Below are 57671 nucleotides of genomic sequence, written 5' to 3'. Positions count from 1 at the left end.
ATCTAAAAGTTGATTCCATATAAAAAACATTAAATGGCTTAACAACTTCTGGCGCATACATCTTGTCTTCTACATAAGCCCGCACTACGCCAGCTGTTCCTTCTGGGCGAAGGGCAATATGGCGACCACCCTTATCATCGAAGTCGTACATCTGTTTTTCAACGATTTCTGAACTATCGCCACTTGAACGAGCAAAGATTTCATAGTTTTCAAAACTTGGTGTGCGAATTTCACGATAATTTGCGCGATTGAAGAAATTTCTGGCAGTTTCTTCAACTTTTTGCCATGAACCAGATTGATCAGGCAAAATATCAACTGTTCCCTTAGGTTTTTGAACTCTCATTTAATCATCCTTTTTATATTTTGATAACTTGATTAAAAATAAAAAGCGCCCTTGAACTTAATCAAGGGCGCTTAGATTAGCACGGTACCACCTTTTTGGTTGCTGCGATTAACGCTCGCCAAACGATCCATTATCTGTTAAAGGTGTCACAGACCGCGATCTATCTACTCTCTCACCACAACGAGCAGTCTCTTTGAATAGATCATTGCTAATCTACATTCTTTGTCATCGATAATTCTTACTTAGCTTATATTTTTCTCAAGACATTGTCAACCTTTGCGGTCTCATTTTTTCGCTAAAGATCTAACACAATCGTGAATGGACCATCGTTTTCTAAACTAACTTGCATGTCAGCCCCAAACTCACCAGTCTCAACGTGGAAACCGTCATTTTCTAGTTCTTGATTAAAGTCTTCCCAAAGTTCTTTCGATCTTGGTGGACGCATCGCATCAACAAAACTAGGACGGTTGCCTTTTTTAGTATTTGCCATCAACGTAAATTGTGATACCGACAAAATTTCTCCGTTAACATCCTTTAAAGACAAGTTAGTCTTCCCCTCCTCATCTTCAAAAATACGCATTTTAGCTATTTTATCAGCTGCTTTTTTGATTACTGGCAATTCATCACCATTTTTGATGCCAACTAATAATAAAAAGCCTTTACCAATCTTGCCCACAGTTTTACCGTCAATATCTACTTGAGCATGATTTACTCTCTGAATTACAACTCGCATTAATTATCTGACCTCTTAGTTTCGTATACGTCTGGAATATCACGTAATTTACTCAAAATTTCATCTAGTTGATCTGCATTCCGTACAGCAACTGTGACATACATATGTGTAACATTATCTTCGTTTACTTTACCAGAGATATTATTAATATTCTTAGTAAGTGAGTTCAACTTATTAATAACGTCACTAAGCAGATTGGAACGATTGTAACCAAAGACTTCAATATTTGCATTAAAGGATTGAACACTATTTTCCTCAACATTTTCCCATTCAACATCAATTAAGCGGCCTTGTTCTTCAGCTTCTTTGGTGATATTACGGCAATCTGTTCGGTGAATAGTTACACCGCGACCTTTAGTTACATACCCAATAATCTTGTCACCTGGAACTGGATTACAACACTTGGCTAAATGAAGCATTAAGTCACTAACGCCTTGGATCATGACGCCATTTTTATGCTTAACCTTCATTGTAGTATTTGAATTCTTCTTAGGTTGTTCTTCTTGAATTGCTTGTTGTCCAGAATTCAAAATCTTTTCTTCCAGCTCTTTTTGTTTTTGATTTTCTTCCTCACGGCGCAAATCAACCGTCAAGCGATTAACCACTGCTTGAGCAGAAAGATCACCAAAGCCTACTGCCGCATATAGTTCATCTGCAGTGTGATAATTAAAGTGCTCTAATAGCTTTTCAATTCGATCCCTGGCCATAAATTCTTTGGGTGAAAGATCCTCATCGCGCAACATGTCAGCAATCAATTGTTCACCATGCCGGATGCTATCTTCTCTATCCTGACTTCTGAAGTAGCGTCTAATCTTGTTGCGCGCTCTTGAAGTCTTCACCATGTCAACCCAGTCACGCGATGGCGCAGCATTAGTCTGTGTCATAATTTCAATAACATCGCCATTGCGTAATTTATAGTCCAAAGGAACTAATTTGTTATTAACTTTAGCTCCAACAGCATGACTACCAACTTGAGTGTGAATTGCATAGGCAAAATCTAGCGTAACCGAACCTTTAGGTAGTTCATATACTTCACCTTTAGGCGTAAAAACATAAACTCTGTCTGAAAAAATATCACTTTTAACAGACTTCATAAATTCACCGGCATCTTTAGTTTCATCCTTTAATTCAAGGATTTCTCTTACCATATCCAGCTTTTCACCAGAGGTACTTTGCTCAACACCAGTAAAATTACCACGCTTATAAGCCCAGTGTGCAGCCACACCATATTCAGCTACTTCATGCATTTGTTCAGTTCTAATCTGAATTTCTAGTGGACGACCACCAGGCCCAATAATGGTTGTATGGAGTGATTGATAGCCGTTAACCTTTGGCATAGCAATGTAATCCTTAAAACGACCTGGCATTGGCTTCCATTCAGTATGAACAGCACCCAAAACAGCATAACAATCACGCACATTTTTAACAATTACACGTACGGCCAATAAGTCATAAATCTCATCAAAATCTTTATGCTTATTAACCATCTTTTTATAGATTGAATAAATATGCTTCGGACGACCATAAATTTCATACTTAATGCCTAATTCATCTAGAGTCTTCTTCAAAGTCTTGATTGTATCGGCAATATATTTTTCACGCTGGCTTCGCTTGACATCCATCAAGTTAACAATGCGGTAATAGGCTTCGGGATTTAAGTAGTGGAAAGACATATCTTCTAGTTCCCACTTAATTGTCCCAATACCTAGACGATCAGCCAGCGGTGCATAAATATCCATTGTTTCGGAAGCAATACGCCGCTGCTTATCAGGTCGTAAGTGTTGCAGAGTATGCATATTGTGTAAACGGTCAGCTAATTTCACCATAATTACACGTAGATCTTGAGCCATGGCAATCAACATTTTACGGTGATTCTCAGCTAAAAATTCTTGATGAGACTTGTACTCATATTTGTTTAACTTGGTTACACCATCAACAATAAAAGCTACATCTTCACCAAATTTTTCCTTCAGCTCATCATTTGTAACTGGGGTATCTTCCACTGTATCGTGCAAAAAGCCCGCTGCAACTGTATCAGGATCTAAGCCTAATGTAGCTAAAGTTCCAGCCACTTGCGTTGGATGAATAATATAAGGCTGTCCAGACGCCCGTTTCTGTCCAGCATGAGCTTTATTGGCAAATTCATATGCTTTTTCAACAAAGGCCACCTGGTCATTATTCATATACTTTTTGCAGGTATCAATTACCTGATCATGCGTCATTTCAATGTATTTGGACATTATGATCATCCCCTCTAGCGGTAAATATTTTTATTCATTAAGCCAAAAGCTTCAATTATTAAGTAAATTAAACCAAACATTAAATTATACAAAGCAAAATGTGGCAACATTGCTAAGCAGAAAAGCACAGGTAACAAGAAAATCCACCACTTGGACAGGTTAAGTTTAATAATTAAATTGCCTAGATGGTATGCAATGATGCTGTTAATAATAAAAAACAGAATTGCTTCTCGCCACACTACCGGCACACGGCAAATGCTAAAGATATACGGCAAAATCATTACCAAAATACTCCACCAGACAAGTGACATCCAGCGATGAGAATTCAACTTCCTGACAATTGGAATTGCTTCGATTTTATTTCCTAGTTTTTTCATTAAAAGATTGTGCCTCTCATCAAAGTTTAATTTAATTGATAATATTTTACCATATTTATTTTTCTTTTCTAGTAATTGCTAGTCCAATCCAGCGACCTTGACGCATGTTTAAATCGACCTTAAAGCCATTCTCGTCTAGAGCCTTTTCAATCTTAGGCAATTGCAGGTAGTCAATTCCAGAAAAGATAACTTGACCATCGTCGTTTAAATGACTATCCATTTGTGGAATCAAGTCTAGTAAAATTTCTGCCAAAATATTGGCAACAATGATGTCAAACTTGCCTTTAACATCAGCTAACAAACTAGTCTTTTGAGTGTGAATATTATTAATATCGTTTAAGGCTGCATTTTGTTTAGCTGCAGTCATTGATTCATCTGAAATATCTGTGGCTAAAACGTCAGTTGCTCCTAATTTTGATGCAGCAATTGCCAAAATACCGGACCCTGTACCAACGTCCACTACATTCATTGGCTTAACCATTGCTCTCTCTAGGCCCATCATTGCTAATTGAGTAGTTTTGTGATTTCCTGTACCAAAAGCTAAGCCTGGATCAAGCTTAATTAATTGCTGGTCCTTAAAAGCGGGGTTGTAATCTTCCCATTCAGGCACAATTGCCAAGTGACGTGAAAAATCAATCACGTGATAATACTTTTGCCATGCCGTGTTCCAATCTTGGTCCTTAATGTATGAAGTTGTAATTTTGGCATCCCCTACATCTAGGCCATAGCTCTTCAATTCCTTTAACTTATCTTGGAATTTTTTTACTAATGCGTCTTTATCTGCTTCTTCATCAAAATAAGCATAGAAATATGTATCCTTAGGTAAGTCTTTAATGTCATCCATTTCAACTACAGTAGAATCATGCAACCAGCCTGCTTGCTCAAAGTCGCTACGCTTTCTTGATTCAATACCCAATGCATTCAGATTATCTAAAGCAAAAACGCTCAAAGCGTCTTCAACTTCATGACTAGTATCAATTTTAATAATTAGTAATTTCATTAATATTATCTCCTTTGGGATTTTCTTTGCATAATGCTATCATGATAACAGGTGATAAATATGTCAAAGAAGAAAAATAAAAAGAACAAACTCGAAAAAACATTGGTCGAAAAAATCTTAGACCAAAATAAAATCAAGTATCGTCAAGCTCAATTTGCTGTCTCCGAAGATAAAGGCGGAGTTGCACAAATGAACACTTCTATTTTAGAAGACAAAGAGCGTTTAGTCTATAAAACTCTCGTCTGCGAAGGAAATAAAACTGGTCCATTGGTTGGTGTCGTACCAGTTACTGAACATTTAAGCATGAAAAAATTAGCTAAAGTTTCTGGTAACAAAAAATGTGAAATGCTTCCCTTAAAGAAATTAGCCAAAACAACTGGTTATGTACATGGCGCTAATACTCCTATCGGAATTTATTTTAAGGAAAAGTTTCCTATCTATTTGGATGACTCTATGCAAGGAAATCCTGAAATTGGTGTTTCTAGTGGTGAAGTTGGCCGCAGTGTCTTTTTGAACCCAGAAGACTTAGCCAAATTCTGCCATGCTCCTTTTATTGATCTAAAAGAATAAAAAGCGCTTACAATTTATTGCGTTATTCTTCTTCTTTTGTGTTATAGTAAATATATGTACCGCATACAGAATATAACAATTACATAGAAGAAGATGACAAAAATGAATATATTGTTAGGAATTGTTGGCTTTGTAGTTGCCATGATCGCTGCCTTTGTTGTTACGGCATTAGCAATTGCCAAGTAAATAAAGCGAAAAAATAATAACAGATTTAAAATGACGTGGTTTGATATCACGCCGTTTTTTTTCTATATAATAGTTATTTATTATCAAATTATAAATATTTAATATATAAGGCCAAACTATTTATACTAAAAAGAAAGCATGATTAATTAACAATCGCAAACTAAAAGAGACAGACCAAAAATCTGTCTCTTTTTTCTACCTTAATTTATTTAATCTGCATGTCTCCACTTCTTATCAGTTAAGATACGTGCAGCTAAAAGACCTAATGGCAATGCCACGACAATCATCAACGCTTCTACGATCCAATAAGCCCCGATATTAATATTCGTGATTCCAAAGTTAAATACAGCTCGATACATGTAAAGACCAGGCACCATAATTACAATTGATGGAACAGTAATTGCAATTCTTGGAAAACCAACTTTTTTCCTTACAATACTTGCTAATAGACCAGCTGTTAAAGCACCAATAAATGCTGCCAAAGCTGGAGCAACCTGAGCATAATCGACTAAGCTAAGACGTAATGTATTTGCCATTGCTCCCATTACCGCGGCTGTAGCTGCCATTTGTGGTCGACTGTTAAACATAATTGAAAAACCAAACACCCCACAAAAGCTAGCCAGCAATCGCAAGCAGGTTAACGTCCCTGGATCAATTTTTAACTTAGGCATAGATCCTGGATGCAAACGCAAAATTGTTGCTACAGCCCAGCCTGCCATCGTTGCAATTACGATAATTAAAATCGCATAAGTCAGCCGTTCAAGCCCAGAGCGCATATCTAACTTAGACATGTCCAATCCAGATGTAATAAATGGAAAACCCGGAATTACGAACAACATGGCACCAATATAGCCATAGGCATGATCATGATTAATGTGGAATAATATTTCTCCTACATGAAAACTCATAAAGTAAACACTGCAGGCTATGGCAACCGCAACCGCAATCTTGGCTACCAAAGTTAACCTGTGCTTACCCATAATTGCTCTAATATATTGACCGCAAGCTGCACCCAAGAAAGCACAGATCACCTCAGGAAGACCGCCGCCTAATAAGAAAATAAAGCCGCCGCAGGCCAAGCCTGAACTAAGTCCCGAAATTAACGGAGAATACGCTGACTTTTGCTGAGAAATCTCCCGTAAGCGTTTATGAATTTGACCGATAGTCCATTCCCCATGTCCCTTTTCAAATTGCCGAACGAATTTTTCCATTTCATTCAACTTAGTCATATTCACACCTGTTGCTGGTAACGATAAAGTCTGGGAATATGATTCATTATCAACATCAAAACAGGTATATTCAATTGACACTAATCCAATATCCGTTGAACAGGTAATGCCCAAGGTTCTGGCAACCGTATCCATTGAATCACGTACTCGCCAAGCACCTGTACCACAGCTTAAAAGCATAATACCTACTCGACCTACAATCGAGGCCTTTTCAACTAATGTTGCATCCTGCGCCATCGTATTATCATCGCTCTTGAAAAATTCCTCCCACAGAATCTTCATATGATGTTTTTCTGATAAATGATGTTCTCGATCAATTTCACTCATGCTATTATTACTTTCCCTTACATAGTTCGCATAATTATAACTATTATATTCTACCACAGGAACTTCATCATAATTTTTTATATTTTAAAATTTGCTGCTCCTTTTTATTATTTTAAATTTATAATAGACATATAAGTTATTTTGAAATAAAGGATGATTTAAAGTGGCTCAATTAACTGATGAACAACTTGCTAACATTGCTCATGACTTTTACCTTAGTCAGCTTAATATTGCTGATATCTCACAAAAATATGATTTATCGCGATATTTAATCGCTAAAGCACTAGAAGACGCGCGTAACCGTGGAATTGTTAAAATTAAAATCTCGCGTGGAATCAAACGCAATCAGGTACTAGAGAGAGAATTTCAGAAAAGATTCAGATTAAAAGAAGCTTTTATTGTCGAAACTACCGGCAACCGCGATGAAAATAGTGAAGCCGTAGTTAACTTCGCTGCTAAACAAATTGAAACCTATCTAAAGCAAGCAAAAATCGCTGGTATTAGTTGGGGTGCAACAATGCATGGCGTGATCAACGACTTTTTTGAGCAGGACTTAGAGCAACTTTACTTTATTCAATTACTTGGTCAACCAATTAATTCTAACCGCAGGAAGAATCCATTGGCCCAAGATGCGGCAGAAAAATTGCATTCCCATAGTCTAAGTCTGCCAACCCCACTTTATATACTAAATCCAAAGATCATGCCTGCCTTGAAACATGAGCCTTATTTTAAAGTAATTGAAAATTGTTATCATCACTTAGACATGCTTTTCACTGGTCTTAGTACTTTCCAATCATTTCAAGCTAATCAATTTTTGAAAGAAAATTATGGACCTGAACTATTTAAAGACATTCCTGACTGCGATGTAGCTGGAATGATCATGGGACGACCATATAATATTAAAGGTGAATTTTTCCCTGACTTCGAACAACACATTTGTGGTATCAGCATGAATGACATTATGAAAACGCCAATTCGTTTTTGTGTCGTCCGCAATCGCTTTAAATCTGAGGCACTCCTTGGCGCCTTACGTAGCGGTATCATTACTCATCTAGTAACTAATGATGCAATTGCCCAACGCGTTTTGCAAAATATCGATTAATTCGCTAAAGTAATACAGAGATAGACTATTTATAATGAGGAGAAAAAATGAAAAAATCTAGATATGATTTATGGATTGGTGCACTGAACCTGATCAATTGTGTGTTATTCATTAGCTCTTGGTTTGCCATCCTTGGAGCTGACTTCACTGCTAGAATAGCTTTAATATTTTACTTATTTGCCTGGTTCGGCGTGATCCTTAATGCCGTTGCAGTAGTGCAATCGCATAACATGAATATCTCACTAATTGGGCCAATTTTAGGAGTAATTGGTAATGCACTATATGGCTTTACCGCTGCTCTAGCCTTACCTGCTGTGATTGTTAATATTATTTCTGCCTTCTTTATTTTTATGCAACATAGCAATAAAAAATAGAAAAAACAGCCAAAAACTGGCTGTTTTTTTCTATGCTAAAATTTGTTATGTACTGATTAACAATTACTAAAGTTGTATTTACAATGACTGGGAGGTGAGAATTATGGAGTTTAGAATTGATGAATGTATTCCAGATGTTGTATCAATGATGGCTTTGGCACAAGCAATTGCTAATTTTGACCTCAATGGTAAAAAGCCACAAGATGTGAACCTAGGAAGGATGGCAAATGTCTAAAGTTTTTCGAAATGACTTAAAAATAAAGGACATCCCTAATCAAATAAAACTTAGGGATGTCTTTTTTAGCCCAAATATGAAATTGCTACTTGTAATTGTGCCAGTTTCATTGCCGCCTGAGCCACATTCTTGCGATCAACATCAACAAAAATCTCACAGTGTTTTTCATCAAATTCATAACCTGACCCTAGCGCAATATCTTCCGCAGTTTCATATAACTCTTTATCTTCTTCATTAGGATCTAGCTTAAATAGAATTCGTCCGCCATCACTAACGCGGCAATGATCATCGGCTTCCTCAACCCAAACATATACGGTATCGCCATAAGAATCAATCATCATTGTGGCAATCTGCAATGTCCTATCGTCAACCCAAATTGTCTTGGTTACCTTAGCAACATACGAACCTATTTCATGGTTAATTTTCTTTAATTCATCCTGCTTCATTTTTTACCTCTAATTTATAAATTCTTTTCTTTAATATAAGGATACCCTCTTAGCAATTCTTCTACAAATTTATTAAATAGATTGAATCTCCCAATCAGCTTGACTGTTACCGCTTACTAATTATACCTTGTAAATATACTAAATTTTGGAGAAAAATATGCATACTAAGGGTTTATCAGTTAAAAATGTTGTAGCGATCGGAATTGGATCGGCAATCTATGTTATTTTAGCACGTTTCACATCGATTCCTACGCCTATTCCTAACACAAATATTGAATTAGTCTTTCCTTTTTTGGCTCTTTTTGCGTCAATCTATGGCGCTAAGGTCGGTTTTATTGTCGGCTTTATTGGACATGCTTTGTCTGATTTCATTATGTACGGGCAGACTTGGTGGAGCTGGGTATTAGCTACTGCTGTTTTAGGCTGGATCATCGGTTTAGCGGCCAAACGCTTAGACTTAAAAAATGGTATTTTTGGTATTAAACAAATAATCTTTTTTAATATCATTCAAATTATTGCCAATATTCTCGCCTGGATTGTAGTTGCACCAATCGGTGACATTATCATCTATAGCGAACCTGCTAACAAAGTTTTTGTCCAAGGAATTTCGGCTACGCTTTCTAATGGTATTACAATTATGGTCATTGGCACGCTCCTACTTAAAGCTTATGCTGGAACCAAGATTAAAAAAGGCAGCTTGCGCAAGGAGGATTAAACAATGCCTAAAACAATTATTGAATTCAAAGATTTTTCATTTAAGTATGACAGTCAGGCCGAGCCAACACTAAAACAGATTAATCTAACTATCAAACAAGGTGAAAAATTGTTAATTGCTGGACCATCAGGTTCAGGTAAATCGACCATTGGCCGCTGTATTAACGGCCTAATTCCTAATCTAGATACTGGTGAGATCACCGGTGAATGCACTATTAACGGCAAGAATATTAAAGACACTAACCTATTTGATCTTTCTTTCACCACCTCAACTATCCTACAAGATACTGACAGTCAATTTATCGGCTTAACTGTTGGTGAAGACATTGCTTTTGCTTTGGAAAACGACTGCCAACCACAAAATCATATGAAACAAGTTGTTCATCGCTGGGCTGATGAATTAGGGATTGAGCATTTATTAAAGCAGGCGCCACAAAATCTATCTGGTGGTCAAAAACAAATTGTTGCTCTAGCTGGTGTCATGGTTGATGAATCACCAATTTTACTTTTTGACGAGCCACTTGCTAATTTAGACCCAGCTTCAGGAATGAAAACGATGGCTTTAATTGATCGCATTCAAAAAGAATTAAATGCGACAGTAATCATTATTGAACACCGTCTAGAAGAAGTTTTGAGTCAGCCTATAGATCGCATTATCCTAATTAATGATGGTGAAATTGTAGCTGATAAGAAGCCAAATGATCTATTACATGAGAATTGTTTAGAAGACGTTGATGTTCGTAGTCCTCTTTATTTAAATGCCTTAAAAAAAGCTAACGTCGACTTTACGCGTATTCCCGACCTAACTTCAGTCGCTGCTTTGCCCCAAGATCCTGAAATTGCTAAGCAGTTGCAAGAATGGCAAAACAACATTACCCTAAGTGGTGAAAAAGAAGAGACTCATCCTCTATTAGAACTCAAAGGCGTCGGCCACCGTTATAGTAAATTGCAGATTCATCCTTTACATGACGTTACAGCGACAATCAATCAAGGCGATTTTGTTTCAATAGTCGGTCAAAATGGTGCGGGAAAAACCACCCTTTGTCGAATTATTTGTGGCTTTATCGACAATGAGGGACTTATTTTATTTGATGGTGATAACCTTAAGCAGTTTTCAATCAAAGAGCGTTCCGATAAGATTGGTTATGTCATGCAAGATCCTAACCAGATGATTTCACAAAAAATGATTTTTGACGAAGTAGCTCTAGGCTTGCGTCTACGTGGTTATGATGAGCAGACTATTCGCACTAAGGTCTATGATACTTTGAAAGTTTGTGGTCTTTATCCGTACCGCAACTGGCCAATCTCTGCTTTATCCTTCGGTCAGAAAAAGCGAGTCACAATTGCTGCAATTTTAGTGCTTAATCCTGAGTTATTAATTCTTGATGAACCAACTGCAGGGCAAGATTGGCAAACTTATACTGAGATCATGAACTTTTTAAAACAGCTTAATGATCAAGGCAAAACAATTATGATTATCACTCACGATATGTACTTGCTGATGGAATACACTAACAGATCCCTGGCTTTTGCTGATGGAACACTAATTGCTGACACAGATCCAATCAAGTTATTAACTGAAAAAGCTTTAATTAAAAAGGCTGCTTTGAAGCGAACCTCCTTATATAATCTCGCTATCAAATATCAATTAGAAAATCCAGATAGCTTTGTCCGCGCCTATATTGATGCAGAAAGGGATGAAAAACATGCATAATGAAAGCCAAGTTTTAGGTTATCAACCTGGTGATTCTTTTATTTATCAATTAAACGCAACCACTAAGTTAGTTTTTATGCTCCTAGTCTCGGTTGCTTGTATGGTAACTTATGATACCAGATTCTTAATTGCTATCTGTATTTTATCAATTTTCTTGTTTAAAGAGGCAAAAATTAAGTGGAGTCAGATTTCTTTTATCGTGAAATTTATTGTAGTTTTCATGTTGCTAAATCTGATTTTTGTTTTCATCTTTCAGCCAAGCTATGGTGAAAATATTTATCATTCTAAAAGCATCTTGATCCATGCCGGCTACTTCACATTAACATTGCAAGAGGTATTCTACTTATTCAATCTTTTCTTAAAATATGTCTGCTCAATTCCAATCGTATTGCTGTTTCTATTAACTACTAATCCTAGTCAATTTGCTGCTTCATTAAATAAAATCGGCATTAGTTACAAAATTTCCTATGCTGTTTCTCTAGCTCTACGCTACATCCCAGATATCCAAAATTCTTATTGGGATATCTCAGCTGCCCAACAAGCACGTGGCAATGAACTATCCAAAAAGGCTAGTTTAGGCAAACGAATTAAGGGGACATTGAATATCGTGATGCCTCTTATCTTCTCCAGTTTGGATCGAATCGATACAATTTCAACAGCCATGCAATTACGCCGCTTTGGCTCAAAGAAAAAACGGACCTGGTATGTCACCCAATCATTTAAAAAAGCTGATTATCTTGTAATGATCGCAGCCGTGATTTTGGTATTAATTGTGGTTGGTCTCTGGCAACTTGATCATGGTAGATTTTATAATCCATTTATTTAGACTAAATTAAAAGGACCTAATGGTCCCTTTTTTGTTTTCGATTTTTCTGTTTATGATCATCTTGAGTGACAATCTCAGGTTTCTTAGGAATCGGCGGCGTGATTATTTCATAATTACGCAAACGGTGTTCAAGATAGTCATCTAATCGCTCTTGCGTATTTTCATGTACAATAATCATTAAATCGCCTCACTTTTCATAATTATACCTCAAAAATGTAGGTTAAACAGCGTAATTACTAAGTATGTCATTCCACTAGCAATCACAGGACCTGCAGCTACACCCTTGAAAACCACTACTCCAATAATAGTACCTAAAACTAATGCAACCGTCACCTGTGGCACCGCTGCTAATTGATCAACACCATAACGTGACAAGATAGCTACAGCAATTCCCGCTAAAATGGCAATCCATCCAGCTGGCGACTTAAAAGTTTTAATCAGATCCTTAAAGCCAATCTGTCCTGTCGCAATAGGAACTAGAATTGCAACCGAAATAATAGTTACGCCCCAATTAATCCCCTTTGCTTGAATAGTAGGCAGCCATTTACTAGTAAACGGTAATAATTTAAACACCATTACCACTCCCGTTGCAATAATTAATGACATGTTTTTACCCAATAACGCTACAACTAGCACCAATGCTAGAAATAACCAACTTTCCATATTTATCTCCCCTCAAAAAATCATTAGCATTAGTTCACTTTAACAAAAATATTCATCAAAACAAAATAATGAGTCTAAATAAGTGAAAATCAATCTAATTTGTGTCATAATAAAATTACTCAGAAAAATATATGTATACGCGCACCTCGTTCTTAAAACGAGGTGTTTTTTTACGCAAAGAACCAGTGCAGATATTTCACCTACACTGCTTCTTCTTAGTTGATCGATATTGCAATATGACTTTACTACTGCATCGTAGTTAGAATTTGCAAATATTTATGCTTGAAAATAAAATATTTGCACAAATAATTAAAAAACGTTTCTTGCAAAAATACAACTTAACATTTTAATAAAAACAAAAAGATGCCACTTTCGTGACACCTTTGTGATTACTTATTCATACATTTCGTTTTGAACTAATCCCTAACTTCCTTAATGGTATCAATGATAGTACCATCACGATACTCAACTAAGGCAACCGTACGATCAGTATATTCAAGTGGCTTTGGTACACCAACTTGTTTTTCAGCAATTTTTTGCAATTCATTAATATCCAAGATCTTAAGTCCTGGCACCTTACTAAAGGCATCCACTAAATCCTGGCGAGCTGGATTAATGGCAATTCCTCTTTCAGTTACTAAAACATCAATTGATGAACCTGGAGTAACAATAGTTTCTACTCTTGGAACAACAGTCGCATTACGTCCCCGAACAAGAGGAGCTGTAATAATCGTCATCTTGGCACCAGCTGCGGAATCTTGGTGACCACCGACGGCTCCACGAATGACACCATCTGAGCCAGTCATAACATTAACATTGAAGTCAGTATCGATTTGTAAAGCTGACAAGATTGAAACATCCAAGTTGTTAACCACTGCACCCTTATTATGAGGATCGGCATACCAAGAAGCATCAATTTCTTGTTGATTTTTATTGTTAGACATTGATTGGGCAGCACCCTTATCAAAGTCCTGCACATCCATAACTTTTCTGACCAGACCTTCTTCAAGTAAGTCAGTGGTAGGTTTAGTAATACCACCCAAAGCAAATGATGCAGTAATGCCATCATCAATCATACTTTGACGTAAGTACCTGGTGACAGCTAATGCAGCACCACCAGAACCAGTTTGGAAGCTAAACCCTTGCTTGTAATATGGAGAGTTAATGATTACCTGGTTAACCATTTGAGCAATCTTGAGTTCCTTAGGATCCTTGGTAAAGCGAGTGGCACCAGAACCAATCTTGTCTGGATCTCCGACTTTATCAATTTTAACCACATAATCCACTTGATCTTGCTGAATTGACGCAGGCGTATTTGGATAATCAACAATATTATCAGTTAATAAAACAACCTTATTAGCATAGCGAGCATCCATTAGGGCATAACCCAATGAGCCGAAGACGGCATCCCCATCTTGACCGTTAGCATTACCTGCGGGATCAGATACTGGCACACCCAAGAAGGCAACATCAACCTTAATCTCGCCCTCTTCAATTGAACGAGCACGATTACCATGTGAGCGGAAAATTACAGGATTCTTCAAGCCGCCATGTGAAACAAAATCACCTAGTGAACCGCGCATACCCGAAGAAGTAATATTAGTGATTACTCCCTTTTTAATCGCTTCGATAACTTTATCATTCATAACACCAGTAAGTGAACTTGGAGCCAAGGTTAAATCCTGGTAACCCATACTAATAATCTTGTCCATTACCAAGTTAAAAACATAATCCCCATTTCTAAAATGGTGGTGGAATGAAATAGTCATACCATCTTTCAGGTTATTCTTGATTACCTCATCAAGTGAATCAATAATCTTATTTTGTCCAGTAGTAACTCTTACCTTTGGAGCAACCCGCTTAACTTCAGGATGACCAATTTCAGTAGTTTCAAATGGTTTCAAATTCATTTTTTTCATTAAATCATCTGGTAATTCGCGTTTTACTTTATTCTCCAATGTAGTTACCTTCTTTATCAATCAAGTTAGAAGCTTTCGCTGTTTCCAAAACCCTGGTAGCCTTTTCTACAACTGGCTTATCGATCATCTTACCATTAAGTGAAATAACGCCTGAGCCCTTAGCTTTGGCTTCACGAATGGCATTTTCAACATTCTTAGCTTGCTCAATCTCTTCTTTAGTTGGATTAAAGACCTTATTAACCATTTGAATTTGACGTGGGTTAACCAAACTCTTGCCATCATACCCTAGTTCATGGATATAGTTAGTTTCACGATAGAAGCCTTCAGTATCCTTCATATTTGAGAACACTGTATCAAAGGCATATACGTCTGCGGCCCGAGCTGCTTGTAAAACCATGTTACGCGCAAATTCCAATTCGCGACCATCTGGATAACGATGAGTATGTATATCTGCAGTATAGTCTTCGCCAGATACCGCCAAGCCCATCATTAAAGGCGTTGCGGTTGCAATTTCTGGGGCATTTAAGACACCCTTGGCTGATTCGATGGCAGCCATCACGCCAATAGAACCATTTTCAATGTCAAATTCATCTTCCCAATGTTCGATATCCTTTACCAATTTTTGAATCATTGCAGCTGATTCAGTTTTAGGCAAGCGAATAACGTCAACGCCGGCTTTTACCATTGCCTTAACATCTTCATCGTAAAATGGCGTGTCTTGACCATTAACACGAACTACAATTTCACTGCCACCGAAATCGACTGTCTTAATTGCCTCATAGACCAACATTCTGGCAGCATCTTTTTCCGTTAATGAAACTGAGTCTTCCAAATCAAGCATAATCGAATCTGCACCATAAATGCCAGCATCCTTAATCATAGCTGGATTATTACCAGGTACAAACATCATGGTTCTACGCAAACGATTCTTAACGTATGTCATTTAGAGCACCTCCAAATCTGGCTTGTCTGAAGTTTCGGTTGCACGTTGTGCAGCTGCTAAAGTACGAGCCTTAATTACACAATCCAGTGCTCCCTTATCGGTTGCTTTAACCTTGGCATTTTCTAAGCCATAAGCTTTTAAGGTGTCAGTAATCACCTTTTCAATCTGATCTCCATAGGCCTTTTTTACTTCTGATTCAAGGTCAATCTCAATGCCGTTAGAACCCTTTGAAATCATGATTTGGATATCTGAACTCTCAAGTGTTCCCGCAACTGCTGTGGTTTTAATTTCCATCAATATTCATTCCTTTCTCAATTTTAGACTGCAATTTCTGCATGTTTTGCTTAATAAATTCATAAGTCGTTTCCGGCACGAATTTATTGATCTCTTTTAAATTGCCATCCTTGATCAGCTGTCTAACTTTAGTGGCAGTAACAATTTGACCGTCTTTTTCCAAGCGATCAATTACGATTACTTCAATCTCAGGACCAAGCTCATGCGCTAGGCTAACATTATAAAAGTGAGTCGTTCTTGAAATTGGTTCTTTACCAATATAACGACGGGTAATGTTCAGTCCTGGTGCAATTTGATTCTTAAAGACAGCCGCGTCTATCACCGTTTGTACAGCAATTAAATCGTCAGGTGATTTTAAGAAGTATGCTGGAAAAGTAGCTGGTGAAACCATGTAGTCTCCGCCAGAGATTACTTTCACATTACTAAACTCCTTAGTACCTTCTTGCACCAATTTGAAGCGCTCATCAAAGCTAAACAAAGAAACATCATTAGCCACAACAAAGACATAAACCAAATCGTTTTCTTCACTAGCCATCTTAATCAAATGCTGATGACCCAAGGTAAACGGATTTGCATTCATGACTATTGCAGCGACCTTCTTATGCTCTTGATCTGCTATTTCGGGCACTTCAGCCACAAATTCCTTCACATCAGGCATTCCATTTTCTAAAAAGGCTGCCTGATCCGTCTTGGCTAACAAATTGAAGTGCAAGTGCTCAAAGCTAGTTGCATACTTTGCTTTAGTAAAGACAAAGGAATGGAAAATTCCATCATTAGTCAAATATTGCGTTAAGGCTGTAACCACTTTATTAAAGCGAGCCCCCTGCGTATCGGCATCATTCTTGACTCCGATATACTTTAAGACATTACCAGCCACACTACCAGTACCAACTAAATTGCCTTCCTCATCTTCTAGCCCAATAGTATGATCAATCACATTAACTTCGCGTTCACTAAAATCATTTAACCCCAATGATTCCAACAAGTTTTCCCATTTTTGCCTAGTTGTAGCGTCGTTTAAAAACAAATCAACGACTTTATCCATAAATATGCCGCCTTACTATTTCGGTAATCGTTTTCACAAATATAGTTTACTCTCTTAGTTTGATTATTTCAATTTATCTATTAATTTTTTAAATTTTTCAAAAATTCAGCAATAATCTCATGCGTTTTTTCTGGTTGCTCAGCCTGAGGCAAATGCCCACATTCCGGTACAATCGCCGTTTGAACATCTTGATTCAGCATTTTTATCGCTTGGGTAAATTCTGGATTAAAAAATGGCGATTTTTCCCCAGCAATTACCAGCATGGGAACCGGCGTATCCAAAATCATGTCACGCCAATCTTGCTCCGCATGTTCAACTAAACAGTTATAGTTTTCGGCTGGATCATATGGGAATTCTTGATATTCCTTTTTAGCAGCCAAAAACATTTTTTCATCAATGTGATGGTAAAAAGCCTTGCCAAAATCAAATTTAAGCATGTCAGGATAATTATCCCAAGTTAGGTCTTTAAAGCCATACTTCCAGCTCTTATCCGCAATCATCTTTGGTGACTGGTCTAAATCAACCATTGCCTTTAGTCTACCTTTGCCATAAATCGACAAATATGCCCAAATATTGGCAGCCCCCATGGAATTTCCAATAGCTACTACATCATGCAAATTGAGCTTAACTAATAGCTCCTCTAAGTCAACTGCATGACGACTAATCCGCTGTCCACGATAGGTTCGTTCGGACTGTCCTTGATTGCGTGGATCAAGCATAATAAAACGATAATCATTTTTAAATAAGGCAATTAAATCTTGCCACATTTGACAAGATCCCCCTATACCTGGGATCCCAATCAAAGCAGGCTTATCTTCATCCCCCGTATCGGTATAATGCAAAATTACATCGTCATTAGTTTTAAATTTCATCTTTAATCTTCTTTCATTTTGATTACTCAATTCTATTATGACGCAAAAAAAGCAACCTGGTGATTCCAGATTGCTTATTTTTTACCATAAACCAATAATCTTCATCCAAAGAACTCCGACAGTTCCAAAAATAATCATATAGATTAATCCAAGGACAAAATTCATCTTCCACCATTCACCTTGTTTAACATAGCCAGTAGTAGCCAAAATTGAGGCAGGACCATTAGCATAGTGAGTGGTTGATGCGTTGATTGCACCAGTAAAGGCTAAAAGCATTGCGGAAAGGCCTAAAGGAGCACCAGTTGCAACCGCAACAGACAAGAATGGCAAATAAAGAGCAGTCATATGTGCAGTTCCACTTGCAAAGAAGTAGTGGGTGTAGAACAAAAGCAAAACTAGAATTGCCAATACAAAGCCCCAGCTAACACCATGAAGACCATTTTGAACTAATTTGGAGAACCAATCAATAAATCCGTATGAAATCAGCTTACCAGCCATGAACATCAGGATAGAAAGCCAAATCAAGATATTCCAAGCACCAGTTTCTTTCAGAGCATCCTGCATTGTTAACACACCGGTAGTCATCAAAATAGTTACAGCCAGGAAGGCAACAAAAGTCGCATCTAATTGTGGGATCTTAAAGAAACCAGACAAAACCCATAAAACAATTGAAAGAATGAAGACTGACATCATAATTTTTTCTGGAGTTGACATTGGTCCCATTTTTGCTAATTTTTCATCAGCCCATTTCTTAGCATCTGGAGTTTCTTTAGTCTCAGGTGGGTACATCTTGTAAATAACAAATGGAATGATTACTGCCAATACAGCAACAGGTACGATTGCAGTGAAAAACCAACCTGCCCAAGACATTTGATAGCCCTTTTGTGCGGCTAATTGTTGAGCCACCATGTTAGGAGCAGCACCGGTAATAAACAAAGCCGTTGATAAAATATTGGCATGAAAGGCAGTAAAGTCAATGTAGGCACCAATCTTTTTACGAGAAGCATCATCTGGCTTAGAATCGTAGCCTTCTTTTGAAACAGATTCAACAACTGGCCAAACGACCCCACCCGTACGAGCTGAGTTCGATGGAATTAAGGCACCGAGAATTAATTCCAATCCAGTAATCGCATAACCAATACCCAATGACTTCTTACCAAATTTTTGAATCATAATATAGGCAATACGGTTACCTAGACCTGTTTTACTAATACCATGAGCCATAATGAAGGCCATAGCGATTAACCATGCAGCAGAGTTACCAAATGAACTAAGCACGCCTTGATTAACTACCATACCTTTTGCATTTGTAACGTCCTTCATTGGTGCTAAGCCAACTAAAACAGTTACTACCAAGCCAGCTAAGGTTGTACCACCAATTGGCAAAGGTTTTGTAATACACCCTACAATTGTGGCAACGAAAACGGCAAACATTTGCCATGCCTGAACCGAAAGGCCACTTGGGCGCCATGGAGTAATACACCACAATACAATTCCAACGATCAAAGGCCAAATAAAGCCTTTATAATTCACTTTTTCTAAAGTTTTCATAAGAATCCCCTATTCTCTATGGACGATACACATCATCAATGATGTCAAAGCCTTTATCTGCTAAGCTTTTATCTACCCAACTTAAATCAACTTCTCCTTTGCTAAAGGCAATTGCTTTAGCCTCATCCTGCTCATGAAAAGCTTGTGCCTTAGGCAAAATCTCAGGAGCATCTTTACGTGGAATACAAATTACTCCATCAGCATCCCCTAAAATCACATCACCTGGGTTAACACTAACATTCCCACAAGCAACAGGTACATTTATTTCACCAGGTCCTTCTTTATATGGTCCACCTGGGGTAGTACTGGTTGCATAAATCGGCAGTTTCCAATTTCTTAAATTATCAATATCACGAATTGGGCCACCAATTACAATACCTGCAATTTTCTTTTGATCGCGTAAGTAAGACATCATTACCTCACCAATCAAAGATCTAGTGTTATCACCCTCGTCGTCGATGACAATCACATCGCCTGGCTGGCAATACTTTAAAGCCGCATAAATTGCTAAGTTGTCACCCGCCCTGGTGTGAACCGTAAATGCGGGACCAACCATTTCCTCATCAGGATTCGACATTAACTTAATTCTAGGATTCATAGCACAATTTCGTTCCATGCAATCCGCGGTATTAGAAGCTGGGATCTTTTTAAAACCAGCTACAACTTTTGGATCAGGCATTTGCCTCTTTAAATAAATTCTTTTTCCTACAGGCATAGAGTAGCTCTCCCCTCTTTATGCTCCCTAATCTATCTTGTTATTGTTAAACAAGCCTTTTTATAAAAACTAAAACTCATCACAACTCACAATTAGTATTATACACTTATCAATAGATTAAGCGGTTACAAATTTTGAATTATTTTGATTTTTTGCTTATTTTTTGAATTATTTAAACTCAAATAATTATGCAAAAAAAGAGAACTGGCTAATTAAACCAGATCTCTTTACTTGATCTTTGTTATTTTGATCTTATTCACCAAAGTTTTCCCAAGGCATTACATCGATTGCAGGTTGATCAAGCAACTCTTGCAATTCTTTTGGTAAAAATTCTTTCTTCACAATCACATCGTAAACATATTGTTCAAACCAAGCTTGACTCATTTCGTAGAAGCCCTTGTGACCAAACTTGTCGCCCCATGAGTTTTCAACCTTCCACTTACGGATATGACCGTTGTCTTCATCAACACCGACTAAAGTCATATCGTGAGTAGCAAAGCCCTCACCAGTATTCAAACGATCAGCCTTGCTCATTTGCGTATCAACGTCAAATAATTGGTCAGTCTTGTACAATTCAGTATCCAAAAAGCCAGTTTTTCTTTCCATTTGCTTTAAAACGTCATTACCAAAGCTGACTGCTTCACCTGCCTTAAGTTGCGCCACTGCAGCTTGAGCTAAATATTCAATTGGTACATTCAAATACTTAACTTGATCACCACCAGCAACATTATCATAAAGTGGCAAATGGTAAACTTTGTTGTATTCATGATTAGGGATGTTGGACAAAGCAACATAATCATCGAAATTAAAGCTCTTGAAATACTTTTGGACAAAAGCTTGTGGTGTCAGATCACGTTCCAAGTGATATTTCTTATCATCATCACGATATTCTAAGTCAAATTTCTTTGGTGGTTCACCCAAGGCTACAGAAACCATGCGATAAATCTCGTTCAAGAATTCCTTCTTAGTTTTTTCTGCTTCATCCTTCTTACCTTCACTGACTAATTTACGCAAAACAAGCGCATCTTTTCGTTCCTTGCGAGCCAAGTTCTCAGCCAAAGCAGTAGTATTATTGGTATTAAAACTCTCTGGCATTGCGTATGAAGGTACTACACCATATTTTTTAACTAAGTTAATGGCCATGGTCCAAAGACCACCATCTTCACCAGCAAATTCAAGCCATGCTTGGACATGACGATCAGTCAAAGGTTTATCTGCTAAACGAATAATTGCATTGTAAAAAGCGTTAGCACGTTCAATCTTGTCCCAGAAGAAATTATAAGCTTGTGAGAACGTAAAATCCTTGACCTTGTTTTCCTTGCCAAAGTAGTGGCGCAAAACATTCAAAGTAGTGAATTCCCAGCAACGACCAGAATGCTTCTGATCAGTTACACCGCCAATATCAAGTTCAGTTGAAAAGACATGGTTAAGTCGTTCTGATACGCGGTCATTAAATGAAGCTTCAAGCAAACCACTACGACGAGCAGCACGAGAAGCTACTTTATTCTCAGGATTAGAATTAAAGCTTTCAGAAAAGCCTTCAATTTCTTGTTGTGAAATAACTGTCATGATATACCTCGTTAATTCTTATCTTTTAATTTTTTTATTAATCTTTTCTTATATAATACTATTTTCTAGCTTTTTTGTCATTAAGAAAAAGTCCTAGTTTTTGACAACTAGGGCTTTTAATAAAATTAATGATCAATTAAAGGTTTATACCTGACAAAACTTCTTGCATCTTGTCTGCTGAGTTAATCATCTTAGCATGCTCAGTATCGGAAAGCTTAGTTTCAATTACCTTTTCGATCCCTTCACCGTTAATAACGGTTGGGGTACCTAAGTAAAGATCATGCTTAATACCGTATTCACCATTAATCGGAGCTGAAAGTGGCAAACAAATTGCACGATTGTCCAAAATAGCTGAGACAATTTGAGTAAGCATCATTGCAACACCGTAGAATGTAGCACCTTTGTTGGCAATGATCTTGCCACCCTTCTTACGCACATCGGTCTCAATTTCTGCTAGAACATCATCGTTGATTTCTGAGTAATCACGGAGTGCCTTACCTGCAACTGTTGATTCATCAAAGTTTTCAAAACTAGTATCACCGTGTTCACCAAGAACCATTGAGTTAACCTTAGCAACTGGGACATTCAAACGCTTTGAAAGTTCAACACGAAGACGCATTGAATCAAGTGAAGTACCAGTACCAATTACACGGTTCTTAGGGAAACCAGACAACTTTTGGGTCAAAGTCGTCAAAATGTCAACTGGGTTTGCGGAAACAACAAAGACACCATTAAATCCTGATTCAACTACTGGCTTAACAATACTTTCCAAAATCTTAACGTTCTTGTTAACCAAGTCAAGTCTAGTTTCACCTGGCTTACGAGGAACACCAGCAGTGATCACACAAACGTCAGCATCTTTAGCATCACTATAATCGGCTGCAGGATGAATATTGGTTTGACCCATAAATGGCGTAATATCTTCAAGGTCCATTGAATCACCAACAGGACGATCCTTAGCTACATCAAAAATTGCTAATTCATCAACAATTGTATTTTGCAATAAGTCATTTGCAAAAGTTGAACCAACAGCACCATCACCAACAAGAAATACTTTTCTACTCATAAGTTAAATTAGTCCTTTCAAATGTTTATAAACTGTTTTTTATCTACATGATTAATTATACACTAAGCGCTTTCATTAGACACGATTTATTCCATAATTATAAATTATAATATCCCATCAAAATCTCGCCAGTGTTATTATTTCTATCGAAAAAGAGCAGTTAACCAACCGCTCTCTTTACATAATCTTTCTTATATTATTTACTTTCACGAACATATTTAGCCATCTGAATACCTGCTTGACGACCAAAAATAACTGTTTCGGCAATTGAGTTACCACCAATTCGATTATTTCCATGAAGTCCGCCAGATACTTCACCAGCTGCAAATAATCCATCAATTACATTACCATTAGTATCAAGTACTTGAGTTTCAGTATTAATATGAATACCACCCATAGTATAGTGAATTGCTGGATGAACATGAATTGCAAAGTATGGACCACGATCAAGTTCACGATCCATCCCAGTCGTTCTGCCAAATTCTTTATCCTTACCAGTTGTAACGGACTTATTCCAAGCGGCAATGGTCTTTTCTAAGTTGGCACCATTTACGCCAATTTTTTTAGCTAAATCAGCCAAATCAGTACCATGTTCTACTAAACCAATCTGGTCATAAAACTCAACTGCAGCAAAATGAGCCCGTACACCTGAGTCAAAAATCAAGTATGCCCCATCTTCATGCAAATTAGTAATTGCACTAGAAACAATCTTTCGTGTACTTAATTCATTAACAAAACGTTGACCATTCTTGTTAACTAAGATAGCACCTTCACCGCGCAGACCTTCACCAATTAAATAAACATGCGGATTATCAGTATCTGCAGTTGGGTGAACCTGAATGAAGTTCATTTGCATTAGTTGAGCATCAAGTGCTTCAGCAAGCTTCAGTCCATCGCCTGTAGCCCCTGGCTGATTAGTAGTCTTATAGTCAACTAAGTCTGGACGATACTTCTTAATGATATCCTTGGAAGCACCAAAGCCACCAGTAGCTAAAAGAACCACCTTAGCTTTAACTGTTTTAATGCCATCTGGTGTCTCAACTTCAACACCATTAACGCGCTTCTTAGCATCTTGCAACAACTTGGTAACTTTAGCACCAGTAAAGATGTCAATACCCGCTTTTTTCACCTGTGTTGTCATTCGTGAAGTTAGATAAAATCCAACTGGTTCCATTGAAGCAGGACGGTGAGCACGTTTCTTACTCATCCCTCCTGTAATGGTCAAATCAGTTAAACGAATACCATATTTCATCAACCATGAAATAGCTAAAGCAGAGTGGTTAACAAAGTACTTCAACATGGCACGGTCATTTAATAAACCTCCACCTTTTAAAGTTTCTTCATAGAAGTCACGGTTATTATCAATGATCCCTTCGTCAAGCTGAACCAAAGATTCAGAAGCGTTCATTCCACTTGAAGCACGACTAGTGTTACCACCAGTTTTCTCATTTTTTTCAAGCACAACAACATTTAGATCTAGTTCATGAGCTTGAAGTGCAGCAGTCAGACCTGCTCCGCCTGAGCCAACAACGATAGCATCATATTTATTCTTTAATTCTTTTGTATTTGGCATTTCTTACTTTCCCTATTCTTCTGGAGTAGACTTATCAACATTAGTCATTTGCATATAGTCCATCCATTCATCATATTGTTCTTCAGTAACTTTACCACTCTTCAAAGCAGCTTCTCTTAAAGTAGTGCCTTCTTTATCAGCAGTTTGCGCAATCTTAGCAGCAGCATGATAGCCAATATGTGGCGACAAGGCAGTAACGGTCATTAATGAATTCTCAAGTAATTCATCCATTCTTTCTTCATTAACCGTTAAGCCATGAATCATTTTATCAGCAAAACCAGTAATTGTACCAGTTAAAATATCACAACTATCTAAGAATGATGCAATGATGACTGTCTTGAAGACGTTCATTTCAAAATTACCTTGACTAGAAGCAAAGGTAATGGTGGTGTCATTACCAAATACTTTAGCAGCAGCCATTGTCACAGCCTCTGCCTGAGTTGGGTTAACTTTACCTGGCATAATACTTGAACCTGGCTCATTTGCTGGAATATTTAATTCATGGTAGCCCGCTCTCGGACCTGAAGCAAGTAAACGAATATCTTGCGCAATCTTAAACATATCAGCAGCCAATGTTTTAAGGGCACCATGAACCACATCAAGACCTGAATGGTGAGCTAAGCCCCAGAATTTATTAGTTTTAACTTCAAATTTATGACCATAGACTTCTGATAATTTACCAGCAATTTTTTCGGTCATTCCCGGTGCTGCATTCAAGCCAGTCCCTACAGCAGTCCCACCAATAGCTAATTCGTAGAGAGTTGGCTTCAATTCACGAATATATGATAAGTCATGTTTAAGAGCAGAAATATAGCCAGATAATTCTTGACCAAAAGTCAAAGGCGTTGCGTCTTGTAAGTGGGTTCGACCAACTTTAACAGTCTTCCAATATTTCTTTTCTTTAACAACTAATTCATCAATTAAGTGTTGAATTGCTGGTTCCAACTTGTCCAATGCTTCAACGGCAACAATATTCATTGCAGTTGGATAAGTATCATTAGATGATTGACCACGGTTAACATCATCATTAGGCAAAATATCTAAACCTGGGTGCAATTTATTAGCCAAGTTAGCTACAACTTCGTTAACGTTCATGTTGCTTTGAGTACCTGAACCGGTTTGCAAAACATGAAGTGGGAAGTCCTTACGCAAGTCAGTATCGCTTAAAGCTAGCAAATGATCAATTGCATCTTCAATTGCTTCGCCTTTTTCTTTTGGTTCATCGCCAACTTCAACGTTACTTTCTGCAGCTGCCTTCTTTAAGTGTAAAAATGCTCGAATAATTTGCAATGGCATCAATTCACCACTTGGGAAGTTATTGCGGCTTCTTTCAGTTTGAGGGCCCCATAAAGCATTTTTAGGGATCTTAACTGGACCAATAGTGTCACTTTCAACACGGTATTCTTCTTCGCTCATATTATATTCCTCCTTATTAAGCTCTATAAGGTTTGCGTTAATTATCAATCACCATTTATAATACCTGTAAAGGCTTTCTTTTTCAATTTCATTCCAAAAAAAGACCCAGGATTTTTCCTGGATCATAGTTTTATCTAGACTGGTGATTCATTCTTTTAGCAAAGAAGTCACCAATGATTTGAACGATAAAAATCAAAATAATTACTAATACAGTAGCTACTAAAGTAACATCATTATTGAATCGGTTATAACCGTATGAAATAGCGGTATTACCTAAACCACCGGCACCTACAGCACCAGCCATTGCAGTCAAACCAATCAAAGAAATAATCGTCACCGTCGAAACACGAATCAGTTCTGAGCGAGATTCTCTTAAATAAACATCAAAGATAATATCACGCGTAGTTGAGCCCAAACTTTCTGCGGCTTCAACCTTACCTGGGTCAACACTTTCTAAAGCAACTTGCACCTGACGAGCATAAAATGGAAATACGCCTAAAGTTAATGGTACTAAGGCTGCCTTCATTCCGATCTGTGTACCTACAATTTTTTGAGTAACTGGTGCAACAAAGGCAAGCAGGATAATGAACGGAATCGCTCTGAAGATTGAAACTAGCTTATCTGAGAAATTGTACCAGAATTTATTGGGCCGAATCCCGCCATCCTTAGTTAAAACTAAAATCACGCCAAAGATAATACCAAGAATGCCACCAAAGATAGCTGACCAAAAAGTCATAAATAAGGTCTGAAAAATACTAGTGCCCCAGCCAGCGTCTCCGCCCCAGCCAAGTTGAACAACATTGGGTAAATATTTACTTAAGAAACTAATCATGATATACATTCCCCTTTTCATCTAAACGTGTAAATGTCACATTTTGCTTAGCCAAAAATTCTTGTGTTTGCTTTTGCTTAGCTGGATCGCCTTTCACCAATACCACCAAAGTACCAATTGGCTCTTCATTCAAAAGTTCAACATTCCCATAAAGCATTGAAACTTCTACGCCAATTTGCTTATACAATTCAATAATGATTGATTTAGTCACATTAGCTACGCTGTAAACTAATTGATAAATTGCTTCATTTTTGCCAAGCTTATCAAGCGCCAATGAATTCAAAGTAGAAATCGCTTCAAGTGATCCACCAACAAACTTCTTGGTTAAATCCTGCTTAGGATGTAAGAAGACATCTCGCAAACTGCCGTCTTCAATCACATTGCCGTGTTCCATGACGGCGACCTTAGTGGCAATCTTCTTAACAGCATCCATTTCGTGCGTGATTAAGATGACCGTTAAGTGGAACTTTTTGTTCAAACGCTTAAGCAGGTCCAAGATTTGTTGCGTATTTTGTGGGTCCAAGGCACTGGTTGCTTCATCAGAGATCAAAATATCTGGATTATTAGCCAAAGCTCTAGCAATCGCTACTCTTTGTTGTTGCCCACCAGATAATTCAGCTGGATAAAAGTCAGCCTTATCTTTTAAGTCAACCAGATCAAGCAGTTCCAATGACCGTTTTTCTAATTCCTCATCACTCAACTTTTCATGTTTTAAGGCAAAGGCTACATTTTCTAATACAGTCGTTTCATTTAATAGGTTAAAACCCTGGAAGATCATTCCGATGTTTCTGCGCTTTAATTGCAATTCTTTATTAGAAATCACCTGCTTGCCATCTTTAACAAATTCAGTGCCATCAACGGTAATACTACCGGCAGTTGGTTTTTGTAAAAGATTGACCGTTCTAACTAAAGTTGACTTGCCGGCACCAGAGAAGCCTACAATTCCATAAATGTCGCCTTTTTCAATGGAAAGAGAAACATTATTCACTGCTTTAACTGGTTCGCCCTTCTTCTGAGGGAAGGCCACTTCTACATTTTTTAATTCAACAATACTCATTTTTGATCCTCCTTACTTCAACTTAACGTCCCAGGCTGCAATTTGCGTATTGCCATAGTATTTCTTAGTTAGCTTCTTAGTTTCTGCAGTTTGGTAAGCCATGACGACATCTTGGTAAAGCTTGTCCTTTTGTTTGCCTTGTTTGACACAAAGAATGTTAATCCATTGTTTTGAATCTTTGTTAATTGGTTCAATGTAAATCGTTTGCTTATCAGTCAAGCCAGCAGGACCAGCATAATCATTATTTACTACAGAAGCGTCAACTGAATTCAATACTCGACCAGTTTGTTCAGCACCGATTTCCTTAATCTTGTAGTTATTTGGATTGCTGGTGATATCAGCTACAGTAACTAAGGTCTTACCCTTCTTCAACTTAATTAAGCCGGCATTTTTCAAAACAAACAGTGCTCTTGATTCGTTAGTAGCATCGTTAGGCACTGCAATCGTGGCACCATCAGGTAAGTCACTCAATTTATGATACTTGCGTGAATAAAGTCTGATCGGTGCGATGTAGGTTCTACCAATGGCGACAACGCCACCGTGATTTGCCTTATTCCAATCCTTTAAGAAGGCATAGTGTTGAAAAGCATTCATGTCAATATCGCCCGACTTCAAGGCCTTGTTAGGTTGGTTGTAATCCGTAAAGTTCTTAGTTTTTAAGGTAATACCATATTTTTCCTTAGCCGTTTTAGCAATTGACTTCCAAATTGCGGCTTCGGCTTTACTTTCCCCAACGATTCCGACTGTAACAGTTTTTTCCTGATTTTGACTGGGAATTCCTGGACCAAAACTAAACCAACCTGCAATCACGATCAGTATCCCAATGATCGTCCAAATAATGGTATTTCTTCTTCTCCGTTTTCTCATAAAATACATTCCTACTTTGATAAAAATAAAAAAGCACCCATCCCAAAAGGACGAGTGCTCGCGTTACCACCTTTAATTCGCTGATCACTTACGTAATCAACCTCACTGGCTATCAAAAAATAGCCTGCACTGTTAACGGATGCAGCCCCGCCGATAGCTAAATATCACCACCGGTCATCGTTCCAAACCCATATTCACTAGCTCCTATTTGCCAACTTTCACCACCACGCTGGCTCTCTTTATCAATAGAAGTTCTAGTTACTCAGTCCTTCAAGATGTTGTTTTCTTGATTTGTTATAAATAAGTTATCATCTTCTTTTAATCTAGTCAACATCTTTTTTAATTTTTATTAGATAAAAGCGATTTCATTGTATAATTAGGATATAGTTAAATAATTTATTTTTGCTAAGGAGAAAAAATGAAGAAAAATCGCTTTCGAAGTTTTGCTCTCTCATTAGCTGCAGCAATTGGATTCATTTCTTTTGCTAATACTAATGTCCCATGCAACAATCAAACCGTCTATGCTGTTTCAGATAAAGCATTAGTCAATTTGAAATACCACAACAAAGAAATTGTGACCGTTGATCATGATCAGCCGCAGTTTTCTAAGAGTACATTGAGCAAGAAAAAAGGTCCATGGCAAAAATATAGCCAATTAGATTATTTGAACCGAGCTCATGCTGCTAATGCTTTACTAAATAAAAGATTAATGCCACATAGTCAGCGTGCGGCTTTAACTTGGAATCCGACCGGCTGGCATAATAAACGAATCGCTAGTGGTTGGTTGTATAATCGGTGCCATCTAATCGGCTATCAGTTGACTGGTCAAAACAACAATCCACGCAATTTGATTACCGGTACGCGTGAATTAAATGATCCGGATATGCTTAAATATGAAAATGAGGTTGCTGAATATTTACGTAGTTCGAGCAAAAACTATGTCCGCTATCGGGTTACTCCAATATTTAAAGGGAATGACCTATTAGCTAACGGCGTTGAAATGGAAGCCGAAGCAACTAGCAAAAACGGGCCTCGCTTTAATGTCTACATTTTTAATGAGCAACCTGGTATGTTGCTTAATTACAAGACCGGTACTTCTAAGGTTAAACATGGGTCTAGTACTATTGCTGAACATGTAAAATCTAGAAAACGATCCACTTCTCGAGTAACCAAGAAACGAACCATTCACCATATCAAAGGTACTGTATCCACTGCAGAACACCGAGTCGTTGGCAATCGTCGCAGTAAGATCTACCATGTAATGAATGGGCAAAATTATCATATGTCATCAGCTAATGCAGTTTACTTCAACAGTGAAGCTGCCGCACAAGCTGCTGGATATCGAAAATCATTAAGGTAGTAAAAAAGTCAGAGCAAAACTCTGGCTTTTTCATTATCTTCTTATTTCACATTATTTTTGCCACGATCATATGCTTCCTTGAATTCCGCAAAAGTCATGTTCTTTCCTTTTTGATCAAAGACAACCAACACTTCGGCGACTCCATCCAAAATTTTAGATAACCATCTAAAGATAGTCACTGCCGCACAGAATAAGACCGCCAAAATAAATAATGATTTGTTATTAAGCATTGTCAATGAGAACAATCTTGGGAAAAAGATAGTTGAGCCAATAATACAGATAACTGATAAGCCCATAACAGCAAGTCTAAATTTGTTTATTGGTGCCGAAATATGATACATCACCATAAAACCAACTAAGACTAGCAACATAGTCGCTGTCGTGCCTACCTGACCATGATCAAGTGAGATAGAGGCCCCTGCAATGACTAAAATTGCAACTGCCAGCCAATCTGTTAAGCCCCCTGGAATTGCCCGAGCTAAAACATTTGGCATAAACTTTCCACGAATTCGCTTGTGATTGCTTTCTAAGGCCAATAAAAACGACGGCAAGCCAATTGTAAATGCAGAGATCAATGTGATCTGGGCTGGCTGCAGCGGATAATTGATTGTCATAATCAAAGAGAAGATGGCCATCAAGAATGAAAAAATGTTTTTCACCAAGAACAAGCTGGCTGAACGTTGAATGTTATTAACTACTTGCCTGCCTTGGTTCACCACTAACAGCATTTTAGCAAAATTAGAATCGAGCAAAACCACTTGTGAAGCTTGCACTGCAGCACTATTACCAGAAGCCATAGCGATTGAGCAATCCGCCTTTTTCATCGCTAAAATATCGTTAACTCCGTCACCAGTCATGGCTACGGTATTACCTTGATTTTGCAAAGCAACGACAAACTTTCGCTTTTGATCAGGCTTAACCCGGCCAAAGACATTATAGTTTTGCACGGCCTGCTCATATTCACCATCTTTAATGGTTTGCGCATCGATATACTTATCTGCCCCATTAATTCCAGCTTGCTTAGCTACTCGAGCAACGGTTACCGGATTATCCCCAGAAATAACCTTGATATCAACACCTTGCTGGTTAAAATATTGAAAAGTTGACTTGGCTTCTTTACGAATTGGATTCGACAATAAAATATAACCGAGAACTTGTACATTTTCCTTTAAGGCGGAATTATCTTCAGTTAATACGCCAGGATAATTAGCCGCAATCAACACCCGGTAGCCTTCTGCCGCATATTTTTCAAATTCAGTTTGATATTGCGCAAATTGATCACGCAAAACCATTTCAGGCGCACCAATTAAAGTTGTCTGATTGCCAAAAATTACACCAGAATATTTATTGACTGAGGTAAAAGGCAAAACGCTATCCGCCGTTTTGGTTCCATCTTTAAAATAGGCTTGAATCGCCTTCATCGTCGCGTTATCAGCTGGCATGTTTTTAGCAAAATCCGCAATGATGCTACTTAAATCACCAGTAAAATTCTTGCTACTAACAGCTTTTTCTACGGCCATCTTCGGTTCGGTAATTGTTCCCGTTTTATCTACACAAAGGACATTTACTCGGGCTAAAGTTTCAACACTCTTCATATCGTGCAGCATTACTTCTTGTCGCGCTAATCGCATAGCAGCTAGAGCTAAGGCAATCGTAGTCAATAAATATAGCCCTTCTGGAATCATCCCAATTAAAGCAGCTTCCATGGAAGTGATACTACGCTTGAGTCCAATATTATTCAAAAAGAAACTCTGACTAAATAGGGCAATTCCCACCGGAATAATGATGATGCCGACCCATTTAACCAGACGATTGATTGAACGCACCATTTCAGATTGTTCAACACTGCCCATTGCCTTTGCTTTGATCGTTAATTTAGAAATATATGAGTCTTTACCCACTTTTTCTAAGACGGCATAAGCCTTACCAGAAACTACAAAAGAACCTGACATTAATTCTGCGTCTTTAGTCTTAGTGATTTCATCAGATTCACCTGTCAACAAGGCTTCATTAACCCGCAGCTCACCTGAGATTACCCGCGCATCAGCTGGAATCTGGTCACCAGTTTGTAAAAGAATGACATCATCTTGAACCAATTTTTCGATGGGAATTTTTTCTTCTTGCCCATCACGCACCGCGATAATTTCCGTCGCATTCATCACGTTTAACTTGCTTAAAACTTTTTTAGCACGAAGCTCCTGCACAATACCGATAATCGTGTTTAAAACAATCACTGGTAAAAAAGTCAGATCGTTCCAGGCACCAACAAACACCAATAGCACAGCCAAAATAGCAAAAATCAAGTTAAAATAAGTAAAGACATTTTCTCGAATTATTTGAGTAGCTGTTTTGGACTGGTCATCAATGGCTTGATTAACCTGTCCATTTTGAATTCTTTGATCAACTTCAGCTTGAGTTAATCCCGTTATTTGTTTATCTGTCATAATTTTCTGTCCTATACTGAAAATACTTTCATCCATTATAGCGAAAAATAAAAAAGCCACGCAACTCTGCGAGACTTTTTAACAATTATTTATTTTTTCTATGATAAGTTAAAAAAGTATAGTCATACTTGTTCTTTTCATCATGATGATGCTCTTCGCGACTAACTAATTCAAAATCATCATAGTTAATCGCTGGCATCACTGTATCAGTTTTAAAATTAGCTTTGATCTCTGTTTTTTCTAAAAGATCAACTTGATCAAGTAACGCCCTAAAGATTGAAACTCCACCAATTGCACAGATTTCTTCAGTCTGATGTTGACGAAGATATTCATTTAATTCAGCTAATGTGGACACAATCTTCACTTGCTCATTACCCGCATATTTTTGCTTTAATTCTTGACGATGAGTTAAAACAATATGTTTTCTCTCTGGTAACAAGTGAGGCAAACTCGCAAAGGTTTTTCGCCCCATGATGATCGGATGACCTATAGTCTTTTCCTTAAAATGCTTCAAGTCAGCCGGCAGATGCCAAGGCAAATGGCCATCGATGCCAATACCATGCTGCTGATCTTCAGCCCAAACAAAACTTAACATTGAGACCTCCTAAACTGCAACCGGTGCCTTGATCGTGCCATGGTGCTGATAATTCAGCAATTTGATATCTTTCATTTCAAAGTCTTCAATGTGCTTTTTTTCAGGATTAAGCCACAATTCAGGTGAATCATATGGCGTCCGACTCAGCAATTCCTTTACTTGGCTAAAGTGGTTGCGATAAATATGTGCATCCCCTAAAGTATGTACAAATTCACCCACTTTTAAGCCGGTTTCACGCGCAATCATGTTCAAGAGCAGCGAATATGAAGCAATATTAAATGGCACGCCTAAAAACATATCACCACTTCTTTGATAAAGCTGCACGCTAATTTTGCCATCGACTACATAAAATTGGAACATGACATGGCATGGTGGCAAAGCACTAGTTGGCACATCTTCCGGATTCCAGGCCGTGACAATCATTCTACGAGAATCTGGCGTTTCCTTAATTTGCTTAATCACGTCAGCAATTTGATCGATAAAACCGCCTGTCCGCTTTTCCCAATGACGCCATTGTGCCCCATAGACATCACCTAAGTTGCCATATTTCTGGGCAAAAGCAGGATCATCAAGAATGCGCTGATTAAATTTCCTCATTTCTGCTTGATAAACTTGATTAAATTCTGGATCACTTTGACTACGCAAACCAAAATTAGTCATGTCAGGACCCTGATATTCAGGACTTTGAACCCAATTTTTGAAGGCCCATTCATCCCAAATATGATTGTTATGCTCTAGCAAAAAGCGAATATTGGTATCGCCCCGTAAGAACCACAACAATTCACTTTTAATCAAACCAAATGGCACCTTTTTAGTCGTTAAAAGTGGAAAGCCCTGTGTCAAATCAAAACGCATTTGGGCACCAAAATATGATCTAGTTCCAGTACCAGTTCGATCATCCTTGTCATGTCCTTCAGTCATAATTTTTTCTAACAAATCCAAATATGGTTGTTCAAGAATTGCCATTATCTTCACCTTTCAAAAAACATTTCTTCTAACATACCATAGATCTTGTATGTTGGATAATGAAAAACCATAGATTTAGTATTTCATACAAAAAATAAAAAGGTGAATAATCACCTTAATTATTTTTCTTAAATTCACTTTTATGTCTGACTAAGTAGACAATTGTTGCCACAATCAAGACTAGTGCCCCAGCGATAACTGAAATTCTTGTATCAGGATTGATAAACATAAAAATCACAATCAGTATTAACATTGCAAAGGCAAAATAATTCGAGAATGGATACAAAGGCAACTTGAATGGATGATCTTGCATCGCTTCTTTGTTATGCCGTCTAAATCTTAATTCAGCTAATAAAATCACAAACCAAGGAATCATTCCTGGTAAAACAGATGAACTGAAGACAATTACAAATAAATCACTAGCTGAATGATTAAATTGCGAAGCAATTACATTCAAAACAAAACCAATAAAAATACCACCAGAAATGCCCATAATTGCCCGATCGGGTACAATTCGCTTAGAAATATGCTTAAAAATACCAGGAGCTTCATGATCATGTGACAGTTTAAACAGCATTCTACTTGAAGAATAAATTCCTGAATTAGCTCCAGAAAGAGCCGCTGTTAAAACAACGAAGTTAATTATTGAAGCAGCCGCAGTAATCCCTACTTTAGCGAAAGTCGTTACAAATGGTGAACCTAGGCTGTCTAATTTATCCCAAGGATAAATCGTTACAATGACAAAAATTGCTCCGACATAGAAAATTAGAATTCTAAACAAAACTGACTTAACACTTTTAACGATTGCCTCTTGTGGATTAGCTACTTCTCCAGCAGAAATACCTAATAACTCGATTCCTTCATATGAACCAACAATGATTGACATTGAAAAGAAAAATCCTTTTATTCCACCAGTAAAGAAACCACCGTGAGACCATAAATTGCTAAAGCCAGTTGGATGTCCCCCATTACCAACGCCAAAGAAAATAACAATAAAGCCTAAAATAATCATTAGAATAATTGTTACTACTTTGATCATGGCAAACCAAAATTCTAATGAAGCATAGGCTTTAGCACTAGCTAAGTTGGCCAAAAGCAGAAAGGCAATAATAATTATGCCCGACCACAATGCTGAAATATTTGGCCACCAATACTTCAGATATTCAGTTGCCGCGACTACTTCGGACATTCCTACTACAATATATTCAAAGACATTGGCCCACATCGCTAAATAGCCGGCTAAGGGATGTACATATTCTGTTGCATAATCAGCAAATGAACCTGTCCCTGGATTGATATAAAGCATCTCACCTAATGCCCGCATTACAATATATAAAATCAACCCTACAAACATGTAGGCTAATAATACTGACGGACCGGTCCATTTAATAGTCGAGGTTGACCCCATAAACAAACCAACACCGATAGCACCGCCAAGAGAGATCATCTCCATTTGGCCTGCTGTCATTGTTCGTTTGAGTTGAGGAGCTTTAGATTTTTTATTCAATTTTCACAACTCCAATAATTAATCTATCCTAATTAATAACCCGCAATTAATTTACTGGTTAAATCACCATTTTGTCAAGGTTCAAATTAAAAATATTAATATTTGGGAGTCTTTTCTCTAATTGATTTTTTATTCCTTTATTAAATGAATTTCACGATCAAACATTTGCTGCATCTTTTTATTAAAATTATGGGCAATAAAGACAATTGTTGCCTTGCTTTTTAATAGCTTTTGCAAAATATTCATAGTCGCCGTCTGATCAATTGCACTAGTTCCTTCATCAATCAAAATAATGTCACTGTCATGAATCTTAGCTCTTGCTAAGACGATTTTTTGACGTTGTCCTCCGGAAATATTCAAATTATCCAAGTCAATTTTTTCATCGACACCTGCTTTAAACTTTTTAATATCGGCCGCAAAATTAACTTCATCAAGCACTTGAGCTACTTGATTATTAAGTTGCTTGTTGAACATTGTAATGTTTTCTTTAATTGTACCCGGAAATATGTTCGGCTCTTGTGGAATATAGCCTATTCTTGACATATTAGGCTTAATTGTCAAACCTTGACTATTTTGAAATTCAATTTTGCCTGTGCTAGGTTTAAGTTCACCCAAAATCAATTTAAATAAAGTAGACTTACCTGCGCCTGAATCTCCTGTTAATAAGATTTTCTCGCCAGGTTTAACTGCAATATCAGGAAAAGTAAGCTTTTCACCATTAGGATACTGCAAAGCCAAATCTTTTGTTGAAAATGCTACTGGTGTCTCTTCTTGGCCAGCTTTAACTTTTTCAATCACAGTAGCATCACCATCAACTTGTTTCATTAAATCCTGTGACGATTTCATAAAACTTAATGCCTGAATTGTTTGTTGTAAGCCGATCGAAATATTAGCTGCAAAGTTTTGGACAGACATAATTGCACCAAAAATCACTAAATTCTTAGTGATCAAAAAAGCCGTCAAAGACAACAGGATTATTTGTCCTACCATGTTACAGATCCCATTCAAAATAATTAATTGCTGTTGAGCAGCCGTTTGTTTAACATGAGCCTGTTCTACTTTACTTGAAGTTTTTTCACCTACCTGAAATAACTTAGCACCAGCAAAATATCTTCTTAATTCTTCTAAGCCAGAGAACCATTTAGCTAAAACATCTAGATAATGCTTATTTTGCTCAGAAACATTATTAGTTGCTTGTTCCATTTTCTTTTGTACTAATTTAGGTACAAAGTAAGAAACAATATCAATCACTACACTAGTCAAAAAGATTGACCAATTAATTGTAAGTAGAGCCACCAATGCCGCAACAAACATTGAACCATAGAACGGCACAATTGGATACCAATCAAAATAATTTTTTCTAATCATTTCTAAATCATTAGTCATCCGATTTTGCACGGCCGGTACTTGATGATTTTGACCATCTCTAAAGTAATGTGTAGCCAAACGAGCGCGCACCTTTTTATTATATTCTTCTTCCTGCACTCGAATTACAAATTGGATATAATAGATCATCCCTTGGGCAGCTAAATATAAAATCCCCATTAAAGCCGTCGCAAGTAAAATCTTCACCCAAGCACGATCTTTGATATAAGTCAGCCAGTACATTTGAATGTAGCCTGCACCAATAGCAGCGACACCTGAAATAACTGATAAAATATTAATGTAAATAAATCTTAAATAATTAGTTTTAATAAAGCCTTTGAAACTCAATCAGCGTCACCTCGATTAGTCAATTTAATTTGTCGATCAAACATTGAAACTAATTCTGTAGAATAATTGTGCGCAATCATAATTACAGTACTTGGAGTATTTAATAAATTTTGTAATACTTGCTTCGTCCCAGCACTGTCAATTGCACTAGTCCCTTCATCGATCAATAGCCAAGGTGATTGATGAATCAAAGCTCTGGCTAACACAAGCTTCTGCCTTTGTCCTCCAGATAAATTTCCTTTATCCAAATCAATTTGACTATTAAGTCCAGCAGACATCTTATTCAAATCCTTGGTAAAACCTACTTGATCTAATACACCTGAAATTTGATTATTTAAAGCACTATTAAACATCGTGACATTATTGGCAATTGTGTCAGGAAACAAGGTATTATCTTGAGCAATATAGCCTAATTCATCAAGATCAAAATTTAATTTTTGACCATTATGATCAAAAAAATTGATCTCACCTTGGCTGGGCGTTAATTTACCTAAAATTAATTTAAATAAAGTTGACTTGCCAGTTCCACTATCACCAGTAAGCAAGATTTTTTCACCTTGCTTAACTGTAAAATCTGGGTAAGATAAATACTCACCATTTTTGAATTGTAAGGCCAGATCTTTTACTTCTAGCCTGTTAATCTTCTTAACTTGATGCTGATCTGGAGCTATTTTTACTGGAGCTTGAAGATTAGTAATTTCCTTATTCAAATCCTTGGTAGATTTAATTAAATTCCATTCCGTTACAAATGCTGAAACACCATTCATTACAGTTGAACTAAATTGAATAGTAGTAATTACCGCACCAAAAACAATTTGTCCTTGCAAATATAAGTAAGCACATAAAACCATCAAGACCATTTGTCCCACAATATTAACTACAAAGGTGATCATATCTGCAATAGCAATAGTTGCTCCTTGATGAACAGCTGCTTTTTTATATTCGTCTGCGCTTTGGTTAACTGATTCACTAAATATATTAAAACTGGCATATCTTCGTAATTCATCCAGGCCACTCATCCACTTGGCTAAAGTGTTTAAGAACTTTTCATTTTTTTTAGTAACCTTTATTGTGGCCGATGAAGTCATTTTTTCAAAAGTTTTAGGCAAAAATAATGAAATTGCAGTTAAAATCACCGTCATTACTACTAAAAGCCAGTTAAATGAAAACAAAATTCCAATTGAGAAAAGCACAGACAACAAGTACATAAAACCATTTTTGATTGGTTTTAAATAATTCTGTGTTAGCTGATCAAGATTGGCAACCAATTCATTTTGCACTTTAGCAGTTTGGGCAATTTCATTTTTAAAAAAGTAGCGACTAATTTTTACACGAATTTGATGCAAATAAGATTGTGATTGCTTTCCGTATAAGTAATCTGAACTAGTAATCAAGGCTAATCTAACTAGATCACAGCCAATAGCCAAACAAATAAAAATAATAAAGCCAAATAAATTCATTTTCTTTAGCTGGTTAAAGGCCGGGGTCATCAAATATTGCGAAGCAGCATCAACGGTCGTACCAATGATAACCATTAGAAAAATTAAAATGAATTTAGCTTTATTGACCTTAAAAATCCCTTTAATACTCATTTGTCTCATCTCCAAGCAAATTAAAATATTAAAAATATCTTATTTATGCTTAATATTACTGCTATTTTTTTAATATTCAATCACTTTTTACTAAGTGGTTAAAAAAATAACTTGAACGGCAAAATTATTACTATATCTAGCTAATTCATTAGGAAAAATTGGCAAAAAAATAGACTAGAAACTCATTATCAAGCTTCTAGCCCATTAGTTTAATTCAATTATTAACGGTAATTCTTCAAGAAATCCATCATCTTTTGATAAGCTGCATCATGATCTGCATCATATGCATCGACTACATCGACTACTTTATTATCCTTAGTAATAATACGGTACTCACGTAAGTCTTTCTTTTCATTAGCAACAACTGTAATCTCACCCTTACCTGGGGTAGAGAACAATTCTGGATTAAGTTCTTCGTTCAACTTATCTGATAATTGTTGGTTAAATGCGATTGTATTCATTTTTGTTTTTATCTCTTTTCTAAAAAATCCAACACAGACATTATATCATTATTAGATAACGTTGATGAATTTAGTTTTATTTTTTATCAAGGAGAACTGTACCTGCAGAAGGATTATGATCAATTGCACCAATGATTGGATGTGGCGTATACAATTCATCCAAGTAAGTAACTTCTTCAGGCGTTAATTTAATATCTAAGGCCTTAACAGCGGACTCCAAATGCTTGATTTTAGTTGAACCAATAATTTGAGTAGTAACACCCTTAGCCCATTCCCAAGCAAGTGCAATCTCCGACATTTCAACGTGATGTTTTTCGGCAAGTTCATGTACCCGTTCAATAATTGGCAAATCTTGCTTTTCCATGGCATCATATTTTCCATGCAAAGCTGGATCAGTCTTACTTCTAATTGTATTCGTCTGCCAGCCGGTATGAGCCAAGTGCCCACCTGCTAAAGAACTGTAAGGCATGAGCGAAACATTATATTGCTTGCAGATTGGAATCAATTCACGCTCATCTTCACGGTAAAGTAAATTATAATGATTTTCCATGGTTTGAAATTGCGCTAAGCCATTTTCTTTTACAAAGATCTGCATGTTGTGGAATTGGTAGCCATACATGGCTGAAGCACCGACAGCTCGCACCTTACCTGTTTTAACTAAATCATTTAACGCTTCCATCGTTTCTGAAATAGGCGTCTCATAATCAAAGCGGTGAATGATATATAGATCTAAATAATCTGTACCTAATCTGGTTAATGATTGTTCTACTTCACGGTGAATTGCTTCTGAACTCAATCTTCCCGGGTTAAAGTAGACTTTGGATGCAATGACTACTTTATCTCGAGGAATCTTGTTACCCTTTAAAGCTCGACCTAAATACTCTTCACTAGTACCAGCCGCATAGACATTAGCTTTATCGAAGAAATTAAGTCCCATTTCGATTGCACGCTGGACTGTTTTTTCCAGTGTCTTCATAGTTTAATAATCATTGATTATTTTCTGTATGTTTGCCAAAGCTCATGCATCCCACAACTAATGGTGAAACTTTGATATCAGTATTGCCTAAATTCTTATATTCCATGTTTTTACTTCCTTTTATTACACGTTCAATATAGCATAGCAATACTGATTACTAAAATGCCGACTTGTTATTTTTGGGTATTACATTTATGCATTAGTTTTAGTTAATTAATGCACGACAAGCGATTGATCTCCTTTATGATTTTGTACAAAACTAATCTTTAATCGTTACTTGACCATTCATCAGCATTGGTAAAAGAAAGTCACGGAGAGATTTTAATTCTTGATTTTCTTCATCACATACAGTAATTTTAGAATAAAGACTTTCTACCATTGACTCAAATTTATCTCTTAAATTTTTTGGAGGTATAGTGATTCTACTTTGTTCTAAATGATCTTTAGTAATGTGCCCCATCGTTGTCTTCCTTGCATTCGCCATTAAGACAAAATTTATTACATAGCTTGATAATTGCTGATATACATAATGTTTAGAAAAATCTGCTTTTGGTATCACTTTAAATATATGTTGATTCAAGCCACCTAATCCCTTATTCCAAATCATAGTTTCTAAAGACGCAGACCAAGAAAATAGAATATCACCATTATGAATTATGTGGGAATCATCAATATCATCCCTGACAAATTCAGTTTTTGATGTAAATCCATCATGCATTTCTGTAATTTTAATTACTGGCAATTTATTTTTAATATTTACTGGTCGATATTTTTGACTGGCAATACCATTTATAAAATCTGCTATTCTATATAAATTATCAACTTCCCATCCTTCAGGAATCTCTTGTTTAAGCTGGTCATTCCATACCATCTTCCCGCCATTTGATTTATATGGTTTACCATCCTTATCTGGGAACTCAAATTGTAAGAACCAGTAATCATAGATAGTCTTAGCCATTGATTCAAGCTCTTTTGAAATAGCATTGTTATTTGCTATTTTTGAATCGATATTCGATAAAAAATCTGCAATCTTGTCTTGCTCTGCTCTCTTGGGAAGAGGAATTTCTAATCCTTTAAAATTAGTTGTAGCTGTTGCCAAGGCAGGAACCCCTACATAATTTGCAAAAGACAGTAGTCGCTTCTGTCCTTCTTTAGTATGAAAATAATACGCAAACCAGACAGGATTTACAAGATCTTTCTTTAAAGTTACTTTAAATTGACTTTGTGAAATTAAAAACCGCTTTTCTTTCAAATCATCAGGGACGTATGATAATTGACCCAACGTTCCTCGGTGAGTTACTACAATATCTCCTGGATAAACTATTGCTTTTGATAGCTTTTCTGCTTTCTCTTCAGGAAAATATTTTAAATTTCTATCATTCATTTTTATTGATGTTAAATTTTCCCCACTTAAAAAAGGTATTCCCTTTTCAGTAAAATATTCTACTTTAACATCAGAACCAAAAGGTCCCATAGAAATACTTTCAATCAAATTAGACATCAATTCCATATGTCGATTATTTTTCATAATTTAGGTTTCCTAGTTTATCTTTTATTTCTTTATTTAAATGATCATTTTTTTCAAACAGATTATCTAACTTGCTCTGATAATCTTCCATCTTCTTCTCAAACTCATCTTGTGTAAGTTCAACATATTCGATCTTAACAGGGAAATATTGACCAGCACTGAATGAGTAATTCTTGTCTTTAACATCTTTGAGACTAACAGTAATAGAGAAATCATCAACGTCTTTTCCCTCTACCGCAGTTTTAACAATCTTATTAATATCATCTTGAGATAAGACAGTTCTCTGTAATCCATTTTCTTTAACTTTAGTTCCAAGTTTAGAAGCATCAATCAGTTGAACTTGATCATCCTCTTTACTCTTATTAAAGAAAATCACACTTACATTAGTACCAGTATTAGCAAATACATTAGATGGCATAGAAACAACAGTATCAATCATAGAGTTATCTACCAAGTGCTTACGGATCTTTTTATCAATACCTGATTGGGCTGTTAAAAATCCAGTAGGTACAACCACTGCAGCCTTACCATCATCAGCTAATGAGTAAATAATATGCTGAATAAAGAGTTCGTAGATTGCCATACTATTCTTTTTCTTGTTTGGTATCTTTGGTACTCCAGCAAAGTAGATTTCACTAGCGTTAGGGATGCTTTCTACTTGATCTCGCCAATCTGAGAAGTCCACTTTGAATGGCGGATTTGATACTATATAATCCATTTTTTCAGGATGCTTATTATTGAGAATAGTATTGCCTTGAACAATATTATGAATTGAGTGACTTAAATTATTTAAAATCAAATTTAATCTAAGTAAGTTTGATGACTTCTGTGAAATATCTTGACTGTAAACAGTACACTTATCAACACCAATTTTGTTAGCTAAATTCATAAGCAATGTACCAGATCCAGCAGCTGGGTCGTAGACTTTCACATTTTCAGGGCTGTCTTTACCAACTAAAATATCAGAAATTATTTTAGCAATGGTACGCGGAGTGTAGTATTCGGCATAATTACCACCACCATTTTTGTTGTAGTCTTGAATCATGTATTCAAAGATTGTCGAAAAGAAGTCAAAGCCTTCATCAAAGATAGAGCTGTCAAATTTCGTTGAAGATAGAAGTTTAATAAGCTCTCTTGCAACATGATTTTTTTGTGAACCATCTTGCACATTATCAGCTATCAAATGTGCATCAAATAATCTAACTTGAGAATTACCTGCTGTCTCAACAGAAAACAAATCATTATTATCAATAGCAATATCATTGAGCGTCTCATCAAATATTTCACTAAAGTTATCTGTATTTTGCTTATTAAAAATACTTTCAATTAAATCTTCACGCTTAATATCAGCGGTATCAGTACCTAAAGTCATTTGAAGCATTTCATAATCATCATCACTCATATCCATTAAATGCTGATAATCATTATTTGCATCTTCTTTTTTGGCTTCATATAAGAATTTATCATTTAAAAATTTGTACAAAAAAGATTGTGTTACTAGCTTATATTCTCCTGCTTCACCACCTAAACCTGCACTGGTTAGAATGCCTTTAATACTATCAACTAAGTTCTCTACTGTTTCTACATAATTAGTACTTTTCATCAATGAACCCCTTCATATTCGTCATGATATTCTTTGGTCAACAATTTTGAGATACTTTTGATCTCATTAGGATTTAACTTATCGTCTGAGCCTTTTTGAATTTGCAGTAAAGTTTGAATTGTTTTCTTATCAAAATATGGTGTATTTTCTAAAACCGCACTATTTTTTTCAACTTCATCATCTAAAGCGTCTTTAGAATTTTTCATAACTCTATATACACTTGGATTTTCTCGAATACTATCTGGTTCTTTACCAGTAGCATCATAGATTACTTTCTTAAAGCTTCTTGCATATTTTTGATCGCCATCAAAAGCTTGTGCAATTCTCTCATTCTTCGCATTTAAATTATTCATAAGATAGATAATTTTCTCTATTTTGACGGTATTAGATCTTGTTTCTTCTGCTGAAACCTCCTGAATACGCTGCTTTTTCATAATTCTACGAAATTCATCAAATAAAGATACCCATTCAGGATCTGTTTGATCCCAATTTCTATTAAAGATCTGTCTGGCTCTTTCTTCAGTCTTCCTATAATCATCAGCAACTAATTTGAGCTCTGCACTACCTTCTTTTTCAAACTTGAAAGTCCAATTACTCATAGCAGCATTTAAGATGTCTTTGCCAGACTCCGTACTTGCATCATTAATCAAGTTTAGTGTTCTGATTCGATTTTGGACCATATTAAGAAGTTTAGAAACATTTTGAGCTTGAATTTTCTTTACCAGATCATCGTATGAAAGCAATCTTGCAACATTATAATCCTCCTTTAATTCACGCAAGGTCTTTGCCAACGCAATTAAATCAGATTTCTTTGGTACTTGATCTATCTGCCTTGAGAAGTTTTCGATGTTATCTGTATCATATTCCGCCAAGATTAACTCTGCATTATTTAAATTCTTTTCAATGTCTTCAGAGTTAACGAAAAGTGAACTATAAATATCCTTCATATTTTCGCCAGAATCTTGATATTCATGATTAAGTTCTTCAAAATATGCCTTGTTTGTTTTATCGAATTCTTTTGAAATATTGGCAAAATCAACGATATATCCCACTCTGAAGTCATGATAAGAACGGTTAACTCTAGTTAAAGCCTGCAGTAAATTATGAGCTTTAATAACCCTGCCAAGATACAACTTCTTCAATCTTGGAGCATTGAAACCAGTTAAAAGCATATTATATACAATTAAGAAGTCGGTCTTGCCTTCCTTAAAAGCTCTAACTTCATTATTTCTCGTATCCTTGTCATCTTCGTCAGATAATATCAATGATGCAGTAAATTGAGTCTCATTATTCTTAATCTTTTCTTGGAATAGTTTATATAACTCCCGAGCCTGTTCTGAAGAATCTGTTACAATCATTCCACCAATAGTATCATCCCCATATAAGATTTTTGATTCTTTAAAGTCATTCAGAATATAATCTAATAATGGTTTACAGTAATTGGGATGAGCAAAAATATCTTTTTTACTTAGTTGACCTTTTTGAACTTTCTCTTGCAAATTATCAACAATATTTTTGAACTTTTTCTTATATTCAGTCCTAATCTCCTCACGCATTAAACGTAAAGTGAAGCCATCTTGAATTGATTGATCATAGTAATATTTATCCAGATAATCTCCAAAAATTTCTCTGGTTGTTTTACGTTTCTCTTTACCAGATGGATTCATGTTGATTAAAGGCGTTCCAGTCAAAGCAATCTTAATAGAGTTCTTGTCAGCATTATATAAATTTGGAAGATATGAACCTTTATCATTGTATGAACGATGGGCTTCATCTATAAAATAGATATTTTGTTTATTTAGGCTCTGATACCCAGATTTATCAGTTAAATTAGTATCTTCATTTATTTTCTGAATATTCACAACTGCAACATCTTCGGTAAAAGGCTCATTTAATTCTTTTTTGGAATTGATACGTTTTACCTTTAGTCCTCTATTAATAAATGCATTTTCCGCCTGATTTGCAAGATCAATTCGATCAACAATAAAGAAAAATTGCGGAATAATATTCTTTTCCTGAAGAAGGGACTTCAAATATTGAATATTGTAATAAGCTAATGCTGTTTTGCCAGAACCTTGCGTATGCCAAATAACGCCTTTCTTTACCCCTGAGTTAATTGCATTGGCTATGGCTCTAGTTGCAAAATACTGAGGATAACGCATTATTTGCTTTTGAAGAACAACAACACCATCATCGTTAATACTTCGATCATATGCAATACCAAATCTTAAAAAGAATCTCAATCTATCTTTTGAAAACATTGATGTTAAAAAAGAGTTGGCAGGAGTATCCGGTTCACAATTTGTTTTAAATTCTTTAGAATCTTTGATTGATAATTTATTGGCATCCCTAAGAACTTCGTCAATTTTATTCTGAGAAATATGCGCAGGAATCGGCAGTTCATTGTACTTTTTCTCATGCATGGAATTGAAAAAAGCTTTGTCATAACTTGAAGTACAGTAATATGATCCAGTTGTATGAGCACCAAAATCTTTAGAATACTCCATATTATCAGTAAATGCTATTAACTGCGTGATATTATGGAACTCTCTAAACTTTTCATTATGAAATCTTGTTGTCATTCGATCAAATTCAGACTGCATCCCTGTTTTACCATCACGAATAGCGTCCGGCTTCTTAAATTCAATATAAGCTAGTGGCAATCCGTTGATAAAGATTGTCGCATCAGGTCTAAATTCGTCATCACCATTTTTACAAGGAATTTCGTATGAAACTTGAAATATGTTATTTTTCCAGTTATTCCAATCAATAAATTGAAAACTAGAATTGCCTCGATGTTGAATTCGATCATAAAACTCTTTACCTAGATCTTTGTTGGTCAACTCAATTCCAATTTCCTTATATTCATCTGCAAAATCTTTTTCTGTTGATCCTGGATTTAATTTCAAGAATTGATCCTTCAAAACTGGAAGTAAAATATTATTTTTTGGATCTTTAATTTCTTCAACTTTTTTCTTTGAAATGAAGTCGTATCCCAGTCCCATTAAATGTAAAATTGCTGGAAATTGTACTCTCGTCATTTCATTAAATTCTGTGCTCATAATCTACTCCAATAAACTATAGATATTATAGCTTTATTATATAACAGTTCGGTATATACAAAATATACCCAGCCTAGTCAAAAGACTTAATAATCGCCTTTTTTCTTTCTTCGTCTTTTGCACTTTTAGAAGGAAAACTTTCGAGCAATGCTGATAGTTCGGACTGAACTTTTTTAATATCTTTATTTGTTTGTTCAAGATCTTCTACAACTTTATGAAGATTTACACTTTTTTCTGGTACAAAAGTATCTACATATCTTGGAATATTCAAATTAAAATCATTTTTTACAAGCTCTTCCCAATTTGCTAAATGAGAAAACGATTCTAGTTCTTTTCTATCTTTATAGATTTGAACAATCTTTCTAATATTGCTTTCTTTTAAGATATTCTTTTTCTTTCCACGCTGAAATTCTTTTGAAGCGTCAATGAACAAAACATTCTTAGATTTTTTGTTTTTCTTTAAAACTAAAATCACAGTAGGGATGCTTGTTGAATTGAATAAACCCGCTGGCAATCCAATAATCGCATCAATTTCATTCTTTTCAAGTAAAGATTTACGAATCATTTTTTCTTTCGCACCTCTAAATAAAACACCATGCGGTAAAAGAATGACCATTGTCCCTTCATTATTTAAATGATACAGACCTTGTAGTAAGAACGCATAATCTGCTTTTGTTTTAGGTGCAACACCATATGATACAAATCTTGGATCATTAGCTCTATCATCTGAGTTGTTCCATCTCAGTGAAAAAGGTGGAACACTAGCAACCGCATTAAAGGTTTGGGGTTCTTTTTGACCATCAGAGTTCACAGTATCAGGCCAATCTTCATCAAGTGAATCTCCAACTCTTAATGTAATATCCTTATAATTGTATCCATTGATGATAAGATTCATCTTTGCAAGATTACATGCAGAAATATTAATGTCTTCTCCATAAAAAGTTGTTCTCTGGGAAGCTTTTGTACCTACAGTTAACATGAGGGAGCCACTACCACAAGTCATATCATAAATTGTAGTGTCTTCTTGCTTATTTATATTGGCTGAGACTATCCTAGCCAATAAATCTGTAACATCTTTCGGAGTATAAATATTATCAGATGCACTTCTGATATTTTCAGAGCTTAAGCTGATTAGCTGATTGAAGGTATCCACTAACTTTTGTGTATCGGTTGTACTTGAATCAATACTATCTACCAATTTAATGAGCTCAGCCATTAACTTTCCTTTATTTATACTTTGCTGTTGGCTTTGATGACTATTCCTTATTAAATCACCAAAAATTCCAGTAAAGAAGTGTGTGGAGTTAGTATCGAAATCTTTTATTGCTTTATCTATATCCTTAAGGGAAAAGGTCTTCATTGAAGCAATATTTATTATTGATTTCCATGAAAATTCTGGCTTAATTTCATAGCCAAGCACTTCATCACTATTTTGTTGTTGTTTTAAATCAAGATATTTATAAAAAATCAAACTTCTTAAATATGATCTAATATCTTCAGGGCTCTCATATCCGTTGTGCTCATCTACAAGTTGATTGATTTGATTTACAAATTCACTATTATTCATAATTTACCTCTAATCGTTTTCAATAATACTTAATGCTGAAGCAAAAATTAAATTTGCCTTATGTTGTAAAAGATATTTTTCTTTTAATGCATGTCTATAAATATCGCCAATTCTCTTTTGTTCATTAATGTTAACTGCATTAATATCAAGATTTTTTACTAATCTAGCCGTTAATCTTTTGATTACGGTTCCTTCCATATTTTTCATTTCTTGTCGTTTTATTTCATTCGACTCATTTAGTAAGTAGCATAAATACCACTTATCAAATTGATCATTAGGCTCAATCTTCATCAAAGCTTGAGTCATGATTCTGTCCTGATTGTTCTTAGACACTACAGAAGCAATATTTGTCATCAAGTTAATAACTAAGTCCCCATTATTTAGAATAAATTTACTTTCATTACTCTGAGTGCTCTTATCATCCAAAACCTCGTCAAGTTCCAAATATTGGGAAAGATCTTTTTGAATATCTTCAACTGAATAAATTTCATGATCTTGATTAAGCTTCTTTTTTTCATTTGCATTTGGGCCAATCATACAGTTAGCAATTTTACTAAGTTTCATTTTGTTGTCTCCTAATATTTCAATTGATATATTTTTGACTAAATCTAGTATACCTCTTTAGCATTAATTTTCAATATATTTATTGATATATTTTTATAAATTTGCTAAAAAAATAGAAAACGTTGATAAATCAGCGTTTTCTAAATATCCTTACTTGCCACTCTTCCATTTGAGGGTAAGTCTCTCTTCTTCACTCTTTTTTCTAAAATATTCCTTAACTTTTGGTACAACTTCTTCGCCATAAATTCTAATGGCATTCATCACATCTTCATGCGGCATTGAAGCAATTGGCAAATGAAGATAGAAGCGAGTTAACCCAAGTTCTTCCATGACTTTGATGATCTTATTTGCAACTGTCTCGCTATCGCCAACAAAAATTGCACCATTTTCTCCGATCGATTCAAGATATTGTTCATATGTCATCCCTGTCCATTGCGGTCTTTCCGTACTAATTTGATCAACTAACAATTTGGTAGGATAGAAGTAATCCTTGATGGCTTTGTCTTTATCATGATTTAACCAGCCCCCAAGAGTGTGCAGCAATTGGCATCTTCGTTAAATCATTGCCAACTTTTTCTGCAACTCTTCTGTACAACTTAATTAGTGGTTTAAAGTGCAAAGGATCACCGCCAATTATCGCATAAACGATTGGCAAACCTAACTCTGCAGTTCGGATAGTCGATTCTATGCTTCCGCCTGTAGCTACAGAAATAGGGATTGGCTTTTTAGTGCGCGGATAAATTCCTTTATGATCAACTCTAGGTGTAAACTTTCCTTTTGGCCAATCGAGAATTTCTTCTTTGTTCATTTTGAGTAGCATTTCTAGTTTTTCAATAAAAAGTTCATCGTAATTTTCTAAATCATAACCAAATAAATCAAATGCCTCAGTGAATGATCCTCGTCCAGCCATGATTTCAACTCTACCCGTTGCAATTGCATCCATTGTTGCATATTGTTCATAAACTCTAATTGGATTAATTGTTGGTAGATTTGTAGTAGCACTTGAAAGATGGATTTGCTTAGTTTTCGAAGCAGCAGCTGCTAAAATGATTTCTGGTGCTGAGATAGCGAAATCCTTGCGATGGTGTTCACCGATTGCAAATGCATCAATATTCAATTTATCTGCAAGAACGATTTCTTCTAATAAATCCCTGATTCTTTGATCATGACTAATTGCTTTTCCTGTTGTTTCAAGTGGTGTAGTTTCACCAAATGATGAGATACCTAATTCGATCTTCATTTCTATCATCTCCTAAATCATTTACTTACTTTTTGTAAGTAAAATAATAGCAGATAATTTTTGAAAAAGCAATATCTTGAATATGTGATCCTTTACTTAGTTGCAGTTCTTCTACCAACATATTTGATAAATAAAGCCATGATTAAAATAACTAAACATAAAAGAAAAATATATGCATGCTGTGTTCCGATTCTGGTTAAATCTGACTTAGTACCTTTTTGACTAGAAGCAACGATTGCTGAGGTAATTGAGGTTCCAACAGCACCAGCAAATTGTTGAGCAGTATTTAAAATTGCATTACCTTGAGTAGTTTTACTCTCATCAATTACTGCCAAAGTATCAGTCATGACATCTCCCAATATCATTCCCATTCCTGCCATGTAAATAATATAAACTATCAAAATAAAAATATTATTCATTTGATTAGTTAATACTGCAAATAACAATGTTTCAATCAGCATCAAACTTACACCAAATAAAATAGGTTTGCGTGAACCATAATTATCTAACATTCGTCCACCAATCGGGCCCATGATTGCACCAGCAACTCCCACTGGCAAAACAATCAAACCTGCTAAAAAAGCAGTATTATGATTAACTAATTGAATAAAATTTGGCAACAAAAATGCATTACCCAAAGAAATTAGTTGGATGCAGAAGAAACCAATAATATGACCAGTAAAACTATGATTTTTAAATAATTTTAGTTCTAAAATTGGTGTTTCGATTCGATTAGATCTCCAAATTAACAGAGTTAAAACCAATAATGCCATCAAAATTGGAATAGCAGTTGTAGCCAACTGTCCTGTTCCTAAGTTGCTAAAGCCAACTATAACCACCTTACGAGTCGGGGTATTTGATAATATAAGTGCCTATCTGATGCCCGATATTTTTGCTGAAAATTTCAATCAATTTAAAAGATTAAAGATCAGTTCTAACAGTATAGAACTAGTTAATCTATTTAATGAAGGAAAATTAGATGCAATAGTTATCAATAGCGACTTCTTTACTCAAATTCAAGGTTCTGCAATTGAGACGCAAATTACTAATGAATCTTTTGCAATTCTCTTTCGCAAAAATAATGCTCTCATTGCAAGCCAAAATAGTATTTCGTTAAATGATTTAAAAAATAAAAATCGTAAATCAAAATAACTATTATAAAAAATATTTATTGGTAATCGTTAGCTATGCATAAAGCGAATGAATAAAGATTATTAATTAGCTATTACGTTTCTTAATTTGGCGATTTTGTGTTAACTTGATTGTTATCCAAATAACAACGTATGAAAGAATAAAAATAAACAATGTCCAAATATTGATAGACCAATTATTTAACAACATCATTATTGAGAATAAGCTAAAAGTTCCAATTAACATAAAAAGTCTTCCTTTCCGAATTCACTATTTAAATAAGTGGTTAAATTCAAAATACAAGATGTTAAAATTCAAAAGTAAAATTTTAAATTCTAAAAATTAATATCTGTAAGCTAAATATTTAAGTTATTGAACTGACTTTGCTATATTTAAGTTAAAAGATAATAAAAGGAGGAATTTCATGAAAGTTACTTTTAAAGGAAAAGAAGTTCAATTAATTGGTATGCCACCTAAGGTTGGCGATGAAATGCCTAATTTTACAGTTTTAGACAAAAATAAGCAAGAAGCTACTAAAGATAGTTTATTAGGTAAAAATACTTTGATCAGTGTTGTACCAGATATCAACACACCTGTCTGCAGCATTCAAACTAAAACCTTTAACCAAACAATGGATCAGTTTCCTGACGTTAACTTTTTAACTATTTCAACTAATACCATCAAAGACCAGCAAAATTGGTGTGCGGCTGAAGGTGTTAAAAATATGCAATTAATGTCTGATGAAAAATTATCTTTTGGTAAAGCTACTGGCTTACTAATACCAGAATCTGGAATACTAGCACGCAGTGTGTGGATTCTTGAGCCTAACGGTAAAATCGTTTATCGTGAAATTGTTGATGAAATTACTCATGAGCCCGATTATAATACTGCTGTAAATGAATTAAAAAAGTTGCTGTAAAATTTAAAAAAGATTGCCTCAGTATATACACATATGCTAAGGTAATCTTTTTTTCTTTAGTTCTTATATTGTTCCATTCTTTGATTAAGTTCTTCCTTATTAAAATTATCTAAATTAATTGCTTCTCCACCCATTAACCAATCAATCATTCCAGGATCTACTTTATCTTTAGGCGTATCGTAATAATCTTGCAAAGACCATACACCACCAATGTCATCAATTATTCCATAACCTTTTCCAGAAAGTATCTTTGGACACTTAGGAGCTGCTTGATCAGTAGTGATGTTCTTAATATCTACTTCGAATTCCCAGCTATCGCCATAATCATAAGTTAATAATAATTTATCTCTCTTTTCAAAATACGAAACCTTAGCTTTTTCATAATCTATGCCTGTAGCAGGATCCCAATCTTTCGCTTCAGCGATACTTTCTGCATTTTCAAAGCGTTCCTGCGTCTTTTTATTCAGCAAATCAAACATATGTCCAAAATCTGCATTAAACATATCTAGCATAGCAACTTCTAATGTTTTCACTGACGTATTGCCACTAATAATAAATCTACGCCAAGTAGATGGTTTAAAAGACTTTAGTTTTACTCTAATCTCATAGGTAGCTCGATTGCGAGTTTGATTTTCAAAAATTGCCTTTTTTCGTGTTTTCTGCTTTTTATCATGATTCTCAAGATCTCTTCGCAAGCCTTCTAAGACTCTAGACAAATCCTGAGGAGACAAGTCTAAATCTTCAAGTTCCAAAATCTTTTTCGGATTTGCTTCAATTGCCTCTATCATATCGTTTATCAAATCCTCATCCAGGTTTTGATCGGGGTATGAATTAATTTCTTCAGTTACCCAGTCAATATTCATCCCTATTTCTTTACTATCAGTTTTACGAATAAGACCTACTCTACTCAAAAATACATAGAAATTTTTCAAGGTATTTGTAATCTGCTCTATTTCTAGCGGATGTAGTTTATTGTTAGATATCATAATCCATAAATAAGAAATTGCTTCTCCTAAATCATTAGTAACTAAATGGATCTTATTACGTAATAAATAATGATTTAGATAATCCGGCAGCATTTGATCAGGTTGGAGATATCCTATTCCTGCTGGTACGTATTTAGCATATTGATCAATGAGTTTCTGATTATTTTCTTTAATTTTAGCAACAATCTTTTCATTGCCTTTTACTGGTTTATTTTCATATTTTTCAAAATTAGAGAAATCTTCAAATTTTGGCACTAAGTCAACATACTTATATCTTCGATTTGGTTTTTGCGGCTTAATAGGGAAATACGTACTAACCTCATCAATCATCTTAGAAATAAAATTTTGTCCAATCTGACTATCCAAGGCAAAAATAGCCGCTGACATTACAGTTAGCTTATCTACCATATTCTTTTCATCTTTTACAACATCAATCAAATTTAAATATTCGTTTTGATTATCCTCTATAAGTTTACGAATTTTTTCTAGCATTAAATTAGCTTGGCTTTTAGTATCGTAAAAAGACATTTGCTTGGACTTTACCGCTGAAACTAATTTTTGTTGCTGTTTAAACAAAATAAAGTCATAGCTTTTAATCGCATTAGCAAAAACATCATTAAATAGCTTGGCATCAAGTTTAGTTAATAAAATTGGAAAACTAGTGTCTTTTTCAACTAATAAATAGTACTTTTGCTTTTGAATATTTATTACACCTGCATCCCAAACAGTAAAAGGCTCATTCTTAATAATATCAATCTTATTTTCTTTAATTTCTGGTGCTAAGTTAGTACCGTATCGTACTTGAAGCATGTGGTTCTCCTTATTAAAATAATTTCATTTTAATTTTATCATGTCTATTCACAACTATTCATCTCAGAAGCAAAAAAATGAAGGCAATCACTGCCTTCATCTAAAATACACAAATTTTAGTCTTCTTCTAAAACCGGTACTGTCTTTTTATTTCTAACATGATATACAACTAAACCAATTGCTAAACCTACCAGTGCTGGCACTAACCATGATAAGCCCATGCTAGCAAGTGGTAAATGATTTCTAAGTGAAGCCACTGCTAAACCAAATGAACTTTGACTAACCACACTTGGAAAAGCAACTACCATATCGCCTAAAGCTGGTACAACAGTAAATAGGATTACGAAAAAGTAAACTACACCTGCCTTATTAAACAATGGTGAACAAACTGATAGCAAGATCAAAACCATGGATAAAGGATATAAGAACATTAACATCGGTGTTGACCATGAAATGATTTGATCCAAACCAAAGTTAGCGGCTAAGAATGATGCCAAACAACTAAGTGCTAACCAAACGTGGTAACTTACCTTAGGAAAATGCTTATGAAAGTCTTGCGCAAAAGCAGCAACCAAACCAACTGCAGTAGTCAAACAGGTAACTGTCAATAAGAATGCAAGTAAAGCTTGACCAAAGACACCGCCATAAACGTTAACGATTTGGTTAAAGGCTACCCCACCGTTATCAGAAACTGCAAAACGTCCGAGTGACATTGCACCCATTAAGATCAATAACAAGTAGATAAAACCGATTGCTAAAACGGCCAAGACACCTGATTTAGCAACAACTTTTGAAACACTTTTAGCATCTTTTTGTCCCATGCCACGAACAGCTGTAACAACCGTAACCCCAAAGGCTAAGCCTGCTAAGGCATCCATTGTGTTATAACCCTCTAAGAAGCCATTTACTAATGCTCCATGCTTATAAGCAGCAGTTACTGCTGCAGTTTGTGGATTACCCAACGGACGAGCAAAAGCTACAAGAAACACTAGGAATAACAATGCCAAGAATAATGGATTTAATACCTTACCAACGTTAGACAAGATATTATTTTGATGATAAGAAAAAGCAAAAGCAGCTAAAAAGAATAAAGCTGAGAAAACAAGTAAAGCGGAACTTTGCATATTCTTCGGCATAAATGGTGCAATACCAACTGTGAAAGAAACGGTTGCAGTTCTTGGGGTACCAAACAATGGTCCGATTGTGGCATGGATTAAAACCATAAATACTACTGCAAATCCGGCACCCAGCGGCTTACCGATGTCGTATACTCCGTTTGCATGAGTAATTGCTACTGCTAATACAGATAATAATGGTAATAAAACCCCTGTGATCAAAAAGCCAACTGCAGCTGTTCCCCAATTTGCTCCAGCTAGTTGTCCTAAATGTAATGGAAAGATTAGGTTACCAGCCCCAAAAAATAATCCAAACAGCAAGGAAGCAACAACGAGATAATTTTTCCATGTAAGTTTTTTCGATGTATGATCTGTCATTTTCTCTCCTCCAAAACATCCCTGATAAACAAAAAAGACCCTCAGCTGCAAATTGCAACTGAGGGACGCTTTGAGCGTGGTACCACCCTTTATTTATATCACTATTGCTAGCAATACCTTTCACGTACAGTCAATTACTCGACGATACGTAGGCACTATAATGGGTGCTCCCACTACTTCTTACTTTAAGTTAAGAAATAGAACTCGAAAGTGATTTTCATTTAAACTTAGGATTTATCTCCTCACACCTAACGAGACTCGCTGTAAATTAAGTCTAAATTGCTCTTCTTTCTCTTTGTTTTCAGATTTATTAAATTTGTTAATAATTATTTTAATCAAAATATAATCGTTGTCAACAACTTTTTTATTTATTTTTCAAATTTTCTATTCAAATTGAGTCTGCCAATTAGGATCATTATTTGCCGCAAAACACATGGTAATTTGTTCCTCAGTATTTCGCCCAAGTGAAAGCTTCGGTAAATTATCTAATGCAAAATAATCACAAGCATCAGTTTCATCGTTCGGCTTAAATTCACCACTAATTTCTTTGCATAAGTAAAATACCTTCGTAATGTTGGTGGCCAAAATTGGTTTATTATGATGATTACGATCTTGAACTGCAATAATTTTGACGGGTCTAACTACTCTACCTGCTTCTTCATATGCCTCTTTAACACAATTTTGTGCTGTAGTTTGGTCATAATCATTCCAGCCGCCTGGCAATGACCATTCCTGAGTCATTTTTTCACGGACAAGCAAAATTTTATTATCCTTAAAAATTGCTGCTCGCGTATCAATCTTAGGTGTTTGATAGCCCTCATCACCCAAAAAGAGTGTTTTAATTTGTTCTTTAGGTAGTCCTGTCCTAGCTGCCATCATTTCGCCTGCAATTTTACGGATTTTTTCATAGCGCTCATGATCAAATACATCATGACCATAATGCAATCCTGCTTGAGCTAAACTTTGTAAATCTGTCGCCCACTTGATAAATTGATCATCTGAATTCATTTTTATTGCCTTTAATATAAAATTCTAAGAAAAATAACAAATTCCAAATTAATAGGCAGATTGAAATACCTATTTTAGATTTTATCACAACCCATAAGTAACTTACTCCTAGTGCAAAAATTAGTAGCAATGTTAACAGATTACGAATACTAAATCGACATTCAGTATTAATATTGTTAGCCAGATAAACTGCTACAAACATATTTAAAACTAAACCGCCAATATCTAAAAATCTGTTTTTGCTATATCGGTTAAAATAGATAACTTGATAAAGCCAAATTTGCATTACTACAATTACAACCAATAAAAATTGAAGAAAAGTAACTAAAGGAATACTGCCATTAACAGGATGATGAATCATTGCAGTAATTCGAGAAATTGCGTATACGAAAACTAAATCATAGAATAATTCAAACATTCCAACAGGCTTAGCTATTATTTTTTTCAAACTAATCCCCCCCTAATATTTGATTACTGTCTATCATGCTTTATATTTGTCCAAAAAGCAAATTATGATATTAATTTGTAAGAATCAATTTTTAGCTTGATTGTGAAAAATTATGCTAAAGTAATTATTGATTAATAAATTAATTTAATTGGAGGAATAGCCATGCCACGAAATCCCAGAAAACACAATTTTAATCAGTTCTCAGACCAAGAAAAAGATAAATTAAAAAATGTCAAAAAAGAATTAGCTGAGGCCCAAAAGAAAGAACCTGAAAGCCTACGTGAACATCTACAAGCCTTTAACGATGGAGTGATGGCCATTATTATTACAATTATTGTTTTAGAAATTCAACCTGCTCTGCATGAAATTCATTATCAGCAATTCATTAGCAACATTGCTGTCTTTTTAATCACTTTTTTTATTGTGGCAGATTTCTGGTATGATCTACATTTATCTTTTTCATACTATATTTTCAAACCTTCAAAAGCGATTGCTATTCTAGACTTCTTTTTTCTAGCGGATTTATCACTTCTGCCAGTCATGACTAAATGGATTATGGCTGAAAATTCTTCTTTCGCTGTAGCCAATTTTGGGATTGTTTTTTTAATTGCCAAAATCTTAGAATATCTAATCCAATATTTTGGTGCTAAAAATACTGCGCGCTATTCCCAAATCATGCGAATTATTATTAGCCGCTCCTTTATTAGAAAAATGACGGTTACTTTATTTTTAAATGTAATATTGATCATTCTGTCATTATTCAATGCAAAACTAGCAATGATTCTTTATTTAATAGTTCCAGTTATTTCATTTCTTTTTCCAGTTAAACGCAACAAAATTATGTGATTTTTATTTAAAAGAGCGCCAGTAAACTTAAACTAAGAAACTGTCAAATCTTTT

52 protein-coding genes, 2 pseudogenes and 2 other annotated features (1 of these 56 running past the window's edge) are annotated in these 57671 nt (G+C 35.7%); of the genes and pseudogenes, 11 read left to right on the top strand and 43 right to left on the bottom strand.

Annotated elements, in window-relative coordinates; translation table 11 throughout:
• The 5 genes from hisS to prmA all read right to left on the bottom strand — a co-directional run.
• Positions 1-343 carry the beginning of a histidine--tRNA ligase gene (gene hisS / locus CP367_RS01935; RefSeq protein WP_023488611.1) on the bottom strand. It extends 944 nt beyond the left edge of the window, so only the first 343 of its 1287 coding nucleotides appear in the window; it begins with the start codon at positions 341-343; the stop codon falls past the left edge of the window.
• A 295-nt stretch (positions 344-638) separates the two neighbouring features.
• Complete coding sequence (gene dtd / locus CP367_RS01930; protein ID WP_005720133.1) at positions 639-1076, bottom strand: D-aminoacyl-tRNA deacylase; 438 nt, start codon at positions 1074-1076, stop codon at positions 639-641.
• Positions 1076-3316 carry a bifunctional (p)ppGpp synthetase/guanosine-3',5'-bis(diphosphate) 3'-pyrophosphohydrolase gene (locus CP367_RS01925; RefSeq protein WP_089145916.1) on the bottom strand — a complete coding sequence of 747 codons (2241 nt, stop codon included), beginning with the start codon at positions 3314-3316 and terminating at the stop codon, positions 1076-1078. The genes dtd and CP367_RS01925 overlap by 1 nt, the downstream gene beginning before the upstream one ends.
• A 14-nt stretch (positions 3317-3330) precedes the next feature.
• On the bottom strand, positions 3331-3693 hold the full coding sequence (locus CP367_RS01920; RefSeq protein ID WP_013086268.1) for a hypothetical protein: 363 nt from the start codon (positions 3691-3693) through the stop codon (positions 3331-3333).
• Between the two features lie 55 nt (positions 3694-3748).
• Positions 3749-4693: a 50S ribosomal protein L11 methyltransferase gene (gene prmA, locus CP367_RS01915; protein ID WP_089145917.1), complete on the bottom strand. Its 945-nt coding sequence runs from the start codon at positions 4691-4693 to the stop codon at positions 3749-3751.
• 60 nt (positions 4694-4753) lie between these two features.
• Between prmA and CP367_RS01910 the strand changes: the two genes are divergently transcribed.
• The gene (locus CP367_RS01910) at positions 4754-5263 is read left to right on the top strand and encodes an aminoacyl-tRNA deacylase (RefSeq protein WP_005727610.1); all 510 of its coding nucleotides are present in this window, start codon (positions 4754-4756) and stop codon (positions 5261-5263) included.
• Between the two features lie 395 nt (positions 5264-5658).
• Here the strand turns inward: CP367_RS01910 and CP367_RS01900 are convergent, their stop codons facing one another.
• Complete coding sequence (locus CP367_RS01900) at positions 5659-7005, bottom strand: threonine/serine exporter ThrE family protein (protein WP_065990891.1); 1347 nt, start codon at positions 7003-7005, stop codon at positions 5659-5661.
• Positions 7006-7168: 163 nt separating this feature from the next.
• On the opposite strand from CP367_RS01900, the gene CP367_RS01895 reads away from it, so the two are divergent.
• The 3 genes from CP367_RS01895 to CP367_RS11115 all read left to right on the top strand — a co-directional run bounded on the left by CP367_RS01895 (position 7169) and on the right by CP367_RS11115 (position 8716).
• Positions 7169-8107 (top strand): sugar-binding transcriptional regulator, encoded by a 939-nt coding sequence (locus tag CP367_RS01895; RefSeq protein WP_005720123.1) that lies wholly within the window; start codon positions 7169-7171, stop codon positions 8105-8107.
• A 47-nt stretch (positions 8108-8154) separates the two neighbouring features.
• Positions 8155-8481, top strand: coding sequence for a hypothetical protein (locus CP367_RS01890; RefSeq protein ID WP_013086267.1), 327 nt, complete (start codon positions 8155-8157; stop codon positions 8479-8481).
• A gap of 103 nt (positions 8482-8584) precedes the next feature.
• A complete protein-coding gene (locus CP367_RS11115) occupies positions 8585-8716 on the top strand; it encodes a hypothetical protein (RefSeq protein WP_005720118.1) in 132 nt (43 codons plus the stop codon).
• Between the two features lie 65 nt (positions 8717-8781).
• Here CP367_RS11115 and CP367_RS01885 read toward each other — a convergent pair whose 3' ends face one another.
• The gene (locus CP367_RS01885) at positions 8782-9162 is read right to left on the bottom strand and encodes a DUF1828 domain-containing protein (protein WP_005720116.1); all 381 of its coding nucleotides are present in this window, start codon (positions 9160-9162) and stop codon (positions 8782-8784) included.
• A 157-nt stretch (positions 9163-9319) separates the two neighbouring features.
• Here CP367_RS01885 and CP367_RS01880 point away from each other — a divergent pair, with 157 nt between their 5' ends.
• From CP367_RS01880 to CP367_RS01870, 3 genes are read left to right on the top strand one after another with little or no spacing between them, the layout of a single operon-like run.
• Positions 9320-9877, top strand: a complete 558-nt coding sequence (locus CP367_RS01880) for an ECF-type riboflavin transporter substrate-binding protein (protein ID WP_005720320.1) — start codon at positions 9320-9322, stop codon at positions 9875-9877.
• A gap of 3 nt (positions 9878-9880) precedes the next feature.
• The gene (locus CP367_RS01875) at positions 9881-11590 is read left to right on the top strand and encodes an ABC transporter ATP-binding protein (protein WP_089145918.1); all 1710 of its coding nucleotides are present in this window, start codon (positions 9881-9883) and stop codon (positions 11588-11590) included.
• Positions 11583-12416 carry an energy-coupling factor transporter transmembrane protein EcfT gene (locus CP367_RS01870; protein ID WP_005722925.1) on the top strand — a complete coding sequence of 278 codons (834 nt, stop codon included), beginning with the start codon at positions 11583-11585 and terminating at the stop codon, positions 12414-12416. The genes CP367_RS01875 and CP367_RS01870 overlap by 8 nt, the downstream gene beginning before the upstream one ends.
• A 16-nt stretch (positions 12417-12432) precedes the next feature.
• On the opposite strand, the gene CP367_RS10825 is transcribed toward CP367_RS01870, so the two are convergent.
• The 16 genes from CP367_RS10825 to CP367_RS01795 all read right to left on the bottom strand — a co-directional run bounded on the left by CP367_RS10825 (position 12433) and on the right by CP367_RS01795 (position 28798).
• Positions 12433-12594 (bottom strand): hypothetical protein, encoded by a 162-nt coding sequence (locus tag CP367_RS10825; RefSeq protein WP_005720315.1) that lies wholly within the window; start codon positions 12592-12594, stop codon positions 12433-12435.
• 29 nt (positions 12595-12623) lie between these two features.
• On the bottom strand, positions 12624-13079 hold the full coding sequence (locus tag CP367_RS01865; RefSeq protein ID WP_005722922.1) for a DUF441 domain-containing protein: 456 nt from the start codon (positions 13077-13079) through the stop codon (positions 12624-12626).
• A gap of 416 nt (positions 13080-13495) precedes the next feature.
• Entirely contained in the window at positions 13496-15037 is a 1542-nt protein-coding gene (gene citF / locus CP367_RS01860; protein WP_089145919.1) for a citrate lyase subunit alpha, read from the bottom strand.
• On the bottom strand, positions 15027-15941 hold the full coding sequence (locus CP367_RS01855) for an aldolase/citrate lyase family protein (RefSeq protein ID WP_089145920.1): 915 nt from the start codon (positions 15939-15941) through the stop codon (positions 15027-15029). Before CP367_RS01855 ends, citF begins: the two co-directional genes overlap by 11 nt.
• On the bottom strand, positions 15942-16235 hold the full coding sequence (gene citD / locus CP367_RS01850; RefSeq protein WP_005720311.1) for a citrate lyase acyl carrier protein: 294 nt from the start codon (positions 16233-16235) through the stop codon (positions 15942-15944).
• On the bottom strand, positions 16225-17280 hold the full coding sequence (gene citC, locus CP367_RS01845; RefSeq protein WP_013086263.1) for a [citrate (pro-3S)-lyase] ligase: 1056 nt from the start codon (positions 17278-17280) through the stop codon (positions 16225-16227). The genes citD and citC overlap by 11 nt, the downstream gene beginning before the upstream one ends.
• Positions 17281-17360: 80 nt before the next feature.
• On the bottom strand, positions 17361-18152 hold the full coding sequence (locus CP367_RS01840) for an alpha/beta fold hydrolase (protein WP_065990885.1): 792 nt from the start codon (positions 18150-18152) through the stop codon (positions 17361-17363).
• A gap of 81 nt (positions 18153-18233) precedes the next feature.
• Positions 18234-19703, bottom strand: coding sequence for a DASS family sodium-coupled anion symporter (locus tag CP367_RS01835; RefSeq protein ID WP_089145921.1), 1470 nt, complete (start codon positions 19701-19703; stop codon positions 18234-18236).
• Between the two features lie 16 nt (positions 19704-19719).
• On the bottom strand, positions 19720-20418 hold the full coding sequence (locus CP367_RS01830) for an RraA family protein (RefSeq protein WP_005720304.1): 699 nt from the start codon (positions 20416-20418) through the stop codon (positions 19720-19722).
• 252 nt (positions 20419-20670) lie between these two features.
• Complete coding sequence (locus CP367_RS01825) at positions 20671-21987, bottom strand: C1 family peptidase (RefSeq protein WP_065990884.1); 1317 nt, start codon at positions 21985-21987, stop codon at positions 20671-20673.
• Between the two features lie 136 nt (positions 21988-22123).
• Positions 22124-23053, bottom strand: a complete 930-nt coding sequence (locus CP367_RS01820) for an L-lactate dehydrogenase (RefSeq protein ID WP_005720302.1) — start codon at positions 23051-23053, stop codon at positions 22124-22126.
• A gap of 196 nt (positions 23054-23249) precedes the next feature.
• The gene (locus tag CP367_RS01815) at positions 23250-24626 is read right to left on the bottom strand and encodes a flavocytochrome c (RefSeq protein WP_089147745.1); all 1377 of its coding nucleotides are present in this window, start codon (positions 24624-24626) and stop codon (positions 23250-23252) included.
• A 12-nt stretch (positions 24627-24638) separates the two neighbouring features.
• Positions 24639-26042, bottom strand: coding sequence for a class II fumarate hydratase (locus tag CP367_RS01810; RefSeq protein WP_005722356.1), 1404 nt, complete (start codon positions 26040-26042; stop codon positions 24639-24641).
• A gap of 130 nt (positions 26043-26172) precedes the next feature.
• Complete coding sequence (locus tag CP367_RS01805) at positions 26173-26874, bottom strand: methionine ABC transporter permease (RefSeq protein WP_089145923.1); 702 nt, start codon at positions 26872-26874, stop codon at positions 26173-26175.
• The gene (locus CP367_RS01800) at positions 26867-27931 is read right to left on the bottom strand and encodes a methionine ABC transporter ATP-binding protein (RefSeq protein WP_005720297.1); all 1065 of its coding nucleotides are present in this window, start codon (positions 27929-27931) and stop codon (positions 26867-26869) included. Before CP367_RS01800 ends, CP367_RS01805 begins: the two co-directional genes overlap by 8 nt.
• Before the next feature lie 12 nt (positions 27932-27943).
• Positions 27944-28798: a MetQ/NlpA family ABC transporter substrate-binding protein gene (locus tag CP367_RS01795; protein WP_089145935.1), complete on the bottom strand. Its 855-nt coding sequence runs from the start codon at positions 28796-28798 to the stop codon at positions 27944-27946.
• 43 nt (positions 28799-28841) lie between these two features.
• Positions 28842-29081: a binding site (T-box leader), on the bottom strand.
• 135 nt (positions 29082-29216) lie between these two features.
• On the opposite strand from CP367_RS01795, the gene CP367_RS01790 reads away from it, so the two are divergent.
• Positions 29217-30158 (top strand): DNA/RNA non-specific endonuclease, encoded by a 942-nt coding sequence (locus CP367_RS01790; protein WP_005720295.1) that lies wholly within the window; start codon positions 29217-29219, stop codon positions 30156-30158.
• A gap of 41 nt (positions 30159-30199) precedes the next feature.
• On the opposite strand, the gene CP367_RS01785 is transcribed toward CP367_RS01790, so the two are convergent.
• The 15 genes and pseudogenes from CP367_RS01785 to CP367_RS01715 form a co-directional block, all read right to left on the bottom strand.
• On the bottom strand, positions 30200-32602 hold the full coding sequence (locus CP367_RS01785; protein WP_089150838.1) for an HAD-IC family P-type ATPase: 2403 nt from the start codon (positions 32600-32602) through the stop codon (positions 30200-30202).
• Between the two features lie 85 nt (positions 32603-32687).
• Entirely contained in the window at positions 32688-33197 is a 510-nt protein-coding gene (locus CP367_RS01780; RefSeq protein ID WP_005722894.1) for a dihydrofolate reductase, read from the bottom strand.
• 9 nt (positions 33198-33206) lie between these two features.
• A complete protein-coding gene (locus tag CP367_RS01775) occupies positions 33207-34163 on the bottom strand; it encodes a thymidylate synthase (RefSeq protein ID WP_089145925.1) in 957 nt (318 codons plus the stop codon).
• A gap of 115 nt (positions 34164-34278) precedes the next feature.
• On the bottom strand, positions 34279-35670 hold the full coding sequence (locus CP367_RS01770; protein ID WP_057727064.1) for an amino acid permease: 1392 nt from the start codon (positions 35668-35670) through the stop codon (positions 34279-34281).
• Between the two features lie 129 nt (positions 35671-35799).
• Entirely contained in the window at positions 35800-37383 is a 1584-nt protein-coding gene (locus CP367_RS01765) for an ABC transporter ATP-binding protein (protein ID WP_065990870.1), read from the bottom strand.
• A complete protein-coding gene (locus CP367_RS01760; protein WP_089145926.1) occupies positions 37380-38975 on the bottom strand; it encodes an ABC transporter ATP-binding protein in 1596 nt (531 codons plus the stop codon). Before CP367_RS01760 ends, CP367_RS01765 begins: the two co-directional genes overlap by 4 nt.
• A 221-nt stretch (positions 38976-39196) precedes the next feature.
• Complete coding sequence (locus CP367_RS01755; RefSeq protein WP_005720287.1) at positions 39197-39436, bottom strand: hypothetical protein; 240 nt, start codon at positions 39434-39436, stop codon at positions 39197-39199.
• Between the two features lie 76 nt (positions 39437-39512).
• Positions 39513-40518: pseudogene (locus CP367_RS01750) on the bottom strand (aldo/keto reductase).
• 153 nt (positions 40519-40671) lie between these two features.
• Positions 40672-41940, bottom strand: coding sequence for a restriction endonuclease subunit S (locus CP367_RS01745; RefSeq protein ID WP_089145927.1), 1269 nt, complete (start codon positions 41938-41940; stop codon positions 40672-40674).
• Positions 41930-43543 carry a class I SAM-dependent DNA methyltransferase gene (locus CP367_RS01740; RefSeq protein ID WP_089145928.1) on the bottom strand — a complete coding sequence of 538 codons (1614 nt, stop codon included), beginning with the start codon at positions 43541-43543 and terminating at the stop codon, positions 41930-41932. The genes CP367_RS01745 and CP367_RS01740 overlap by 11 nt, the downstream gene beginning before the upstream one ends.
• A complete protein-coding gene (locus CP367_RS01735) occupies positions 43543-46605 on the bottom strand; it encodes a type I restriction endonuclease (RefSeq protein ID WP_089145929.1) in 3063 nt (1020 codons plus the stop codon). The genes CP367_RS01740 and CP367_RS01735 overlap by 1 nt, the downstream gene beginning before the upstream one ends.
• A 73-nt stretch (positions 46606-46678) precedes the next feature.
• The gene (locus tag CP367_RS01730; protein ID WP_089145930.1) at positions 46679-48172 is read right to left on the bottom strand and encodes a type I restriction-modification system subunit M; all 1494 of its coding nucleotides are present in this window, start codon (positions 48170-48172) and stop codon (positions 46679-46681) included.
• Between the two features lie 9 nt (positions 48173-48181).
• Positions 48182-48736, bottom strand: a complete 555-nt coding sequence (locus CP367_RS01725) for a restriction endonuclease subunit S (protein WP_089145931.1) — start codon at positions 48734-48736, stop codon at positions 48182-48184.
• A 150-nt stretch (positions 48737-48886) separates the two neighbouring features.
• Positions 48887-49976, bottom strand: a pseudogene (locus tag CP367_RS01720) (LLM class flavin-dependent oxidoreductase).
• Positions 49977-50068: 92 nt separating this feature from the next.
• Positions 50069-50776, bottom strand: a complete 708-nt coding sequence (locus tag CP367_RS01715) for an MFS transporter (protein ID WP_233186517.1) — start codon at positions 50774-50776, stop codon at positions 50069-50071.
• 79 nt (positions 50777-50855) lie between these two features.
• Here CP367_RS01715 and CP367_RS01710 point away from each other — a divergent pair, with 79 nt between their 5' ends.
• Complete coding sequence (locus CP367_RS01710; protein WP_023488567.1) at positions 50856-51128, top strand: hypothetical protein; 273 nt, start codon at positions 50856-50858, stop codon at positions 51126-51128.
• 66 nt (positions 51129-51194) lie between these two features.
• On the opposite strand, the gene CP367_RS11165 is transcribed toward CP367_RS01710, so the two are convergent.
• Positions 51195-51353 (bottom strand): hypothetical protein, encoded by a 159-nt coding sequence (locus CP367_RS11165; RefSeq protein WP_005720278.1) that lies wholly within the window; start codon positions 51351-51353, stop codon positions 51195-51197.
• A 178-nt stretch (positions 51354-51531) separates the two neighbouring features.
• Between CP367_RS11165 and tpx the strand changes: the two genes are divergently transcribed.
• Positions 51532-52026 carry a thiol peroxidase gene (gene tpx / locus CP367_RS01705; RefSeq protein WP_089145933.1) on the top strand — a complete coding sequence of 165 codons (495 nt, stop codon included), beginning with the start codon at positions 51532-51534 and terminating at the stop codon, positions 52024-52026.
• Positions 52027-52082: 56 nt separating this feature from the next.
• On the opposite strand, the gene CP367_RS10925 is transcribed toward tpx, so the two are convergent.
• From CP367_RS10925 to CP367_RS01685, 4 genes are all read right to left on the bottom strand, one after another.
• Complete coding sequence (locus CP367_RS10925; protein WP_233186518.1) at positions 52083-53822, bottom strand: plasmid pRiA4b ORF-3 family protein; 1740 nt, start codon at positions 53820-53822, stop codon at positions 52083-52085.
• A 116-nt stretch (positions 53823-53938) separates the two neighbouring features.
• On the bottom strand, positions 53939-55315 hold the full coding sequence (brnQ, locus tag CP367_RS01695) for a branched-chain amino acid transport system II carrier protein (RefSeq protein ID WP_065990855.1): 1377 nt from the start codon (positions 55313-55315) through the stop codon (positions 53939-53941).
• Between the two features lie 58 nt (positions 55316-55373).
• Positions 55374-55620: a binding site (T-box leader), on the bottom strand.
• A 79-nt stretch (positions 55621-55699) separates the two neighbouring features.
• Positions 55700-56323, bottom strand: coding sequence for an NUDIX hydrolase (locus CP367_RS01690; RefSeq protein WP_054833046.1), 624 nt, complete (start codon positions 56321-56323; stop codon positions 55700-55702).
• Positions 56310-56771 (bottom strand): low temperature requirement protein A, encoded by a 462-nt coding sequence (locus tag CP367_RS01685; RefSeq protein ID WP_089143516.1) that lies wholly within the window; start codon positions 56769-56771, stop codon positions 56310-56312. The genes CP367_RS01690 and CP367_RS01685 overlap by 14 nt, the downstream gene beginning before the upstream one ends.
• 162 nt (positions 56772-56933) lie before the next feature.
• Here CP367_RS01685 and CP367_RS01680 point away from each other — a divergent pair, with 162 nt between their 5' ends.
• A complete protein-coding gene (locus CP367_RS01680; protein ID WP_023488558.1) occupies positions 56934-57617 on the top strand; it encodes a TMEM175 family protein in 684 nt (227 codons plus the stop codon).
• Positions 57618-57671: the final 54 nt, after the last annotated feature.

This window comes from Lactobacillus sp. UMNPBX16, from assembly GCF_002553775.1.
GTDB lineage: Bacteria > Bacillota > Bacilli > Lactobacillales > Lactobacillaceae > Lactobacillus > Lactobacillus crispatus.
This window is presented reverse-complemented; position numbering and strand designations above follow the sequence as displayed.

Excerpts from the sequence above, each read along its gene's own strand:
- CP367_RS01870 (WP_005722925.1), top strand. The coding sequence starts at position 11,583 with ATGCATAATGAAAGCCAAGTTTTAGGTTATCAACCTGGTGATTCTTTT.
- CP367_RS01805 (WP_089145923.1), bottom strand. The coding sequence starts at position 26,874 with ATGATTAGTTTCTTAAGTAAATATTTACCCAATGTTGTTCAACTTGGC.
- citD (WP_005720311.1), bottom strand. The coding sequence starts at position 16,235 with ATGGAAATTAAAACCACAGCAGTTGCGGGAACACTTGAGAGTTCAGAT.
- CP367_RS01815 (WP_089147745.1), bottom strand. The coding sequence starts at position 24,626 with ATGCCAAATACAAAAGAATTAAAGAATAAATATGATGCTATCGTTGTT.
- CP367_RS01855 (WP_089145920.1), bottom strand. The coding sequence starts at position 15,941 with ATGACATACGTTAAGAATCGTTTGCGTAGAACCATGATGTTTGTACCT.
- CP367_RS01775 (WP_089145925.1), bottom strand. The coding sequence starts at position 34,163 with ATGGCAATTCTTGAACAACCATATTTGGATTTGTTAGAAAAAATTATG.
- CP367_RS01830 (WP_005720304.1), bottom strand. The coding sequence starts at position 20,418 with ATGCCTGTAGGAAAAAGAATTTATTTAAAGAGGCAAATGCCTGATCCA.
- CP367_RS01760 (WP_089145926.1), bottom strand. The coding sequence starts at position 38,975 with ATGAGTATTAAAGGGATTTTTAAGGTCAATAAAGCTAAATTCATTTTA.
- CP367_RS01740 (WP_089145928.1), bottom strand. The coding sequence starts at position 43,543 with ATGAAAAGTACTAATTATGTAGAAACAGTAGAGAACTTAGTTGATAGT.
- CP367_RS01725 (WP_089145931.1), bottom strand. The coding sequence starts at position 48,736 with ATGAAACTTAGTAAAATTGCTAACTGTATGATTGGCCCAAATGCAAAT.
- CP367_RS01820 (WP_005720302.1), bottom strand. The coding sequence starts at position 23,053 with ATGAGTAGAAAAGTATTTCTTGTTGGTGATGGTGCTGTTGGTTCAACT.
- CP367_RS11115 (WP_005720118.1), top strand. The coding sequence starts at position 8,585 with ATGGAGTTTAGAATTGATGAATGTATTCCAGATGTTGTATCAATGATG.
- CP367_RS01840 (WP_065990885.1), bottom strand. The coding sequence starts at position 18,152 with ATGAAATTTAAAACTAATGACGATGTAATTTTGCATTATACCGATACG.
- CP367_RS10825 (WP_005720315.1), bottom strand. The coding sequence starts at position 12,594 with ATGATTATTGTACATGAAAATACGCAAGAGCGATTAGATGACTATCTT.
- CP367_RS11165 (WP_005720278.1), bottom strand. The coding sequence starts at position 51,353 with ATGTTAATTGGAACTTTTAGCTTATTCTCAATAATGATGTTGTTAAAT.
- CP367_RS01795 (WP_089145935.1), bottom strand. The coding sequence starts at position 28,798 with ATGAGAAAACGGAGAAGAAGAAATACCATTATTTGGACGATCATTGGG.
- brnQ (WP_065990855.1), bottom strand. The coding sequence starts at position 55,315 with ATGACAGATCATACATCGAAAAAACTTACATGGAAAAATTATCTCGTT.
- CP367_RS01885 (WP_005720116.1), bottom strand. The coding sequence starts at position 9,162 with ATGAAGCAGGATGAATTAAAGAAAATTAACCATGAAATAGGTTCGTAT.
- CP367_RS01875 (WP_089145918.1), top strand. The coding sequence starts at position 9,881 with ATGCCTAAAACAATTATTGAATTCAAAGATTTTTCATTTAAGTATGAC.
- CP367_RS01810 (WP_005722356.1), bottom strand. The coding sequence starts at position 26,042 with ATGAGCGAAGAAGAATACCGTGTTGAAAGTGACACTATTGGTCCAGTT.
- dtd (WP_005720133.1), bottom strand. The coding sequence starts at position 1,076 with ATGCGAGTTGTAATTCAGAGAGTAAATCATGCTCAAGTAGATATTGAC.
- CP367_RS10925 (WP_233186518.1), bottom strand. The coding sequence starts at position 53,822 with ATGCTTCAAGTACGATACGGTACTAACTTAGCACCAGAAATTAAAGAA.
- CP367_RS01755 (WP_005720287.1), bottom strand. The coding sequence starts at position 39,436 with ATGAATACAATCGCATTTAACCAACAATTATCAGATAAGTTGAACGAA.
- tpx (WP_089145933.1), top strand. The coding sequence starts at position 51,532 with ATGAAAGTTACTTTTAAAGGAAAAGAAGTTCAATTAATTGGTATGCCA.
- CP367_RS01730 (WP_089145930.1), bottom strand. The coding sequence starts at position 48,172 with ATGAATAATAGTGAATTTGTAAATCAAATCAATCAACTTGTAGATGAG.
- CP367_RS01865 (WP_005722922.1), bottom strand. The coding sequence starts at position 13,079 with ATGGAAAGTTGGTTATTTCTAGCATTGGTGCTAGTTGTAGCGTTATTG.
- citC (WP_013086263.1), bottom strand. The coding sequence starts at position 17,280 with ATGGATAAAGTCGTTGATTTGTTTTTAAACGACGCTACAACTAGGCAA.
- CP367_RS01790 (WP_005720295.1), top strand. The coding sequence starts at position 29,217 with ATGAAGAAAAATCGCTTTCGAAGTTTTGCTCTCTCATTAGCTGCAGCA.
- CP367_RS01710 (WP_023488567.1), top strand. The coding sequence starts at position 50,856 with ATGCCCGATATTTTTGCTGAAAATTTCAATCAATTTAAAAGATTAAAG.
- CP367_RS01880 (WP_005720320.1), top strand. The coding sequence starts at position 9,320 with ATGCATACTAAGGGTTTATCAGTTAAAAATGTTGTAGCGATCGGAATT.
- CP367_RS01900 (WP_065990891.1), bottom strand. The coding sequence starts at position 7,005 with ATGAGTGAAATTGATCGAGAACATCATTTATCAGAAAAACATCATATG.
- CP367_RS01890 (WP_013086267.1), top strand. The coding sequence starts at position 8,155 with ATGAAAAAATCTAGATATGATTTATGGATTGGTGCACTGAACCTGATC.
- CP367_RS01925 (WP_089145916.1), bottom strand. The coding sequence starts at position 3,316 with ATGTCCAAATACATTGAAATGACGCATGATCAGGTAATTGATACCTGC.
- CP367_RS01800 (WP_005720297.1), bottom strand. The coding sequence starts at position 27,931 with ATGAGTATTGTTGAATTAAAAAATGTAGAAGTGGCCTTCCCTCAGAAG.
- CP367_RS01785 (WP_089150838.1), bottom strand. The coding sequence starts at position 32,602 with ATGACAGATAAACAAATAACGGGATTAACTCAAGCTGAAGTTGATCAA.
- prmA (WP_089145917.1), bottom strand. The coding sequence starts at position 4,693 with ATGAAATTACTAATTATTAAAATTGATACTAGTCATGAAGTTGAAGAC.
- CP367_RS01690 (WP_054833046.1), bottom strand. The coding sequence starts at position 56,323 with ATGAATTCAGATGATCAATTTATCAAGTGGGCGACAGATTTACAAAGT.
- CP367_RS01780 (WP_005722894.1), bottom strand. The coding sequence starts at position 33,197 with ATGTTAAGTTTTGTTTGGGCTGAAGATCAGCAGCATGGTATTGGCATC.
- CP367_RS01735 (WP_089145929.1), bottom strand. The coding sequence starts at position 46,605 with ATGAGCACAGAATTTAATGAAATGACGAGAGTACAATTTCCAGCAATT.
- CP367_RS01825 (WP_065990884.1), bottom strand. The coding sequence starts at position 21,987 with ATGACAGTTATTTCACAACAAGAAATTGAAGGCTTTTCTGAAAGCTTT.
- CP367_RS01835 (WP_089145921.1), bottom strand. The coding sequence starts at position 19,703 with ATGAAAACTTTAGAAAAAGTGAATTATAAAGGCTTTATTTGGCCTTTG.
- CP367_RS01910 (WP_005727610.1), top strand. The coding sequence starts at position 4,754 with ATGTCAAAGAAGAAAAATAAAAAGAACAAACTCGAAAAAACATTGGTC.
- CP367_RS01920 (WP_013086268.1), bottom strand. The coding sequence starts at position 3,693 with ATGAAAAAACTAGGAAATAAAATCGAAGCAATTCCAATTGTCAGGAAG.
- CP367_RS01680 (WP_023488558.1), top strand. The coding sequence starts at position 56,934 with ATGCCACGAAATCCCAGAAAACACAATTTTAATCAGTTCTCAGACCAA.
- CP367_RS01745 (WP_089145927.1), bottom strand. The coding sequence starts at position 41,940 with ATGAAAAATAATCGACATATGGAATTGATGTCTAATTTGATTGAAAGT.